The following is a 57,364-nucleotide window of genomic DNA, read 5'->3' as shown; positions in this document are numbered from 1 at the left end:
GGGGACGTCGGGGGTGAGTTCGAGGCTGTCTGCGTGGTCGGCGGCGACCGGTTCCATCCAGACCGTCTGCCAGATGCCGGAGGAGGCGGTGTACCAGATGCCGCTGGGGTCCAGCCGCTGCTTGCCGATGGGCGGGCTCTCGCCGTCCTCGGCGTCGGTCGGGTCGTAGACCCCTACGATCAACTCCTGTGTGCGGCCCGGCCGCAGTGCGTCGGTGATGTCCACGGAGAACCGGTCGTAGCCGCCCTTGTGCGCGGTGACCTTCTTGCCGTTGACATACACCTCGGCCTGCCAGTCCACCGCGCCGAAGTTGAGGTCGAGCCGCCGCGAGCTGCCGATCTTCCAGTCCGCGGGGACGGTGAACGTCCTGCGGTACCACATCCGGTCCTCGTGCCGTTCGATCCCGGAGAGCTGCGACTCCACCGGGTAGGGGACCAGGATCTTCTCCGCCAGCTGCTTGCCCACGGGCGGGGCGTCACCCTTGTCCGCCGCCGCGAACTGCCACTCGCCGTTGAGATTGCGCCACTTGTCGCGGGTGAGCTGCGGACGCGGGTATTCCGGCAGGGCGTTGTCCTTGCTGACGTCGTCGGCCCACTCGGTGCGCAGCTGGTAGGTCGACTCGTTGGTGCCGCCGGCCCAGTAGGCGGCGATGTCCTTGCCCTGCGCGGTGACCAGGCCGCCCTCGCCGTCGTAGTGCAGATCGGCCTGTCCGCCCTGGCCGACGACCGGCTCGTCAAGGGCGATCAGCAGTCTGGACGGGTCGCCGGAGTCGAGCCTGGCCTTGCCCAGAGGCCAACGCGCGCCGCCGATCACCGCGTCGAGGTGGTCGGTGAAGGCTGCCGGGGGAGCGGCGAGGTCCTGGGGGAAGTCCAGACGGAGGGTGCGGCCGTCGGGCCGGACGGAGGCGGCGGTCGGGCCGTCGTAGTCGAAGCCGTCGGGGAGGGTGAAGGCGCTCTGCGGGACCGGGGTCTTCGTGCCTCCGGGCGGAATCCAGTTCAGGTGGAGGTTGGATCCGCCGATGTGCTCGAAGTACTCGATCTTGATGTCGTAGGCGTGGCCGGCTGCCAGGTCCACGGCGGGCGAGGTCTGCTCCTTGTCCCAGTCGTCGACCCAGTGGTCGATGGCCGGTTTGCCGTCGATCCAGAGCCGGAAGCCGTTGTCGCCGGTCATCGCGAAGGTGTACGCGCCGCTGGTGGCGGGCGTGAGCTTGCCCGTCCAGCGGACCGTCGCGTCATCGGCCCGGCCGGTGGCCTGTTCCAGCCGGGAGTCCAGGTTCGCGAAGTCGATCAGGGGGTCGACGGCGGTCGCCTTGAGTTCGTCGAAGTCGAAGGCGCCCGGGGCGGATTGGGTGAAGTAGTCGCCCTTCAGGCCGTGGACGGCGGCGGGGGCGTCGTCGCGATCCGCGGCGGGCGCGGCGGACGCGTCGGCGCCGCCGGGAGTGAGGGAGAGCAGCGCGGCGGCGAGAGTGGCCGCCAGCGCGGCGCCGAGGGGTCGGTGGCTGTATTTTCCGCGGCTTGCACGTCTTCCACGTGCGCGACCGGGGCGGGTGGGCAGGAACGGAGAACGCACAGGACCTCCGAGGTCGGTTCCTTCCGGCTCTGCCCCTTGCTTCCGCCATCTTGTATAACGTTGGAAACAAGGGCAGTTGGCATGACAGCACGCCGTCTGCACTCTGTCCAGGGCCATGACAACGGCCGGTTCCGGGGCGCCGGATCGGCACGGGAGGAAGTCCGATGAGGGTCAGCCTCAAGGATGTGGCGCAGCGCGCCGGCGTCTCGATCAAGACCGTGTCGAACGTCGTGAACAACTACCAGCACGTCACCCCCGCGATGCGGGCGCGCGTCCAGCAGGCCATCGACGAGCTCGGCTACCGCCCCAACCTCACCGCCCGCCACCTGCGCAAAGGGCGTACCGGCATCATCGCCCTGGCACTGCCGGAACTGGGCAATCCCTACTTCGCCGAACTGGCCGGAGCGGTGGTCGACGCGGCGGCCCGGCACGACTACACCGTGCTGCTCGACCACACCGGCGGGCTGCGCGAGCGCGAGATCCTGGTCAGCCAGGGCTTCAGCGCCCGGGTCATCGACGGGCTGATCCTCAGCCCCATCGAGCTGGAGACCGAGGACCTGCGTGCCCGCAGCGACGACGCCCCGCTGGTCCTGCTCGGCGAGCGGCGCTACGACCTGCCGCACGACCACATCGCCATCGACAACATCGCCGGGGCGCGGGCCGCCGTGCGTCATCTGCTCGACCTCGGGCGGCGCCGGATCGCCTTCCTCGGCGCCCGCAGGGACCGCACGCACCAGCCCGCCCATCTGCGACAACTGGGCTGGCAGGCGGAGTTGGCGGCGTCCGGCGTCGCCGAGGAGGCGAGCCTGATCGGGCCCACGCAGGGCTGGGAGCGGTCGGACGGCGCCGGCGCGATGGCGGCGCTGCTGGACGCCGGACAGCGGCCGGACGCGGTGTTCGCCTACAACGACCTGATCGCGATCGGGGCGATGCGGGTGCTGTTCGAGCGCGGGCTGCGGGTGCCGGAGGACGTGGCGGTGGTGGGGTTCGACGACATCACCGAGGGGCGGTTCGGCGCCGTCACGCTGACCACCATCGCGCCGGACAAGCAGGCCATCGCCCGGCTGGCGGTGGAGTCGATCATCGCGAGTCTGGCGGGCGAGGAGAACCGCCCGCGCCAACTCCAGCCGGAATTCGCCCTGGTGGCGCGGGAGAGCACGCTCGGCCGGCGGTGAACCGCGCCGTACGAGTCCTTGCGCGAAGGGTTTACAGCGCCCTTCCAACGTTATAAATATCGCTGCGGACAACGGACTTGATCGCCCGAGATGGGGTTCTGCCATGCATCCGTACGCTCGTCGACACCGTTCCGCCCTGGTCGCGGGGCTCGCCCTGAGCCTGGCCCTGACCGTCACCTCCTGCGCCAAGTCCGAGGACGACGGCGCGAAGCCGGCCGGTGCGGCCGGCTCCGGCGGGGAGCAGGCGGTCGAGGGACCGTCCGCGGGCAGCAAGGCCGGCTGCACCCTCGACGCCTACGGCGCCGGGAAACTCGACCTGAAGAAGGCCACGGTCGGCTTCTCCCAGTCGGAGAAGGAAGCCAATCCGTTCCGGATCGCCGAGACCGCCTCCATCAAGGCCGAGGCCGAGAAGCGCGGCATCCGGCTGCTCGCCGCCAACGCCCAGTCGCAGTTCTCCAAGCAGATCAGCGACGTCCAGGACCTGATCGCCAAGGGCGTGGACCTGCTGGTCATCGCGCCGCTGAACTCCGACGGCTGGGACCCGGTGCTCAGCGCGGCGGCCGCCCGGCACATCCCCGTCGTCACCATCGACCGCAAGATCAACGCCAAGCCCTGCAAGGACTACGTCAGCTTCATCGGCTCCGACTTCGTCGCCCAGGGCGAGCGGGCCGCCGACCGGATGATCGAGGCGACCGGCGGCAAGGGGGAGGTCGCCATCCTGCTGGGCGCTGCCGGCAACAACGTCACCACCGAGCGGACCAAGGGCTTCAAGGACCGGATCCGGGCCAAGGCCCCGAAGCTGAAGGTGGTCTTCCAGCAGACCGGCGACTTCGCCCGTGAGAAGGGCCAGCAGGTCACCGAGCAGCTCATCCAGTCCAGGCCCGGCATCGACGGCATCTACGCCGAGAACGACGAGATGGGCCTGGGGGCGGTCAACGCCCTCAAGGGCGCGGGCAAGAAGCCCGGCGCGGTGAAGATCGTCACCGTCGACGGCACCCGGAGCGCCGTTCAGGGCATCATCGACGGCTGGATCGACGGCGTCATCGAGTCCAACCCCCGCTTCGGCCCGCTCGCCTTCGCGACGCTTGACGCCTTCACCCGGGGCAAGAAGGTCTCCCAGGACATCGTCATCCGCGACAGCGCCTACACCGACGCCAATGCCGAGGCCGACCTCGGCAAGGCCTTCTGACGATGCGTCTGCCACGGCCGGCGCGTCCGGACCGCACAGCGTCCACCGGTGCACCGGACGGGCCGCCGCCGCACGCGCCGGGCGGCGGCACGGCGGCCGGCACACCGGGCGCCGCGCAGGCCGGTCGAAGCGCCTCGCCCGCGCAAGCCGGGAGCGCGGCCGAGGTGCTCGCCGTACAGGGCCTGACAAAGAGCTTTCCCGGTGTACTCGCCCTGGACGGCGTCGACTTCGCGGTACGGGCCGGGGAGGTGCACGCCCTGGTGGGGGAGAACGGCGCCGGGAAATCCACCCTCATCAAGGTCCTTACCGGCGTGCACCGGCCCGACGCCGGCGAGCTGCGCCACCACGGACGGTCGGTCCGCTTCCAGACGCCGCTGCACGCCCAGCACGCGGGCATCTCCACCATCTACCAAGAGGTCAACCTCATCCCCCTGATGAGCGTGGCCCGCAATCTCTTCCTTGGCCGGGAACCGCGCACCCGCCTCGGTCTGATCGACTTCGGCCGGATGCACCGCGAGGCCGGGACGGCCCTGGCCGACCTCGGCGTATGCGTCGACGTGCGCCGTCCCCTGCGCGAACTGGGCGTCGGAGCCCAGCAGATGGTGGCGCTGGCCCGCGCACGGTCGGTGGACGCCCGCGTGGTCATCATGGACGAGCCGACCTCCTCCCTCGAACCGCGTGAGGTGGCGACCCTCTTCGGCGTCATCCGCACGCTGCGCGAGCGGGGCGTCGCGGTCGTCTACGTCAGCCACCGCCTCGACGAGCTCTACGCCGTCTGCGACGCCGTCACCGTGCTCCGCGACGGCCGGAGCGTGCACACCGGACAGCTCGCCGGCCTGGACCGGCTGCGACTTGTCTCCCTGATGCTGGGCCGCGAGATGGGGGAGGTGCGCCGCGAAGGCGTCACCCGGTTCAGCGGAGCGCACGAGACCGCCGGAGCCGAACCCGTACTGGCGGTGCAGGAGTTGACGGCCCCGCGCCGGTTGCACGGCATCTCGCTCTCGGTCCGCCCAGGCGAGGTCGTGGGGCTGGGAGGGCTGCTCGGATCCGGGCGCAGCGAGACCGCCAAGGCCATCGCCGGCGCACTGCCGGCCGGTGGGCGGGTCACCGTCGCCGGGCTCCCGGTACGCACCGGCTCCACCGCCGCCGCGCTGCGCGCCGGGATCAGCCTGCTGCCGGAGGACCGCAAGGCCGAGGGCATCCTGCCCGGCCTCTCGGTGCGCGAGAACATCGCGCTGGCCGCACTGCCGCGGCTCTCCCGCTTCGGCCTGGTCTCCCGCCCCCGGATCGACCGCGTCGTGGACACCTTCGTCCGGCGTCTGAACATCAAGGCGTCCGGCCCCCACCAGAAGGTCGGTGAACTCTCCGGCGGCAACCAGCAGAAGGTGCTGCTCGCCCGCTGGCTCGCCATGCACCCGAAGGTGCTGCTGCTCGACGAGCCGACCCGCGGCATCGACATCGGTGCGAAGGCGGAGGTGCAGCGGCTGATCGACGAGCTCGCCGAGGACGGTCTCGGCGTGCTGCTGATCTCCTCCGACGTGGAGGAGCTGATCGAGGGCTCGGACCGGGTTGTGGTCCTCAAGGACGGATCGGTGGTGGGGGAACTGACCGGTGACGACGTCACCGAGGACGACCTGATGCGCGCCATCGCCGAAGCCGCGGAGGACCGGCGTGCGGGGGACGCGCCGATTCCGCGGCACGGGCCCGCACCATCCGAGGGGGCCCCGCCCCGGGCACCGGCCGGTCACCGACCGCCGTCCGCCGAGGAGGCCGCCGACCATGGCTGATCTGGTGCTGCGGCGCCTGCCCACCGACCGTGCCGCCCTGCTGCGCGGCCTGCAGGACTACGGCGTCTACGCGGGCGTCGCGGTCCTGGTGCTGGTCAACATCGTCATCACCCCGAACTTCCTGACCGGCGAGAACTTCCGCACCCAGGCCGTCCAGGTCGCCCCCGTCATCATCGTCGCGCTGGGTATGGCCTTGGCCATCGGCAGTGAGGGAATCGACCTGTCCGTCGGCTCCGTGATGGCCCTGGCCACCTCGCTGGTCTCGCTCTATCTCGGCTACGGGCCGTGGATCGCCCCGCTCGTCGCGGTGCTCGGCGGGGCCGCCGTCGGCGTCGCCAACGGGGCGCTGGTCGCCTGGGTCGGTGTGCAGCCGATCGTCGCCACCCTCGCCCTCATGGTCGGTGCCCGTGGGCTGGCTCTTGTGCTGTTGCCGCAGCTCAAGGACGTCCGTGACCCGGGCATGGCCGCCCTGGGCTCCGGCACCCTGGCAGGCATCCCCTACCTGGTGCTGATCGCCGCGGGCCTCGCCCTGCTGGTCGGCTTCGTCGTACGGCACACGCTCTTCGGCCGGCGCCTGCTGGCCATCGGCGACAGCCGCCCGGCCGCGGCGCTGGCCGGACTGCCCGTCCGCCGGGTTCTGCTGCTGGTCTACGTCGGCTCGGGCGTACTCGCGGCGCTCGCCGGGGTGCTCGCCACGGCACGGCTGACGGCGAGCGACCCGACCTCGCTCGGCACCCTCATGGAACTGTCCGCCATCACCGCGGTGGTGGTGGGCGGCACCCCGCTCAGCGGCGGCCGGGTGCGGATCGGCGGGACGGTCGCCGGCGCCGTCCTGATCCAACTGCTGACCGCCACCCTGATCAAACACGATCTGCCACCGTCCTGGACCCAGATCGCGCAGGCGGTCGTCATCGTGCTCGCGGTCCACGCGGCACGGGAGCGGGGGAAGCGATGACGTCACTGCGTACACCCGCGCCGCCGGCGGCGACGGCGCCGCCCGCAGCACGGCGCGGACGGACCCGCGGCGAGCGGCTGAGCGCCCTCGCCCGGCAACACGGCGCCCTGGCGGCGCTGGTCGTCATCGGCCTGGTGGCAACGTTCTCCTTCGACTCCTTCGCCACCCCCGACAATCTGCGGAACATGGCGGTCTCCTCGGCCTTTCTCGCGGTGATCGCGCTCGGTATGACCTTCGTGATCGTCACCGGCGGGATCGATCTGTCCGTCGGCTCGCTGTTCGCCCTCGGCGGTGTCCTGGCGGCCTGGGGATCGCGTCACGGCACCCTCGTCGCGCTGCTGCTGCCGCTCGTCGTGTGCGCACTGTTCGGGCTGGTCAACGGTCTGCTGATCGCCCGCTCCCGGCTCGCGCCGTTCATCGTGACGCTGGCCGCCATGCTCGCCGCCCGCGGCCTGCTCCTCGCCGTCACCGACGAAGGGGCCACGACCTACCTCGTCGCCGAGGATTCGGTCCTCGCCCGGCTCGGGCAGGGCACCTTGCTCGGCCTCGGCGTCCCGGCGTGGATCGCCCTCGCCCTGTTCGTCGCGGGCGCCGTGCTGCTCCGCCGCACCCGCTTCGGCCAGCAGGTCTACGCGGTCGGCGGCAACGAGGACGCGGCCGCGCTGATGGGGACCCCGGTGGCCCGCACCAAAATCCTCGTCTACACGATGTCCGGGGTGCTCGCCGGTCTCGCAGGCGCCCTGAACGCCGCCTGGCTGGCCTCCGGCGTCACCATCCTGGGCACCGGCATGGAGCTCGAGGCGATCTCCGCCGTGGTGATCGGCGGGACCCTGCTCACCGGTGGCTTCGGCTTCGTCAGCGGCTCCCTGGTCGGCGTTCTGCTGCTGAAGGTCATTCAGAACGTCATCAACCAGATCGGCTCGCTGGACTCGGCCTACCAACAGGTCGTCAGCGGCGGCTTCCTGGTGCTGGTGGTGGTCGCCCAGACGTGGCTGGGGCGGCGGTCGCGACGCCAGGGCGTGTCCTGGCGTCACCGAGGTGAGACGGCCCGCGGGCGGCGGGCCGCCCGCGGCGCGGGGCGGCACTCCGCCGGCCTCGCCCGCCGACCTGCTCGGTAGGCTCACGACGTGCCCCCGGACGACTCTCCCGCCCCGCCCCCCTGCATCCCCGCCGAGTTCGTCCGGTACGCCGTCGCCCTGGAGGAGGCCGAACTCGCCTGGGGGTACGTACACGGCCGGCTGACCGCCGAGGACGCCGTCCGGCTCGCCTTCCTGCGCACCTGCGACCTCCGCCCGTCCGCCGCGGGCTTCGCCCGGATCCAGCGGCAAGGGCCGGACGCCTCGGCGCTCGGCGCCGTCTGCCGGGAACTCCTCAACGAAGACGCGGGGCAGGCGGACGCCGCAGGGCGGATCTGGGAGTACCTCGCCGCGGCATGGCGCGCGGCGCGCCCCGAAACCGGCGGCCCCGGGCCCGATGTGGACCAACTTGACCTGGGGAGACGGGAATTCCTGCTCCAACGCGCCGCTGCCGGCCGGGGCATGAACTGGCGGAACAGCTCCGCGCTGCTGAGCACGGACCGCCCCGAGGAGGTCGACGCCGCATTCGAGCGGGGCGAGGAGCTCGTGGGCGTGGCCGTCATCGGGCTCGCTCTCGCCCACCCCGACGCCGCGGCGATCCTGCCCCGTGTCGCACAGGCGCTCGAACGTGCCCGTGATGCGGCGGACAGTGGGCTCCGCCACCAGGGCATCGTCGCCCTCGCCCACACCGCCCGGCTGCACGGCACGGTCGACCGCCGCTGCCTGGACCTGCTGCGCGGCTGCCATCGCGGTAACGAGGCCGACACGGACATCTGGGGCTACGTGGCGCACCGCCGACTACCGATGTGGTTGTGGCGCCACGGCGTGGGCGAGCGGCTGCGGTGGCTGCTGCGCGACAGGTGGCGCGGGTAGGGCGAGGCCCGGCGGGCGGGCGCCATGGCGACTCTGACGGATCATCAGCGACAGACGCGGGGGGCCGTCGGAGGGATACTCCCCGACGGCCCCCGCGCCTGAACCGTAGTCCGCTCAGCGGCTGCCGCTCACAGCTTCTCCTTGCCGCCCGGGGCGGCAGATCCCGTCTGCTCCACCTTGGCCATTTCCGAGCGCTTGTAGGAGTAGCCGAAGTAGACGACCAGGCCGACCAGCAGCCAGACGGCGAAGCGCACCCAGGTCTGCCACTCCAGGAAGGTGATCAGCCAGATCGAGAAGGCCACCCCGAGCGCCGGCACCACCGGCATTCCCGGCGTACGGAACGTCCGCGGCAGGTCGGGGCGCTTGTAGCGGAGCACGATCACCGCGGAGCACACGACCACGAAGGCCAGCAGGATGCCGATGTTGGTCAGCTCCGCTGCCTCACCGATCGGCACGAAGCCCGCGATGGCCGCGGACGCGACGCCCACGATCCAGGTCACCCGGGTCGGCACATGGTGCTTGGGGCTGGTCTTCGCGAACCACTTCGGCAGCAGCCCGTCCCGGCTCATGGAGAACCACACGCGGGTCACACCGAGCATGAAGGTGAACATCACCGTCAGGATGCCGATGATCGCGCCGACCGCGATCACATCCGCGAGGCCGCTCAGGCCCACCGACTTGAACGCCGTCGAGAAGCCGCTCTCCGGGTCGATGTCCTTGTAGTCCTGCATACCCGTCAGCACCAGGCAGGCCAGCACGTACAGCACCATCGAGATCGCCAGCGAATACATGATCGCCTTCGGCATGTGGCGCTGCGAGTCCTTCGACTCCTCGGCCGCGGTGCTCATCGCGTCATAGCCGAAGACCGCGAAGAAGACGGTCGCCGCGCCCGTGAACGCGCCGCCCACCCCGAAGGGGAAGAACGGCTCGTAGTTGCCCGTCTCGATGTGGAAGAAGCCGACCCCGATCACCAGCAGGACCACCAGGACCTTCAGGCCCACCACGATCGTCTCGAACCGGGCGGCGTTCTTGATGCCCAGGGTCAGCAGATAGGCGATCAGCAGGCACAGCACCGCCGCGAACAGGTCCACGCGGTGCCCCTCGCCGGTTCCCGGCGCGCCCAGCATCCAGGCGGGCAGCTCCGCGCCCGTCTCTCCCAGCAGGAAGCTGAAGTAGCCCGAGATGCCGATGGCGACCACCGCCACGATGGCGGTGTACTCCAGGAGCAGGTCCCAGCCGATGAACCAGCCCGCCAACTCGCCCAGCACCGCGTAGCCGTAGGTGTAGGCCGAGCCCGCCTTCGGGATCAGCCCGGCGAATTCGGCGTACGAGAAGGCGGCAGCCGCGCTGGCCACGCCCGCGACGAGGAAGGAGATCAGGACCGCGGGCCCGGCCTTCCCGTTCGCGACGGTGCCGGCGAGGGTGAAGATCCCCGCGCCGATGATGCCGCCGACGCCGATGGCCGTCAGCTGCCACAGGCCCAGCGCCCGGGTGAGTTGCTGGCCGGAACCGCCTTCCGTCTCCGTGATGTGGTCGATCGGTTTGCGGCGCAATACGCCCTGTCCCGCGCGCAGCCCCATGCGTGATCCTCCGTACGCTCCGTCGTGGTCCGACGGCGGATCATCATGGTCCCTCAGCGGCCTCTACGGAAGGCGACTCCCGCGTTCTTCCGATTCTTCCCGGTAGAGACACACGGGAGAGGTGTCAGTCGGCCTCTTCCAGCCGGAATCCGACCTTCAGGCCGACTTGGTAGTGGTCGATCTCGCCGTCGACGAGATGTCCGCGGACCTGGGTGATCTCGAACCAGTCCAGATTGCGCAGGGTCCCGGAGGCGCGCTTGATGCCATTGCGGATCGCGGCGTCCACACTCGCCTGGGACGTGCCCACGATCTCGGTCACGCGATACGTGCGGTCGGTCACGGTGGTCTCCCTCGTCGGGGCGGCGCTCCGCCCGTCCATCTCCCACCGTGCCTCAGCCCGGCCCACCTCACCAGCGGAGCGGCCGGGAGCCGCGCGGGCGCGCCGCTACGGCACGACGGTGACCGGCCAGCGCCCGGCCTTGACCAGGCGGACCGCGACCGATCCCATGATGCGGTGCCCGGCCGACTCCGAGGCGCCCACCACCACCGCGTCCGCCTTCAGCTCGTCGGCCATCTGCACCATGCCGTTGAACGGGTCGCCGCGCAGCGTGTGGAACTCCCAGCGGACGTTGTATATCCCCTGCAGCCGGTCCGTCGCCTTGCGGATCTCGGCCATCAGCTCCTCGGCCACCTCGTTCGTGGCGTCGACCACGGGGGCGCCCATGACCGCGCCGGCCGGCATCACCGGCTGGACGTAGACCAGGACCAGCTTCGACAACTGGCGCCGGGCCAGCCCGGCCGCGTAGGCGGCGGCGCGCCACGACGAGTCGGAGCCGTCGACGCCGACGACGATGACCTTCGGGCCGTCCGTTCCGCGCTCGAAAGGCGCGGGAGTGTTCTCCTCCACACCCGGGAGGTTATCCGCACACGCGTGCTGCCGGGACCGGGGGCCGCGCCCCGCGCGCGCCGTCCTCCCGGCGGGTCAGGCAGGGGCCGGCGGCCAGCTGTCGGCGGACAGGACGCCCAGCACGTACGCCTTGGCGACGAGTGCGGTACGTCCCTGTACCCGCCAGCGCCGGGACAGCCGGGTCAGGTGGTAGTTGACGCCGTCCACGGTCAGGCCCAGCGCGGTGCCGATCGAAGCGGTGGTGGCGCCGCCCGCGGCAAGCGCGAGGATGCGGGCCTCCACCGGGCTCGCCGAACCGCGCGGCCGGGGCGGCGGGCTCGTGTCGCGGACCCGCAGCAGCGCCAGCAGCGCCGGCGGCCGGACGGACGGGTCGCCGACCGGATCGACCGTCAGTTCCCCTTCCCGCGGCGCGCCCTCGGCGCCGGCCTGCCAGTGCACCTCCACCGGATAGCGCGACCGGTGCCCCAGCCGCAGCGCCTCGGCCAGCCGGTCGAGCTGCGCCTTCGCCCGGGGTCTGAACAGGTCCAGCAGATTGCGGCCGCGCAGCTGCCCGGGGGCCGCACCCCACTCCGCGGCCATCGCCGGATTGGCGATCAGTACCTCGCCGTCGGCGTGACACACCGCGATCGGGGTGGGGATACGGTCCAGCAGGATCAGGAAATAGTTGCGCCAGGGTCCGGCGGCGTACGGGCCGGCCGGGTCGAGCGACCCGCCCGGCGCGCGCGGTCCGCCGGCTCCCTCGCCCTTCGGGCCGTCGGCTGTCCCGTTGTCCATTGCCTCTTCTCCGGTCCGCCCGCAAGAGCGGGCAGCAAAAAACCACTGCACAATCATGCAGTTGCCCGGTCATGTCCAGCACACCGGGCCGGTCACGCTGGAGACATGACCGACACCATCGCGCTGCACACCGACGAACGCGCCGCCGCCGACGACGGCATCCCGGTCGCCGACCTCTCGGCGGCGGGCCTCACCAGCACGCCCATCCAGCAGGCCATGGACCTCGCCCGGATCCACGGCCCGGCCTTCAAGCGCAAGCTCGGCGACCGCGAGACGCTGTTCATCTCCTCGCTGGACCTGGTCACCGAGGTCGCCGACGAGACCCGTTTCGCCAAGGGCGTGTCGGTCGTCCTGGAGGACGTCAGAGAATTCGCCGGGGACGGTCTGTTCACCGCCTACAACGACGAGCCCAACTGGGCCAGGGCGCACGAGGTCCTGATGCCGGCCTTCGCGCTCGGTTCGATGCGCACCTACCACCCGGCGATGCTCAAGGTCGCCCGCCGGGTGATGGACAGCTGGGACGGGCGGGTGGCCGACGGCACCCCCGTCGACGTCGCCGAGGACATGACCCGGATGACGCTGGACACCATCGGGCTCGCCGGCTTCGGCTTCGACTTCGCCTCGTTCTCCCGCGACACCCCGCACCCGTTCGTCGAGTCGATGGTGCGCTGCCTGCAGTGGAGCATGACCAAGTTCGCCCGCAAGCCCGGCACCGACCACACCGAGGAGGACGCGGCGTTCCGCGCCGACGCGGACTACCTCGCGTCCGTCGTCGACGAGGTCATCGCCGCCCGTACCGCGAGCGGGGAGAGCGGCGACGACGATCTGCTGGGCCTGATGCTCGGCGCCACCGGGGAGGGCGAGGACGGGCCCCGCCTCGACCTCGCCAACATCCGCAACCAGGTCATCACGTTCCTGATCGCCGGCCACGAGACCACCTCGGGCGCCCTCTCCTTCGCCCTGCACCACCTGCTGAAGGACCCGGTCGCGCTGCGCCTTGCCCAGCGCGAGGTCGACGAGCTGTGGGGCGACGAGACCGACCCCGACCCGTCCTTCGAGGACATCGGCCGGCTGCCGTTCACCCGGCAGATCCTCAACGAGGCGCTCCGGCTGTGGCCGACCGCCGCCGCCTTCAGCCGCCAGGCCCGCGAGGACACCCTGATCGGCGGCCGCTACCCGGTGCGGGCGGGCGAGCTGGTCACCGTCCTCACCCCGATGCTGCACCGCGACCCGGTCTGGGGCGACAACCCCGAGCTGTTCGACCCCGCCCGCTTCGGCCCCGAGGCCGAGGCGGCGCGCTCGCCGCACGCCTACAAGCCGTTCGGAACCGGTGAACGCGCCTGCATCGGAAGGCAGTTCGCGCTGCACGAGGCGACCATGCTGCTCGCCCTCCTGGTGCACCGCTACCGCCTGATCGACCACACCGACTACCGGCTGCGCATCAAGGAGACGCTGACCCTCAAGCCCGACGGGTTCACGCTGACCCTGGCGGCACGCACGCCCCAGGACCGGGCGGCGGTCCGCGGCGCGCTGGCGGTGCTGCCCGGCGCGACCGTCGGTGCCGCGGACGACGCGGCCGCCGCCCGTGCGGAGGGACTGCCCACCCGGGTCCCCCAGGGCACCGGCCTGCTGCTCCTGCACGGCACCAACTACGGCACCTGCCGTGAGTTCGCCGAGCGGCTCGCCGACGAGGCCACCGCACTCGGCTTCGGCGCCGACGTGGCGCCGCTGGACGCGTACGCCGGGGCGCTGCCCGCCGACCGGCCCGTCGTCATCGTCGCCGCCTCCTACAACGGCCAGCCCACCGACGACGCCGCCGACTTCGTCCGATGGCTCGACACCGCCCCCGAAGGCGCCGTCGAGGGCGTGCCCTACGCCGTTCTGGGCGTCGGCGACCGCAACTGGGCCGCGACCTACCAGCACGTGCCGATGCGCCTGGACGACCGGCTGGCCGCGCTCGGCGGGGAGCGGCTGCTGCCGCGCGCCGAGGCCGACGCCTCCGGCGACCTCGGCGGCGCCGTCAAGGAGTTCACCGCGGAGCTGCGCACCTCGCTGCTCGCGCGATACGGCGATCCGGCGAGCGTCGGAGCGGGCGCACCGGCCGCCGAGGACGCCGGCTACACCGTCACCGAGATCACCGGCGGGCCGCTGGACGCGCTCGCCGCCCGGCACGACGTCGTGGCGATGACCGTCACGGAGGCCCACGACCTCACCGCCGAGGGGTGGCCGCGGCCCAAGCGGTTCCTGCGCATCGCGCTACCCGAAGGCGTCAGCTACCGCACGGCCGACCACCTCGCCGTACTGCCGGTCAACGCACCGGCCGTGGTCGAGCGGGCGGCCCGCGCCCTCGGCGTCGACCCGGACACCGTCCTCGCCCTGCACGCGGGACGGCCCGGTCGCGACACGCTCCCCGTCGACCGTCCACTGACGGTACGGCAACTGCTGTCCAATCACCTTGAATTGGGCGCGCGTCCGGCACCGGGGCAGGCCGCACTGCTCGCCGCGCACAACCCCTGCCCGCCCGAGCGTGCGGCGATCGAGGCCCTCGCCGAGGACGATCCGCGCACCCTGATCGAACTGATCGAAGAACACCCCGCGTTGCGCGGCGCACTGCCGTGGCCCGCGATCCTGGCGCTGCTACCGCCGCTGCGCACCCGGCACTACTCCCTGTCGTCCTCGCCCGCCGCCGACCCCCGGCACGCTGACCTGATGGTCTCGTTGCTGCCCGGTGGCACCGGCTCGACCTATCTGCACACCCTGCGGCCCGGTGACACCGTCCTGGCCCGCGTACAGCCCTGCCGTGAGGCGTTCCGCCTCGATCCGGCCGACCCCACCCCCGTCATCATGATCGCCGCCGGCACCGGGCTCGCCCCCTTCCGCGGCGCCGTCGCCGACCGTGTCGCCGCGAGCAGGACCGCCCCGGCGCGGCTCTACTTCGGCTGCGACGACCCCGACGCTGACTTCCTGCACGCCGCGGAATTCGCCGCCGCGCAGGAGGCCGGAGCGGTGTCCGTACGACCGGTGTTCAGCGCCCGGCCCGAGAACGGCCACCGCTTCGTCCAGCACCGGATAGCCGCCGAGGCCGACGAGGTGTGGCAGCTGCTGGAGGCGGGCGCGCGGGTGTACGTCTGCGGTGACGGCAGCAGGATGGCACCGGGGGTCCGGGCCGCCTTCCGCGATCTGCACGGTGCCCGAACCGGCGCCTCGGCGACGGAGTCCGAGGCGTGGCTGCGGGAACTGACCGCCTCGGGGCGCTACATCGAGGACGTCTACGCGGCCGGCTGAGGAACTCCTCGTCCCCCGGCGGGCACACGGACTGGATCTCGTGGCCCGCCGGGGCCAGGGTGGGGGGTGCGGCCCCTCGGGGTCGCGCCGTTCGACGGCCGCGGGGTGCGGCCGACGGCCCGACCGGGGGGACACGCGGTATGACCAAGGCTCTGATCATCGGAGGCGGCATCGCGGGGGCGGTGACCGCGATGGCGCTGCACAAGGCGGGCATCGAAGCGGAGATCTTCGAGTCGTACCCGACCGGCGCGGACGACGCCGGCGCCTTCCTCGTCGTCTTCGCCAACGGTCTCGAAGCGCTCCGGGTGATCGACGCCCAGGGCCCCGTCCTGGAGAACTCCTTCCCCGCCCGGCAGGTGCAGCTCTTCGGCGACCGTGGTGACCTGCTGGGGGAGCGGCCGATCGCCGGCACCGGCAACGGCCCGGGCCCGCGCACCCTGCGGCGGGCCACGCTCTATCGCGTGCTGCACACCGACGCAGCCCGCCGAGGTGTCACCGTCCGGCACGGGAAGCGCCTCGTCGCCACCGAGCCGGTGCGCCGCGCGGACGGCACGGGGGTGGCGGCGGTCTTCGCCGACGGCAGCCGCGCCGAAGGGGATCTCCTCATCGGTGCTGACGGCCTGCACTCCGTCACTCGCTCACTGATCGACCCGGCCGCGCCGCGCCCGCGCTACACCGGGCAGAACACCGTCTGCGGCTACACCGGGGACGCCGGGACGGCCGACCATCCGCCCGCCCCGGAGACCTACACCATGATCTTCGGCAAGCAGGCGTTCTTCGGCTGCACTCGCGCCCCCGACGGCGAGGTCTGGTGGTTCGCCAACGCCCCCGGGCCAGAGTTCGACCGGTCGGACCCCGGCAGCCCCGCCGAGTGGCGCCGGCGGGTCGCCGGGCTCTTCGAGGGGGACGACACCCCGGCCGCCGCCCTCGTCGGGGCGAGCGGCGACCGCGTCATCGCCTCCAACTCCTATGACCTCGCCACCATCCCGACCTGGCACACCGACACCATGGTCGTCATCGGCGACGCGGCCCACGCGGCCGCACCCAACGCCGCCCAGGGCGCGTCCATGGCCATCGAGGACGGGGTCGTGCTCGCCCGATGTCTGCGCGACCTGCCGGATCCGCGCAGCGCCTTCACCGCGTACGAGGAACTGCGCCGGGAGCGGGTGGAGAAGGTCGTCGCGGCCAGCGCCGGCATGGCCCGCCGCACCGCCATGGGCCCGGCCGGACGGCAGCGGCCCGAGCCGGGCACCCCACGCGACGGCGGCGACGGCGGCGAGAACTGGCTGACGGACTACCGCATCACGTGGTGAGGCGAGCCGGCAGGGCGCCTACTCCGTGTCGCCCTGCCGCCCCACGGCACCCGGCAGATGGATGACCAGCAGCACGATCCCGGCGAGGGTGAGATTGCGGGTGGCGGCATCCAGGCCGTTCCAGTCCTTCGACTGCCACATCGCGAACCACTCGCCGCCCACCGCGAGAAAGCCCGCGCCGAACAGCAGCAACACCATCAGCAGACCGACGGTGGCGATCCGTCGTGCCCGCTCCGTGCGGCCCCGCCGCAGACCGAGAGTCCACAGCGCGGTGGCCGCCAGCAGGACCGCCGCGGCCACCGTCTCCCAGGCGATGATCGCCAGATAGGCGGCGTCCTGCGCGGCCTTCGAGGTGACGGCGCGCCACATCATCTCCGGGTCCCGGAACGTGGTGTCCATCGCCAGGACATGGCGGACGAACTCCCGGTTGGTGTCGAAGTCGGTGATATTGCCGAAGGCTATGAGCGTGATGTGCAGCGCGATCGTCGCGGTGAGCACGGCTGCCGCGAGCGGCAGCGCTGTGGTCTGTCTTCTGTCGGTCATTACACCCTCCATCAATCATTACCCGGACCTCATACATTTCCCCGTTCGCCATCTGCCCCCTGGTCACCTGCGCACCCAACTCCCGTACGCTGCTGCCCATTCGACCGGATGACCGACCGGGCGACGAATGGCCGAACGGCCGATGATCTCAGGGGAAAGCGGGGCGCATGAACAGGACCCGGTGCGTGGGAGCGGTAGCCGTCGCGACGGCGGCGGTACTCGTGGCGGCCGGACCGGCAGGTGCCGGGACGGCCGCCACGACATACGACACCAGCACGTCGGTGGGTGTCCACAACGCCTACGAGAAGGACAAGTACCCGTACTTCGCGGACGCGCTGGACTCCGGGGCCGCGCTCCTGGAACTGGACCTCTGGTCCAACGGCTTCGGCTCCTCCTTCCGCGTCTCGCACAGCAACCCGCTCGGCAACGACAACAACTGCGAGAACGCCGCGAACGCCGCCGAGCTGCGCACCAAGAGCCGCAACCAGAGCTTCGGCGGCTGCCTGGCCGACATGCGGGCCTGGCACGACGCCAACCCCGGACACCGCCCGATACTCGTCAAGATCGAGATGAAGGACGGCTTCAACGCCAAGGGCGGCCGCGGACCGGCCGAGTTCGACGCACTGGTGCGGGAGAAGCTCGGTGACGCGGTCTACGGGCCCGGCGAGCTGACCGCGGGACACGCGAACCCCGCCGAGGCGGTACGCGCCGGCGGTTGGCCCGCGCGCGCAGACCTGGCCGGGAAGTTCCTCTTCGAGCTGATCCCCGGCACCGTCGAGGAGGACAATCCGTTCGACAAGCTGTGGACCGACGTCGAGTACGCCACCCACCTCAAGGACCTGGCGGGCCAGGGCGCTCTGGCGCGGTCAACCGCCTTCCCCGCGGTGCACGGCGCCACGGCGGGCGACCCTCGTACGCGCTACGCCGACCCGGCGCTGCGGCCCTACTTCGTGGTCTTCGACGGTGACGCCGCGACGTACCTCAACGGCAGCATCGACACCGCCTGGTACGACACCCGCCACTATCTCCTCGTCATGACCGACGCCCACAAGGTCGCGCCGGAGATCGATGCCACCCGGCCGACCGAGGCCGAGGCGCAGGGGCGGGTCGGCCAACTCGCCTCGTCACACGCCAGCTTCGCGACCTCCGACTGGTACCCGCTGCCGTCCGTCCTCAAGACCGTGGTCCCGCGCGGGGACTGAGGTCGCCCGCCGGTAGAGCGCGGCGGTGTCCCGTCCGAAGCGGCTGCTGTAGGAGGTGGCGTCGTCGCCGCCCTCGTCCAGCCCGCCGATCACTCCGATCAGTGCCCCCGTCCCGGTGGCCGGATCGAGGTCGGTGAGCATCGGCCCGCCGCTCGTGCCGTTGGGGAATCCCGGGCAGGGGAAGCGGAGTTGGGACGGCCCCTGGGCCTCCACGGTGTGCCGGCAGCTGACCGGTGTGTCCCAATTGTCGGGATAGCCGGTCAGCAGCCCCGGCCGGCCGGCCGGGGCGCCGAACCGGATGTGCTCGGCCCCGGTGACGTCCTCGATCCGGCCGCCCACGGCCCCTGCCCGCCGCACCCGCAGGAACGCCACGTCGTGGTCGGGGTCCCGGTCGCTGATCCAGCGCGGGTGGACGAGGACCCGGGTGGGCACCCACAGGCCGTACGGCACGAACCGGCCGTCCAGCCCTGGCGCGAACACCAGCCGGGTACGGAACCCGCCGTCGTGCACGCAGTGCGCGGCGGTGGCGACGAGGTCCCCGGCCGGCGAGTGCACCACGCTCGCGGTGCAGTGGTGGGTGGGGTCACCGTCGTCGCCGGGCGAGAAGAGCGCGCCGATCTGCGGCGAGGGCGTGGTCGACGACGCGGCGACCGGCCGGGATGCGGCTCCCGCTCCGGGGGCGCCGGTGCGACGCGCCGCCGGCGGGCCGGGCCGCTCGGTGTACGGGCCGGCGAGTACCGCGGCGGCGGCCGTGTCCCCGCCCGCCCGGTCCGCGACGTACGCCCCCGTGGCGGCGTCCCCGGCGGCCAGGAACGGATCGGCCGGTCCGGGACGCAATGCGAGCGCGGTGCCGCCCGCGGCCGCTGTCAGCAGCATCAGCGCCGACACCACCCGCAGCGGACGCAAGAGGCGCAGGCGCGCGCGGGCGCGGGCACGGCGGCTCGGCCGGCCGGACGGTGCCGAAGTCGCCGCTCCCGCCGCACCGACTCCCGCCGTGTCCGCCGTGGTCGGGCCGCCTTCGCTCGTCTCCACCAGTGCCGCCTCGTCGCATCAGCCGCAGCACCCGGCCGGCGACCGGGCGACAGCAGAACCAGACATTTCGCCCAGTTTGCGGCATGCTCGCCCGTCGTCGCCCGATGCCACGGCGGAGCGCCGTCCGAGGTCACCGAAACCCCGCCGGACCGGAACCCGATCGGCGGGACGGCGCGGCAGTACGCCGGCGGGGCCGTTTCGCCCCCCCCGGCGCCGACGGTTCCGTGTCCGCTCCCGGGCTATACCGCCAGGTTGTGCCGGATCAGCGTGTCGGCCAGGCCGGCCTCGTTGGGGAAGTCCATCGCCACGATGCCAAGGCCCGTCCAGCCGCTCGCCTCCGCCCCCGTCAGCAGGCTCTTGACCTGCGGGTTGAGCCGGTCGGCGTTGGAACGCGGCGGCAGCAGGGCAGCGGTGCTGACGTAGTTGACGAACAGTTTGCCGGGCTCGGCGACGGCCTTGCGGAACTGCGCCTCGACCTTCGGGTACTTCGCGAACGGCTCCGCCATGTAGTCGTCCTGGATGTCGAACAGCTGCGGGTCGGCGTAGCGGACGCCCGGCAGGCCGTCCGCGTCGGCCAGCAGGACGACCTTGCCCCGCGCCTGCCCCAGGGGCGGCAGGCCGCCGTCGAGCCGGAACAGCGAGCGGTAGCCCTTGTCGTCGAGGTAGATGTCGAAGATCCGGCGGAATTCCTCGGCCGCGACCTCGGAGTACTCCTGCTTGACGCGCATCAGCACCGTCTCCGACGGGTGCGCCTGGAGGAACGCCCGGCAGGCGTTCAGCACATCGCCGAACATCAGCTGCTGGTAGAAGGTGCCGTGGTGAATCGCGAAGACGCCGTCGATGGCGCGGCAGCGGACGTCCAGGAAGCGGATGCCGGAGGCGAGTTGGGCATCGATCGTGGTGTTCTGACAGGCGACCCAGGGGCCGCCGACGCGCGCGCCGGAGTCATGCGTGCCCGGGATCGTCAACCGCTGGAGGGGTGTGCCGTCGCCCAGCGCCGACATCCAGTCCTGCGCCGACAGTACGGACGCCCTGCGCTGCGCCGCGGTGGCCGTGAACTGCCCGCTGCCGGCGCCTGCCAGCACGCCCGCCGCGGAGAGCGCCGCCGCGCCCCTGAGGAAACCCCGCCGGTCCAGCCCCATCCCGCCACCCCTGCCCGTCGACCCGGCGTGCCGACCGGTTGCTCCGGTGCGCACGCATGTTCGGGGCATCGAACCATATGGGGGGTGGATGCGGCACCCGGCCGGCGAGCCCCGAGGGCTCGCCGGCCGAGGATGGCGGAAACCGGACCTGTGCCGGTCGCCGAGTCAGCCGCGGACGGACAGCGACAGCGCGAAACGCTCCGCGCTGTCGGTCCACCACTGTGTCAACTCAAGCCCCGCAGCGGCGAGTTCGGCGCGTGCGCCGTCCTCGCGGAACTTGGCGGAGATCTCGGTCCGCAGCTCCTCGCCCGCGGCGAAGGGCACGGCCAGGTCCACGCCGGGGATCTTCGCCGTCAGCTCCTTGCGGGCCCGCAGCCGCATCTCGATCCACTCACGGTCGGCGTTCCACACGGCGACATGGTCGAAGTCGTCCGGGTCGAAGTCGCCGCCCAGCTCGCGGTTGATGACATGGAGCACGTTCTTGTTGAACTCGGCCGTCACGCCGCGCTCGTCGTCGTAGGCCGCGACGAGCGTGGCCTCGTCCTTGACCAGGTCCGTGCCGAGCAGCAGGGCGTCGCCCGGGGAGAGCACGTCGTGGACGGACCGCAGGAACGCGGACCGCTCCTCGGGCAGCAGGTTGCCGACGGTGCCGCCGAGGAAGGCGAGCAGGCGCGGGCCGGGGGAGTCGGGCAGGGTGAGGCCCCGCTGGAAGTCGGCCACCAGCGCGTGCACGGTCAGGCCGGGGAGTTCGGCCAGGAGCGCCTCGCCGGCCGCGGCCAGCGCGGACTCGCTGACGTCCATGGGCACATAGGTGTGCAGACCGGAGAGCGCGCCGAGCAGGTGCCGTGTCTTGTCGGATGACCCCGAGCCCAGCTCGACGAGGGTGCGGGCCCCGGTCGCGGCGGCGATGTGATCGGCGCGGGTGAGCAGGATCTCGCGCTCGGCGCGGGTGGGGTAGTACTCGGGAAGTCTGGTGATCTCCTCGAACAGCTCACTGCCCCGGGCGTCGTAGAACCACTTGGGCGGCAGCTGTTTCGGCGTACTGGTCAGACCCCGGGCGACATCGGCACGCAGAGCGGCCGCGGTGGCGTCGGCGGGGAGGGTGCGGGTGATGCTGAGGGGGCTCACGCTTCGGGCTCCTTGAGCGGGGAGAGATGGACGTCGGTCCGGGTGGCGCGGAGCAGAGTGCCTTCGGGGACCTCGGTCCAGTGGGGGGAACGGTCGTAGGGTTCGGAGGCGACGACCGTGCCGCCTCCCGGAACGGAGTGATGGAAGAGGGTGTCGCCCCAGGTGGTGGCGGCTATGGAGAGGCCGTCGGTGAGCAGCAGGTTGAGGCGGGAGCCCGGTGCGGCTCCGGCAACCGCCGTCACGGTGGCGGCCAGCGCCTCCCCGGGGTCGTCGCCCTGCGCCAGCCGGTGCTGGACCAGGGCCCACAGGAACGCGGCGTCGCATCGGGCCTGCAACCGCAGCAGCTCCTCGGGCGGCAGCTCGGCGGCCAGGTCGGCCATGGAGCCGGGCCAGCCGGTCACCGCGCCGTTGTGGCTGAAGAGGTACCTGCCGGCGGCGAACGGCGCGGCCGCGGCCTCGGCATCCGCGCCCGACTCGGTGGCGTCGCGCACGGCTGCCAGCAGCGCGCCGGTGCGGATCACCCGCCCCAGGTCGGGCAGCAGCTCATCGGCCCAGATCGGACCGGCCCGGCGGTAGCGCGCGGGCACCGGGTCGCCCGACGCGTACCAGCCCACGCCGAAACCGTCCGCGTTGACCGTGCCGTGCACCTGGCGGCGGGGTGCCCACGACTGCCGGTACAGGCCGTCGGGCGGACTCAGCACCACGTCGGCGAAAGGTATCTCGGGCCCCACGTAAGCGATATGACGGCACATCAGGCATCGCCCCCCGGCGCGGTCGGGCAGCGCCCCGCGGCAGCTCGCCGGCGGGGGCGCCCGGTGGCCTGCCGCGGCGGGGCCGCCGGCCTCACGCGCCCGCCGCCGGGTCGGCGTCCCGGGCAGTGCGGAAGCCGGAGAAGATCTGCCGCCGCACCGGCAGGTCCCAGTTGCGGAACGTGCCCCGGCAGGCCACCGCGTCGACCGCGAAGGACCCGCCGCGCAGCACCTTGTACGGCCCGCCGAAGAACACCTCCGAATACTCGCGGTAGGGGAACGCGACGAAGCCCGGATACGGCAGGAAGTCGCTCGACGTCCACTCCCACACATCACCGATCAACTGCCGTACGCCCAGCGGCGACTGGCCGTCCGGGTAGCTGCCGACCGGGGCCGGGCGCAGGTGCCGCTGGCCGAGATTGGCGTGCGCCGGTGTCGGCTCCTCGTCACCCCACGGGTAGCGCAGCGCCCGCCCGCCGGCCGGGTCGTGCCGAGCGGCCTTCTCCCACTCGGCCTCCGTCGGCAGTCGGCGTCCCGCCCAGCGCGCGTAGGCGTCCGCCTCGTACCAGCTGACGTGCAGCACGGGCTCGTCCGGCGGTACCGGCTCGGTCACCCCGAACCGCCTGCGCAGCCACCGGCCGCCTTCCTGCCGCCAGAACAGCGGTGCGCGCAGCCCGTGCTCGCGGACCTGGGCCCAGCCCTCCTCGGCCCACCACCGCGGCTCGTCATAGCCGCCGTCCTCGATGAACCGCAGGTAGGCGCCGTTGCTGACCGGTGTGGTGTCGATGAGGAAGGACGGCACCAGGCGCCGGTGCGCGGGCCGTTCGTTGTCCAGTGCCCACGGCTCGGTGGAGGTGCCCATCGTGAAGGGGCCCCCGGGGACGAGGACCTCGGCGGGCAGGATCCCGTCGGAGGTGACCGGAGGCTCGGGCGCGGTCAGCACCGCGGGGCCGCGGCGCAGCTGATGGGTGATGAGCATGGTCTCGTCGTGCTGCTGCTCATGCTGCGCGATCATGCCGAAGGCGAACCCGGAGTCGAGCAGCGGACCGCCGCGCAGCGGCGTGCGCTCCAGGATGTCCAGCACCCGGCCGCGCACCTCGGCGACGTAGCCGTGCGCCTCGGCGGGTGCCAGCAGCGGCAGCGAGGGGCGTTCGGCGCGCGGGTGCTCGAACGCGTCGTAGACGGAGTCGATGTCGGGGCGCAGCGGATCGCGGCCGCCGACGGCGCGCAGCAGCCACTGCTCCTCCTGGTTGCCGATGTGCGCAAGGTCCCACACCAGGGGGGACATCAGCGGTGAGTGCTGGGCGAGCAGGTCCGGCTCCTCGACGCAGGTGGTCAGCAGACGGGTGCGGTCGCGGGCGGCGAGCAGCGCCGTGGCCGCGCGCTCCCTGAGCGACTCGGGGTCGATGGTCACTGGCTGTCCTTCCCAAGAGTGAGCTCGCCCTCGGCCGCGAAGCCTGTGGGATCGGTGATGTCCGTGGCGCGGGCCGGGCCGTCGGCCGGCGGGTCCGCGGGGTCCGGTGCGGCGGGCGCGTACGCCGGGTCCGCGGCGTACACGGCGTCGAGGTGGTCGTCGGCCGGGCAGCGGCCCCGCGCGACGTAGCGCTCGGTGAAGTCCGCGACGGCCTCGATCACTCCGGGCGAGGCGCCGAGCCGTGGCAGGGCTTCCTGCGCTGCCGCGAAGCAGGCGACCGCCGCGGCGTGCAGCTCAGGGTCGGTCAGTGCCCCGCGGGCGGCGTGCCGCCACAGCGGGTTGCGCGGCGCGGGCCGGGCACCGGCCGTCTCCGCGAGGGGTTTGACGATTCGATAGGCGCGCTCCGCGGCCTCCGGGTCGTCGAAGAGAGCGGCGGTGACCGCGAGCGGCACGATCCAGCCGGCGTCGCCCGGCTGCGCGTCGATCATCCGCAGTTCGAGGTGCCCGCGCGGCCGCACGGGCGGGAACAGCGTGGAGACGTGGTAGTCGAGATCTTCCTGGGTGGGAGGTCTGGGCACGCCCGAACGGACCCATTCGCGGAAGGTGAGTCCCTGCGGCGCGTCCCAGGGTCCGTCCTCGGAGCGGATGCACATCACCGGCGCGTCCAGGACGTAGCGCGCCCAGCCCGTGCGGGGGTCGGGGTCCTGCGGCGGGGCGAGCGTACGCTCCGGGTCGAGCTGGGACCAGACGACCTGGCGGGTGGTGCGGTAGCCCGTGGGGCAGCCCTCGCTGGTCGGCGAGTTCGCGAACGCCGCGGCGAGCACCGCGCCCAGCAGATGGGCCAGCAGCCAGCGCCGCCCGAAGCCGAGCGGTCCGGGCTCCTCGTGGCCCGCGTCCACACACACCTGCACGGACGCGGTGGAGCACATCATCGACCGGCCGGCCGCGCCCCAGCGGTCGAAGTACGCCTCCATGGCGTTGTAGCGCGGTTCGGTCAGCACGCGCTGCGGGGCGTGCCAGGGGTTGTGGCCGTGGCCGGCCATGCCCAGGCCCATGTCGAGCATGGCGGGCCTGACCAGCGCGAGATCGGCCGAGACGGCCTCGATGCAGGCGCTGAGGGAGGTGGCGGGGAGCGAGCTGAGCTCCAGCTGGCCGCCGGGTTCGAAGGTCAGGAGCGAATCGAGGGGCAGCGCGCGCAGAGCAGCCTGAGCGGCGCGCAGCCGGGACGGTTCGACCGGACATCGGGGGTTGCGTGCGTCGTGAACCAGCCATTCGATCTCGACGCCGATGCGGCGTGGCGGGCCGGTCTTGAAGCATATTCCGCGCAGATGCGCTTCAAGATCCGCCTCGGTCACCGCGGGCCGTACGGGCATCGTTCCCTCTCCCCTCCGGGATGGCGGCAGGTTTGCCGCCCTCCACCTAAGCGGCTGCGGGCGGCGGGCTCAAGGGCGCATTCGGGACGCGGGCGGCACGGACGGGCCGCCTGCGGACGAGCGGGCGAACCGAGGGAGGGGACCCGGGCCCGGGTCCGGGGCGCCCGCTCGGCGACGGGGACGGCCCTGCGGCCCCTCCCCACATCCGCAGACCTGACCGGCGGCCGGGGAAGAGGCCCGGGGAAGCCCGGACAGGACCGGGGGAGGGGCTACACCCGTTCGAGTGACGGACGTGGGTGCTGGGACGCGATGAGTGCAGTGAGGCGAGGGAAGCCTGCTGCGAAAAAAGTGGCGCAAAGTGGCGCAACGCGGAGCCGCCCGGGCGCTCCGCCGGTGGTGAGCGCCATGGTCACTGCCGGTACCCGGCCAGGAAGCGGCCGATCCGGCTGATCGCCGCGTCGAGATCGTCGGCGTGGGGGAGGGTGAGGATGCGGAAGTGGTCGGGGCGCGGCCAGTTGAAGCCGGTGCCCTGGACGACCTGGATCTTCTCCCGCAGCAACAGGTCGAGGACGAACTTCTCGTCGTCGTGGATCTTGTGCACGGCCGGGTCCAGCCGGGGGAACGCGTACAGCGCCCCCTTGGGCTTGACGCAGGAGACGCCCGGGATCTCGTTCAGCCGTTCCCAGGCGCGGTCGCGCTGTTCGCGCAGCCTGCCGCCGGGCAGCACGAGATCCTTGATGCTCTGGCGTCCGCCCAGCGCCGCCTGGATCGCGTACTGCGCGGGCGCGTTCGGGCACAGCCGCATGGACGCCAGGATGCCCAGACCCTCCAGATAGTCGGCGGCGTGCTGCCGGGGGCCGGAGACGACGAGCCAGCCGGAGCGGAAACCGGCGACGCGGTAGGACTTCGACAGGCCGCTGAAGGTCAGGCACACCAGGTCCGGCGCGAGCACCGCGGCGTGGTGGTGGACCTCGTCGTCGTACAGGATGCGGTCGTAGATCTCGTCGGCGAAGACCATCAGCCCGTGGCGCCGGGCGAGATCGAGCATGCCCTCCAGCAGTTCCCTCGGGTAGACGGCACCGGTGGGGTTGTTGGGGTTGATGATCACCAGCGCCCGGGTCCGGTCGGTGATCTTCGAGGCGAGGTCGTCGAGGTCCGGCAGCCAGTCCGCGGACTCGTCGCAGAGGTAGTGCACCGCCTTGCCGCCGGCCAGGGTGGTGACGGCGGACCAGAGCGGGAAGTCGGGAGCGGGGATGAGCACTTCGTCGCCGTCGTCGAGGAGCGCCTGGACGGCCATGGAGACCAGCTCGGAGACGCCGTTGCCGAGGTAGACGTCATCGACACCGACATCCGCCAGTCCGTTCTGCTGGTAGTGCTGGGCCACCGCGCGGCGGGCGGAGAGGATGCCGCGCGCATCGGTGTAGCCGTGCGCCTGCGAGAGGTTGCGGATCACGTCCTGGAGGATCTCTTCGGGAGCCTCGAAGCCGAAGAGCGCCGGATTTCCGGTGTTCAGCCGCAGCACGCTGTGGCCCGCCTCCTCCAGCGCGTCCGCGTGCCGGATGACCGGCCCCCGGATCTCGTAGCAGACGTCGGCCAACTTGTTCGACTGCTTGAACTGCATGCGGCGGCCTCCCGGTCTTTCGCTCACCGCGCGGCGCGGCAGCATTCGTCCTACCGTACTTGGTTTTACCAAGTAGCGACTTGGAAAGTCCAACTACTTGTCTATGCTGGGGGCATGCCGCGCCGAAGTTATGACCAGTACTGCGCCGTCGCCCGAGCCCTGGACGCCGTGGGCGACCGCTGGACGCTCCTGATCGTCCGGGAGCTGCTGGGCGGATCCCGGCGCTACACCGACCTGCACGCCGACCTGCCGGGCGTCAGCACCGACATGCTCGCCTCCCGGCTGAAGGACATGGAGCGCGACGGCCTCGTCCTCCGCCGCAGGCTCGCCCCGCCAGGCGCCGCCTTCGTCTACGAACTCACCCCCCGCGGGCACGCCCTGCTGCCGGCGCTCGGTGCGCTCGCCGACTGGGGCGCTCCCGCGCTCGGCGAGCGGCGCCCCACGGACGCGGTGCGGGCCCACTGGTTCGCCGTACCGCTCCTCGCCCGGCTCGCCCACCACTTCACCGAAGCTCCTGACGCCGTCGACGCCGTCGGGGTCGTCGGCATCGCCCTGGACGAAGGCGAGTTCCACGTCACCCTCGGCGCGGACGGCCCCGCCTATGCCGACGGGCCGGCCGAGCGCCCCGATGTCCGTCTGCGGATGGACACCGCCACCTGCGCCGACGTCGCGTACGATCGGCTCTCGCTCGCCGAGGGCATCGCGTCCGGCCGGATCGCCGTCACCCTGCCCGCGGGGCCGGCGGACGGGCAGGTCACGGCCTGAACCGCGGGGCCGCCTTGGCGCCGTGCGGGCGGCCATCCCCGAACGGCCGCGCCCCGGCGCACGCTCCGGCAGCTGCGCACGCAGCGAGAGACATGAGGACGACACCGGTATGACGACGCGGCCCCTGGCGGTCTTCGACCTCGACGGCACCCTCTCCGACGCCCGCCACCGCCAGCATCTGCTGGAGCGCGCCCCCCGAGACTGGAAGGGCTTCTTCGCGGCGGCACCCGAGGACCCACCGCTGCCCGAGGGCGTGGACCTGGCGCTGCGCAGCGCCGAGGACTGCGAGGTCGTCTACCTCACCGGCCGCCCCGAGCAGTGCCGGCGGGACACCCTCGACTGGCTGGCCCGGCACGGCCTCCCGGAGGGCCGGCTGTGGATGCGCCCGGGCAACGACCGCCGCCCGGCCCGGCAGACCAAGCTCGAGATTCTCCGCCGGATCGCCCGCGACCGCGAGGTCAGGTGGCTCGTCGACGACGACGAGCTGGTCTGTGACGCCTGCGAGCAGGCCGGCTTTCCCGTGATACGCGCCCGTTGGGCCGTGCCCTCGGAGGCCGTGCGGGATGCCCAGGAGCGCACGGGGCGTACCTAGCCACCGGGCGAACGTGGCGACGGGGCGTACGGGGCGCGGGGCGTCCCGACCGACTGCGGGGGAGTCGTACGGCCGTTCGTGGCACAGGCGGCTCCGCAGCCGGTCTTCCGGGCCGGCGCCCCGGGCGCGGCGGGATCCGCGGCGCCGTCCTACGCGTCGTCAGGCCCCTTCACCCGTCCGGCAGCACGCCGGGCGCCGTCCCTCCGTTCGGCCGATCAGACGGGGCGGGTCCGGCAACGGCGGGTGAAGCTCGGGAAATGGACCACGCATCAGTTTCCCGAATAAGAACCGGACTCACTCTTCTGCTGGCCGCGGTGACGCTGGCCGCCGCGACCCCGGCGGCCGTCGGGGCCACGACCCCGCTGCCGTCCCGCGCCCCCGCGAACGGCTCGGCCGACCCGGACGGAACCCGGCGCACCGGCTCGGCCTGGCTCCCCTATTGGGGCGACACCGAGGAGGCGTTCCAGGACGCGCTGCAGCATGCCGACCAGCTGCACACCGTCAGCCCCTTCTGGTACGAGGCGTCCGCCGCCACCGTCAAGAGCCATCCCGGCGCCGGGTCGATCCGCATCATCGACGGACTGCACGAGGCCGGCATCAAGGTGGTGCCCACGGTCACCGAGACCCTCGCGGCCGATGAGATGGCCGATCTGATGCACGACCCCGAGCGCCGCACCGCGCATGTCGACGCCCTGATGGAACTCGTGCAGAGCCGCGCGTACGACGGGCTCGACCTGGACTACGAACGGATGGCCGTCACCGGTGACAGCGCAGCCCGCGATCGGGTCAGGACCGGCTACAACGCGCTGGCGAAGGACCTGTGCGCGCGGCTGCACGCGCGGGGCAAGCAGTGCGTGATCACCGTCATGGCCCGCGCCCGCGGCAACGGCAAGGCGTTCGACTACGAGGAGCTCGGCAAGGTAGCCGACCGCATCCGCATCATGGGCTACGACCTGCACTGGGCGGGTGGCGAGGCCGGGCCGCTGTCCGCGACGGACTGGTACGAGGACTTCCTCCGCTACGCCACCGACACCATCCCCAGGAACCGGATCGAGGTGTCCTTCCCCGGCTACGGCTGGGACTGGACCACCGGCGTCAAGGCGCGCGCGCACCATCTGACCTGGAAGGAAGCCGACGCGCTGCGCAGGCAGGAAGGTGTCGGCTACCACTTCGACGACGCGTCGGGCACCCCGTACTTCACCTACCAGAAGGGGGGCCGCACGCACGAGGTCTGGTACCAGGACGCCCGCGGCGTCCGCGCGCACATGCCGCTGCTGGAGAAGTACGGCGTGCAAGGTACCGGTCTGTGGGCGCTCGGGTTCGAGGACCCGGACACCTGGGCCGCGCTCCGCGGGGAGTAGCCGAAGCGTCTCCGCTGGCGGCGAGCCGGCCGCGGGCGGCGCACCGCCTCTGAAGCAGACGTTCCGCAGCGACAACTCGCCGACTCATGCGGCGAGTTGTCGTTCTTCGGGGTGCCGCCCCGCGTCCGCACGCGGCGTGAGGGAGGCCCGGCGCCCGGTCGCCGTGGGCCGGGTCCGGGCGCCGGCGGGCGGTGGTGGCGGCCACGGACTGCCGGAGACTGTTCCCTCAGGGATACCGACCGCTTAGTATGCCGGTGGCGAGAGGGCCGGCGAGCCCCCACGCCACCCGCGTATTCAACGTCTGTGGAGGCACCAGGTGAAGGCATGGCGCGTACACGCGAACGGCGAGCCGCGTGAGGTGATGCGGCTGGAAGAGGTGCCGGACCCGCAGGCAGGCCCGGGGCAGCTGCTGCTGCGGGTACGGGCCGCCAACATCAACTTTCCGGACGCGCTGCTGTGCCGCGGCCAGTACCAGGTGCGGCCGCCGCTGCCGTTCACCCCGGGAGTGGAGATCTGCGGCGAGGTCCTGGCCGTCGGCGAGGGCGCGGCAGGCGAGGTCGGACAGCGTGTCCTGGCCCAGCCGCCGCTGCCCGACGGGGGATTCGCTGAGCTCGCCGTCGTCGACGCGGCCACCGTGCGCCCCGCCCCCGAGGCACTCGACGACGCGGAGGCCGCCGCCCTGCACATCGGCTACCAGACGGGCTGGTTCGGGCTGCACCGCCGGGCCCGGATCCAGGCCGGCGAGACGCTGCTGGTCCACGCCGCGGCGGGTGGCGTCGGCAGCGCCGCCGTCCAGCTGGGCAAGGCCGCGGGCGCGCAGGTCATCGGCGTGGTCGGCGGCGAGGAGAAGGCCCGCGTCGCCCGCGAACTGGGCTGCGACCTCGTCCTCGACCGGCGCACCGACGACATCATCGCCGCCGTCAAGGAAGCCACCGCGGGCCGCGGCGCCGACGTGGTCTACGACCCGGTCGGCGGCGACGCCTACGCCAAGTCCGTCAAGTGCATCGCCTTCGAGGGCCGCATCATCGTCGTCGGCTTCGCCGGCGGTGCGATCCCCACGCCCGCCCTCAACCACGCGCTGGTGAAGAACTACGCGATCCTGGGGCTGCACTGGGGCCTGTACAACACCAAGGACCCGGCCGCGATCGACGCCTGCCACGAGGAGCTCACCAAGCTCGCCGCGCAGGGCGTCATCAAGCCGCTCATCGGCGGGCGCGTCCCGCTGGAGGACGCCGCGGAGGCCGTACAGCGGGTCGCGGACGGCACGTCCACCGGCCGGCTCGTCGTCCTTCCCGGAGCGGGGGAGGCACGATGACCGACGCCGAGGACCTGCGCCGGCGCACCGCGGAACTGCTCGCAGCGCACCCGCCCGCCACCACCGACCGCCTGGACTTCCTGCGTGCCCGGTTCGACGCGGGGCTCGCCTGGGTCCACTTCCCCGAAGGGCTCGGCGGCCTGGACGCGCCGCGCGCACTGCAGGCCGTCGTGGACGCCGAGCTGGACGCCGCCGGCGCCCCGGGCAACGACCCCGGACGCATCGGTATCGGCCTGGGCATGGCCGCGCCGACCATCCTGCGCTTCGGTACCGACGAGCAGAAGCAGCGCTTCCTGCGCCCGCTGTGGACCGGTGAGGAGGTGTGGTGCCAGCTGTTCAGCGAGCCGGGCGCCGGATCCGACCTCGCCGCGCTCGGCACCCGCGCGGTGCGCGACGGCGACCGCTGGGTCGTCGACGGCCAGAAGGTCTGGACCTCCAGTGCGCACCTCGCCCGCTGGGCGATCCTGATCGCCCGCACCGACCCCGACCTGCCCAAGCACCGCGGCATCAGCTACTTCGTGTGCGACATGAGCGACCCGGGCGTCGAGGTCAGGCCGCTGCGGCAGATCACCGGCGAGGCCGAGTTCAACGAGGTCTTCCTGACCGGAGTCACCATCCCCGATGCCCACCGCCTGGGCGAGGTGGGCGAGGGCTGGCGGGTCGCCCAGACCACGCTGATGAACGAGCGGGTCGCCATCGGCGGCGCCCGCATGCCCCGTGAGGGCGGCATGATCGGCGTCGCCGCCGACGACTGGCGCACGCGTCCCGAACTGCGCACCCACGATCTGCACCAGCGGCTGCTGAGGCTGTGGGTGGAGGCCGAGGTCGCCCGGCTCACCGGCGAACGGCTGCGCCAGCAGCTCACCAAGGGCCAGCCGGGTCCGGAGGGATCGGGCATGAAGCTCGCCTTCGCCCGGCTCGCCCAGGAGATCAGCGGCTGGGAGGTGGAGTTCCTCGCCGAGGACGGCCTGACCTACGACGACTGGACGCTGCGCCGCCCCGAGGGCGTCGACTTCACCGGCCGGCAGGCCGGCTACCGCTACCTGCGCGCCAAGGGGAACTCCATCGAGGGAGGCACCTCGGAAGTGCTGCTCAACATCGTCGCCGAACGCGTGCTGGGGCTGCCGCCCGAGCCACGCACCGACAAGGACGTCGCGTGGAAGGACCTCCCCCGATGACCGCCTCGACCCCCGGGCCGACCGCTCCGACGCCCGACCCCGACCTCCTCTACTCCGAGGACGAGGACGCACTGCGCGCCGCCGTACGGGCGCTGCTCACCGCCCGCAGCGACGCCCCCACCGTCATCGCCGGCCTGGAAACGGACGCCCCGTACGACTCCGCCCTGTGGCGCGCGCTCGCCACGGACATCGGCGCCGCGGGCCTGCTGGTGCCGGAGAAGCTGGGCGGGCAGGGCGCGAGCGCCCGCGAGGCCGCCGTCGTGCTGGAGGAGCTGGGGCGCTTCGTCACCCCTGTGCCCTACCTGACCAGCGGCGTTCTCGCGGTGACCGCGCTGCTGGGCTGCGACACCGCCCAGGAGGACGTGGCGACCCTGCTCGGCGCGCTCGCCGAGGGCCGCACCGTGGGCGTCCTCGCACTGCCGTTGCCCACCGCCCCCGGCGCGGTGCCCGAGGCGACGGTGCGGGCCGAAGCGGACGGTGCGCTGACCGGACGCGTGACCTCGGTCGCGGACGCCGCGGCAGCCGATGTCCTGCTCGTCCTGGCACAGGGGCCCGACGGGCCCGCCCTCCACGCGGTCGAGGCAGGGGCGGAGGGCGTACGCACCGAGCCGGTCACCTCCCTCGACCTCACCCGCCGCCTCGGCCACCTCGCCTTCGAGGGCGCTCGTGGGCGCCTCCTGGCCACCGGCGACCGCGCCCGCGCCGCCGTGGAGCATGCCGTGCTGACCGGCGCGGGGCTGCTCGCGTCGGAGCAGCTCGGCGTCGCCGAATGGTGCCTGAACGAAACCGTGCGGTACACGGCGGAGCGCACCCAGTTCGGCCGCCCCGTGGGCTCGTTCCAGGCGCTCAAGCACCGGATGGCCGCCCTCTGGCTGGAGGTCGCCTCGGCCCGCGCCGCCGCCCGCAACGCCGCGGACGCGCTGGCCGGTGACGGTCCGGACGCCGCGGTGGCGGTGGCCGTCGCCCAGGCGTACTGCGCTCCGGTCGCGGTACGGGCGGCCGAGGAGTGCGTGCAGCTGCACGGCGGTATCGGCATGACGTGGGAACACCCGGCGCATCTGTTCCTCAAGCGGGCGAAGAGCGACGAGGTCGCTCTGGGGACACCGGGGCGGCATCGCGACGGCCTGGCGGAACTGGTCGGGCTGAGCGCCCCGTAGGACGGCGGCGTCCGGCCGCACGAGGGGGGCGGCCGGACACCGCCGGTCAGCCGGTGATGGCGAAGGTGTTGCTGAAGCCGCTCGCCGGACCGTAGGCGGCCGTCACCTCCAGCCGGTAGGTGGGGCCGGCCGGCACCCGGGGCAGCGTCACGATGGCCTCGTCGACCGGTTTGCGGCCCGCTCGGGGGGCCACCATCACCAGCCGCTGCGGGCGCGTCTTGCTCGGCGTGTGCAGCCACACGTTCACGTTCTCGCCGGTGGTGTTCTTCCAGCTGACGGTGAAGCTGCCGTTGACCCGGAAGGTCAGTCCACGCGGCGGAGCCGTCACCTCGATCCGCCCCGCCTGGGGGTCGGCCGCGGGAACCGGGGAGGGAACGGCGGTGTGCTGCGGCAGCGCGCCCAGGCCCGTGGTGACGGCGCGGGCCGCGGAACCCTTCGTCGGTCCGGGCGCACCCGGCTGTCCGGGCAGGGGGGCGAACGAGGTGACGGCCGACGGGCCGCCCGGCGCGGCACCGTCGTCCGGTGGGGTCCGTACGAGCACCAACAGATAGCCGATCGCACCGGCGGAAACGGCGATGGCCACGGAGGTGGCCATCGAGATGGCCCTGCGCATCGTGTCCTCGATTCCTCGGGGGAGGGGACGTGGCGGAACATCCCCGGCCGCTCGACCATCAAAAACGGCACGCGAAGTGATCACCTGGATGGCCATCACCCGAGTGCCGCCCCACGGGCCGCGCGGCACTTTCCGCACCGTCCGGACAGCTGTCCCACGGTTGTCCCGGCCGGTGTCCCGAGGCGCCCGACCGGGCTTACGCCACGGGTCGTAGCCGATCCCGTCGCCACTTATGTCCCGAAACGCCTGTTCGCGGTAGCGTCGTAAGTATGAAAACCGCAACTCGTCGTGTGCTGTTCGGGCCGGTGCTGCTGCTGGTGGCCGCGATGCTGGCGGTGGTCGCCGCGCTGGCATCCGGCGCGCAGGCCGCCGGCGGCCTCGACGAGGCCGCGGGGAGCCTGAAGCAGGGCCCCGTCTACGTCGATCCCCGTGCGTCGGACAAGCTCTCCGCCGGGGAAGCCGATGTGCTGGAGAAGAAGATCAAGGATTCCGGCAAGCCGATCTTCGTCGCCGTGCTGCCGCAGGCCGCGGAATACCGGCCCGGCACCCTGCTGCAGGACCTGCGGACGAAGGTCGGCATCAGCGGTGTCTACGCCGTGGAACTCGGTGACCGCTTCGACGCCGGGGCCGACGCCCGGGTGATGTCCCAAAACTCCGTCCAGAACCTCGTCGGGTCGGTCAACCGCTCCGACTACCCCACGGTCGAGCAGCGCCTCAACAGCTTCGTCGACGGGGCCGTCGACCAGGCGAACGGCCACGCTCCCACCGCCTGGGGCGGCACGGACGACGCCGGCATCGGCAGCGGCGCGGCCATCGGTCTCGGCGTGCTCGTCGTGGTCGGCGGCGGCGGCGCGTACGCCATCGCCCGCCGCAACCGCAGGAGGAAGGCCGAGGAGGAGCGTGCCGCGCTGGAGGAGCTGCGGGTCGTCGTCGACGAGGACATCACCGCCTTCGGCGAGGAGCTGGACCGGCTCGACTTCAGCCCGGGGGAGCCCGGTGCCGACGACGCGATGCGCACCGACTACGGCAACGCGCTGGACTCCTACGAGAGCGCCAAGTCGGCGATGGGGGAGGCCGAGCACCCCGGAGACGTGCGCGCGGTCACCGAGGCCCTGGAGGACGGCAGGTTCTCGCTGGCCGCTCTCGCCGCCCGGCGTGCGGGCGAGCCGCGTCCGGAGCGCAGACTGCCGTGCTTCTTCGACCCGCGCCACGGCCCGTCCGTCAGCGATGCGCAGTGGGCGCCGGCCGGCGGGGCGGAGCGCACCGTACCGGTCTGCGCGGCGGACCAGGCCCGGCTCGACGAGGGCCGGGAGCCGATGTCCCGCACGGTCAGGACCGCCGGCGGCGACCGGCCGTACTGGGAGGCGGGCCCCGTCTACGGCCCCTGGGCCGGCGGGTACTTCGGCGGCGGCGTGCTCCCCGGTCTCCTGGTGGGCACCTTGCTCGGCAACATGATGATGTCCTCGCACGCCTTCGCGGCCGACGGCTTCACCGGCGCGGAGGGCGGCGACGGCTCCGGCTCCGACTTCGACTCCGGTGACTTCGGCGGTGGCGGCGGCTTCGGTGACGGTGGCGGCTTCGGCGACGGCGGTGGCTTCGGCGGCGGTGGCGACTTCGGCGGCGGCTTCTGAGGCCCGCCGCAGCCACCGGAACAGCACGCCCTCCTGATCCTGTACCGACCGGCGACCGGGGCTAGCGCCACGGTGCCCCGCGGGTGAGGAGCTCTCTGGCGCGAGTGAGGGCGGAGTCCTGCCCTGCGGAGAGTTCGGCATCGGTGAAGACCGGGGTGCGGACGGTGGGCGGAATGCCGGGGCCGTCGAAGGTGCGGCCGTCGGCGGTCAGGAACTTTTCGTTGGGCAGACCGAAGGTCCAGCCGTTGGGGAGGGTACGGCCCAGGACGTCGGAGAACACGCCCTGCGTGCTCTCGCCGATGCGCAGCGGGGCGGGGGAGCGTCCCATCAGGGCCTGGGTGAAGGTCTCGCCCGCGCTGATCGTGAGGCGGCCGGTGAGGACGGCGACCGGTCCGGTGTGGACGGGGCCCGGGTGCGGGCTGATCAGGCTCGGCTGCGGTGTGGTGAACCGGGCCGGGTCGTGGGGGGCGTTGCGTGCCACCTTGCGGTAGGCGAGGTAAGGGCGGTCGGTGAGCCGGGAGGCAATGCGCAGTCCGAGTGGGTCCGCGCCGCCGCCGTTGAGCCGGACGTCGATGATCAGGCCGCGCAGGGACGTCGGGCCCTGCGTACGGGCCTTGGTGAAGACGGCGTTCAGGGCGCGGTCGAGTGCGGCGACGTCGCCGGCGTAGTCGCCCTTCTTCGTGTACTGCGCGAAGGAGGAGACGCGAAGGTAGCCGATGCGGCCCGGCAGGTCCGCGTAGTCGAGCCGACCGTCGGCCCACTGCTGCCGGGGGACTCCGGGACCCAGGTTCGCGGCGATCGCCTTGTCGATGCGGGCCATGGATTCGCGGGTGGGCAGGACCGTGCCGGGACGCATGCCCGCGAACCACTTGTCCTCGCCGGCGACCACGCGGGTGTGGGCGTCGTGCAGCGGCTCGATCATCGTGCGGAACACCGCGAAGAGTTCGTCATCGGTGGTCCTCGACGTGATCCGCGGCCGGAAGCGGTCGCGGACCGCCGCCCAGTCGATCCCCTTGGCACGGAAGAAGGGGTAGTTCTCGGCGTAGGTCCGCCAGAAGACGTCGAAGACCGTCCGTGGATCGCGGGGCGTGCGCCGGGTGCAGCGGTCAGGGAGGGCATCGATGCGACGCAGCGTGCGCCGGCCGACGTTGTCCTCGATGACCAGCTGGGCGCGGCCTGCGCCGGCCGGTGCCACGGTGATCAGGGCCGAGCCCCGGACCGTGAAGCGGAGGCTGCCGTGCGCTCCGGGAGGGCCGGTGCGGGTGCCCGTCACGGAGCCGGGCAGACAGCTGATGCCGGTGGTCTCGTAACTCCGCAGGCTGCGGCCCCTGAGGGTGACGAGGGTGCCGTAGCCGTCCATCCGCCAGACACCTTGCAGGGAGTCGGCCGGGGTCCGGGCCGGTGGCCCGGAGCGCTCGGCGCGGGCCGGACCGGCGCAGCCCGGGACCGCGGTCAGGGCGGTGGCGGCCGTGAGGGCGGTGAGCAGTAACGCCACCGCGCCGCGGGGGCGGTGGGAGTCCCGGGGCCGGGCGCCGGAGTGATTCATGGGAGATACCTCTTGGTGTGGGCTGGGCCGCGGAAGGTGTGCACGTGGCGCGGCGGGGCCGGCCGGTGGGGCTGCGCCGTCGCGGCGCAGCGCTCGCTGGTTCTCACGGCAGAGGACCGGCGCAGGCGCGGGCCGCAGACCGCCTCATCGGCTCGCGTGCGCACGGTGTCGCCGCCGCCCCGCACACGAGCCGGGGACCGCACGCCGCCGTACGCACCGATCAGCCGGGGTGAGCACACCCTTCGCTTCGGACGATGATCAGCGTGACGGCCGGGGCCAGGCACGCACCATGGGGCATCCACCCGTTGTGCGGTGCGGTTTTCCGCACGGCCGTGGGGCGGTTTCCCGCTGCGGCGCCGTGCCGGACCAGGCCCGCTGCTCCCGCGTGGGTGCCCTCCCTCAGCCGCCCGGCGTCGTCCCGTCCTCCACCGCCGTGCCGACCACCCGTTTGGCGCCCAGGAACCGGGCGTAGCGCGGACGTGCCGCGAAATCGGCGTAGCTCCACACGGCCGGACGGCCGACCTCCCGGCACAGGTGCAGGACCGCGTCGCCGCCCACATGGACACCGACGTGCGCGCCGTACCCCGCCGGGCGGTCTTCGGCCGGGCCGGCGTCGAAGAGCACCAGGTCCAGAGGCCGCAGCCGCTCCACACGGCGGGTGGCCCGGTCATCCGCCCACAGCTCGGACGACCGCAGCGCCGGGACCACCAGGCCGAAGTGACCGAGCACCGCGTACGCGTAGAGCTGGCAGTTGGCGCCCTCGGCCAGGCCGGCCGGACCGGCTCCCGCACCGGCCGCGGTGGCCGAGGGGCAATCGGGTGCCCCGGCTACCGGATGGCGGGCGGCCGAGTAGGCGACACCGCGGAGCGCCTCCGGCAGCCGGCGGAGGACGTCCGGGCCCGGGGAGCCGGGGACTTGGCGCGGGGCGTCGGTGGTCACCTGGTCATCATGCAAGGAATCTCCCTCATGCCGCGCGCGACGAGGTCGAGCAGGCTCAACACGCCGGATCCGACGTGAACTCGACCCGCGAGGAGACCCCCGATGCAACGCCGTTTTCGCAAGGCAGGTCTGTGGGGCGTGACCGTGGCCGCCCTCATGGCTGCCGTCGGCCCGTTCCCCCAGGCGCATGCCGCGCCGCAGCCCGACCCGACGCCCCAGCCCTCGTCCCGCGGCATGCTCGACGCGATGCGCCGGGACCTGGGGCTGACACCGGAGCAGGCGCGCCGGCGCCTCGCGCAGGAGGCCGAGGCGCAGCGCACGGCCGACGCGGTACGCCGGGTCCTCAGTGCACCGGCCGCCGGGATGTGGTTCGACAAGGCGACCGGCAAGCTCGTGGTCGCCGTCACGGCGGCAGCCGACGCGGACCGGGTACGGACCGCCGGAGCGCTGCCCCGGAGGGTCAAGCACAGCAGGGCCGAACTCGCCACGCTGGTGGCGCAGATCGACCGGAGGGCCGGCGACGGTGTGCCGGGCGTCACCGGCTGGGGTGTGGACGGGCGCGCCAACGGAGTGGTCGTGCGCATCGACCGAAGGGCCCGCACCGCGAAGACCGACGCCTTCGAAAAAGAGGTGCGCTCCCTCGGCGCACGCGCGGGTATCCCGGTCCGGATCGAACGCAGCGACCAGTCGCCGCGCCAGCAGGGCGGGAAGATCGTCGGCGGGGAGAAGTGGATGCCCGGCAAGGAGGGGGTCTGCTCGATCGGCTTCTCGGTGACCGACGCGGACGGCGGCCGCGGCTTTCTGACCGCAGGTCACTGCACCGACGACCCCGACCAGCCCGCGTACGGCAAGGACGACACCCGCCTCGGCACGTCCAACGAGGGCGGGCGGTACAGCGTCAACGGGCCGGACGGCGACTTCGGCCTGGTCACGGTGGACCGGCCGGGCTGGAGCCTGAGTCCGAACGTGGCCGGGCAGGGCGGCACACCGGTCGCCGTCACCGGCTCGCAGGAGGGTGTGGAGGGCACATCGGTCTGCCGCTCCGGGCAGGCCAGCGGCTGGCGGTGCGGTGAGATCACCCGGGTCGACCAGACCGTGGACTACGGCTCGGTGACCATCGACGGGCTCTCGTACACCAACGCCTGCTCCGCGCCGGGGGATTCAGGCGGCTCGTACGTCACCCAGCCCGGCGCCCCCAAGGCCGTCGGACTGCACTCCGGCGGCGGCAGCGCCACCTGCGACAGCGACAGCTCCGACACCCTCACCATCTTCCAGCCGGTCGAGGAGGCGCTCTCCGAGTGGGACCTGACCCTGCGGACCGGGACCTCCTGAGCGAGCCCGTCCCTGACGGCCGCGCCCTCGCCGGGCGAGCGGCCACGGGGCGATCGGCGCAGCGGCCGCCTTGCCGGTGATCGCCTGCGCCTACGATGGGCGGCCGGAGACCCATTCGGTCCGGTGTGCCCGCCTGCGGCACGCCCACGGGGAGCGGGAGAGATCGTGGCGGACGTGCCCAGGACCGCGGCGGACGCGGCGCAGCCTTTCGCGGTGCCCGTCACCGTCCGCGGCTACGAGACCGACACCCAGGGCCACCTCAACCAGAGCGTGTATCTGCAGTACGCAGAACACGCCCGCTGGTCGCTGCTCCAGGCGAGCGGTATCCGGCAGAGCACCCTGGTCGACCGGCGGGTCGGACCGGTCACGGTCGAGACGACCATCCGCTACCGCAGGGAGCTGCGGGCCGGTGACGAGGTGGAGGTGAGCTGCGCGTTCGTCTGGGGCGAGGGCAGGACCTTCCGGATCGAGCAGACCGTACGGAAGACGGACGGGACCGTCGCCGCCGAGGTGAGCGCCGTCTGCGGATTGCTCGACCTGACCACACGCAAGCTGCTCACGGACCCCCGGCAGACCTTCCGCGAACTGGCCTCCGACCCGACGCTGCTCGGCCTGACCGCCGACTGACGCACAGCGCACACCGCGGGCCGCGCGGCGCACACCCGGGGTTCGGCCGGAGCGCGCCGGCTGCGGACCGGTGCGGGCACACCGTCGCGGGGGACAGCCCCACCCCCGGCCCTCGTGCTGACACCATCGATCCGGCGCCCGGCGACTGTGATCGTGAAGGCATGGAGAGTACGCAGCAGTTACCGCGCACGCCCGTCCGGGAGTTCGTCGCGAAGACCGTGGGCAGGCCCGGCCTGACGGCAGTCGGGCGGGGAATCGTCCTGCTTCCGATGTCCGCAGGCCGGTTCCTCCGTGAGCTGTTCAGGGGGCGGTTCGCCGACGCGCTGTCGTCCCTGCTGGGCGTCGGCCTCGGAGTCGTCGCCTGGTTCATCGCCCTGATCAGCGCCCAGGCGGCCGTGAACGGCGCGCTGTACCCGCTGGTGGACGCGCACGACTACCAGCACTCCTGGGGCGGACCGACGCTGGTGGGTGCCTGGGCGGCACACGCCGCGCTCGCGGTGCCGATCGTCGTGGCTGCCGTGTGGCTGCTGCGCGCACTGGTCGCTCTGGGCGCCCAGGACCGGCCGTCGTCCGCCGGATCCCCGCCACGCCGCCGGTACCTGGCGCTGTCCCTCCTGGTCGTCGCGGCCGGAGCGGTGCTGCTCGTGTCATGGCTGCACCAGCTGTGAGCCGTTGACCGGCCGGGAGCGGCCGGCCACGCACCCGTCACCCCTGGCCGCGGGCGGGCACCACCATCACCTCGGTGCCGCCCGCCCGCACCGCCCGCACATGGTCGGGCGCAAGCCCGTCGTCCACGATCAGCAGATCGAAGTCGGTCAGCGGCGCGAGCGCGTACAGCCCGTCCTTGGTGAACTTCGTGTGGTCGGCGACCAGCACCCGCCGCGCCGCGCTCTCCATCATCGCCCGCTTGACCTGCACCGTCTCCGGCGAGGTGTGGTAGCAGCGGCCGTTGGTGACGGCGGTGGTGGACAGGAACAGGACATCGGCGCGAAAGGCCCGGACCGCGTCCGCGGTGTGCAGCCCCATGAAGGCGTCGTATGCCGGGAAGTACGCACCGCCCAGGGTGATCAGGGAGATGCCCGGCTCCTTCGCCAGCGTGGTGATGGCCGGCAGTGAATTGGTGATCACGGTGAGCGGGGTGTGCTCGGCGACCTGGTGCGCCAACAGCAGACATGTCGTGCTGTCGTCGAGCAGCACCGTCTGACCGGGGACCAGCAGTGTCGCGGCGGCCCGCGCCAGCAGCTGCTTGGTCTGCGCCATCGTGGCCATCCGCTCCGCGACGCTGCCGTGGAAGTGCGCCGACGGCAGCCCCGTCGCCCCGCCGCGGACCTTGCGCAGCCAGCCCTGCGCCTGCAGGGCGTCCAGATCACGGTGCGCGGTCATCAGGCTGACGGCGAACTCCTCCGCGAGGTCCGCGGTGCGTACGAAGCCGCGGGCGATGACGGCCTCCCGCATCCGTCGCCGCCGCTCCTCCTGGGCCTCGACCCGGTCCATGGCACCGCTCCCTCCGGCGTCCGCGCCCCGAGTGTGCGTGGCACGGCGTGTGAATTCGCCGCGTTATGTTCGCACGGATTTAACGTACTCCGGCCCGTCGCCGCGGCGCCCGCGTGCGGCTCCCGGCTGACGCAACACGGCAGGTCGCCGCCGCGATGGGAAGAAATTCCCGGCCATTGACTCCCCTTTCGGCCGAGCTGTTCCCTCGCAGCATCCATCCCATCGGCCCGCCGCCGCACACACGGGAGATTCGATGAAGAACCCTCCTCCGCGTTCACTGATCACACGCCTCGGCATCCCACCGACCCTCGCCTGGGGATACCTCGGGCTGCTCCTCTTCATGATCGGAGACGGTGTCGAGTCGGGCTATCTCTCGCCCTACCTGAGCGACGAGGGCGTCTCGGACTCCCGGGTCGCGCTGCTCTTCACCGTCTACGGCGTCGCGGCCGCCGTCGCCGCCTGGCTCTCCGGAGTCCTGTCCGACCTGTGGGGCCCGCGCCGCGTCATGTGGGCCGGGCTGGGCATCTGGGCGCTCTTCCAGCTGCTCTTCCTCACCGCGGCCATCCCCATGAACAGCTATCCGCTGATGATGCTCGGGTACGGCCTGCGCGGCCTGGGATACCCGCTCTTCGCCTACGGGTTCCTGGTCTGGATCGCCGGAGTGGCGCCGCTGGCCCGCCTGGGTACGGCCATGGGCTGGTTCTGGTTCGCCTTCACCGGCGGCCTGCCCACTCTCGGCTCGCTGGTCGCCAGCGGCCTCATCCCGCACATCGGTGCCTACGCCACCCTGTGGGCCGCGCTCGCGCTGGTCGCCGCCGGCGGCCTGATCGCCCTGCTGCTCGTACGCGACGACCGGGGCGGAAAGCAGCCGCGGAGTGAGGACGCGGGGCCGCTCGCCACCCTCCTGGGCAGTGTCACCATCCTGTGGCGCAACCCGCGGGTCGGGGTGGGCTCGCTCGTGCGGGTCATCAACACGGCCTCGCAGTTCGGCTTCTTCGTGATCATGCCGCTGCACTTCACCAGGGCCGTCGGCTTCACCCTCACCGAGTGGCTGCACCTGCTCAGCGCGATGTTCGCGACCAACATCTTCGCCAACCTGCTGTTCGGCGTCGTCGGCGACCGGCTCGGCTGGCGTCGCACCATCGGCTGGTTCGGCGGCGCCGGCTGCACCCTCAGCACCCTGCTGCTCTTCTACGTCCCGAACGCGGCCGGCGCCAACTTCCCGCTCGCGCTCGTGGTGGCCGCCTTCTACGGGGCTACGCTGGCAGGATATGTACCGCTTTCGGCGTTGGTGCCGTCGCTGGAGCCGCGGCACAAGGGGCAGGCGCTCGCCGCGCTCAACCTGGGCGCGGGAGCGAGCACCTTCGTCGGCCCCGCCGTCGTCGCGGCCTTCGCGGGCCCACTCGGTCTCGAAGGAGTCGTCTGGATCTTCGCGGGGATGTACGCCGTGAGCACCGTGCTCTCCTTCGTCCTGAAGCTGCCCGACGACCCGGATCCGGCGGACGCGGACGGCACCGGCGCCCGGTCCGGCGACGCCCGGCCGGACGGCGATCCCGCCCCCGCCTCGGCCCCGGCGTGAAAGGACCTCACTGATGTCCGTACTGACCATTGACGTCGGGACCTCGATGATCAAGTCGGTCGTCTTCGACGACCGGGGCGCCGAGATCGCGGTCTCCCGCCAGGCCACCGAGGTGCTGCGACCGCACCCCGGCTGGGCCGAGCAGGACATGGAAGCGGTCTGGAACGCCGTCGTCTTCACCGTCCGCAGCGTGCTGGCCGACCTGGCGGAGCAGTCCGACCCGGTCTGGCTGGTGTCCTTCACCGCCCAGGGCGACGGCGCCTGGCTCGTCGACGACCGCGGCCGCCCCACCGGTCCCGCCATCCTGTGGAACGACGGACGGGCCGGCGAGCTGGTCGCCGGCTGGCAGCGCGACGGCATCCTGGAAGCGGCCTTCCGCCGCAACGGCTCCCTCACCTGCGCCGGCATGCCCAACGCCCTGTTCAGCTGGCTCGCCGCCCACGACCCGGACCGCCTGGCCCGCTCACGCACCTCCCTCACCGCCGCGGGCTGGCTCTTCCTGCGCCTGACCGGGGTCCGCGCGAGCGACGAGTCCGATGCGTCTGCGCCATTCCTCGACCACGCGACCGGCGACTACGACCCGCAGATCCTCGACCTGTTCGGCCTCACCGCGTACGAGCGGCTGCTGCCCACGGTGCTGGGGGAGTCGGAGCGGATCGCCGAGATCACCGGCGAGGCGGCGGGCCAACTGGGGCTGCCGGCCGGGCTGCCCGTCGTGATGTCCCCGTACGACATCGCCGCCACCGCCCGCGGTGTCGGCGTGGTCAACCCCGGCCAGGCGTGCAGCATCCTCGGCACCACGCTGTGCACCGAGATCGTCCGCACCGACGTCGACACCGGCGGGGAGCCGTCCGGCATCAACATCGCCTACCGGGGCCGAGAGCGGGTGCTGCGCGCCTTCCCCACGCTTAACGGTGCCGAAGTGCTCGGCTGGGCCGCACGCATGCTCGGCCTGTCCGGGCCACCCGAACTGGCGGAGCTGGCCTTCCGGTCGGAGCCGGGCGCCCGCGGACTGCTGTTCCTGCCCTACCTGTCCCCGGCGGGCGAGCGGGCTCCCTTTCTCGACCCGGACGCCCGCGGATCGTTCTGGGGCCTGTCCCTGGAACACTCGCGCGCCGACATGGCCCGCGCCGTCTTCGACGGACTCTCGCTGGTCCTGCGTGACTCGCTGGCCGCCGCCCGTACGGACATCAGCGAGCTGCGGCTGTGCGGGGGCGGCGCCAACAGCGACGCGTGGTGCGCGCTGATCGCCGACGCCACGGGAGTGCCCACCGCCCGCTCCGGCGACACCGAACTGGGCGCCAAGGGGGCCTTCCTGACCGGTCTCGTCCGCTCGGGCGCCGAGAGCAGCATGCACCGGGCGGCCGCCAAATACGTCCATATGCAGCGCAGTTGGCAGCCAGATCCGGAACGCACCGAGTTCTACACCGCGCTCTACGAAGACTTCCTCGACCGGCGGGCGCTGGTCAGGGAGTCCGGCTGGCGCGGCAGTGCGGTGTGGAGGGGCGGCGGGGGAGCGGAGCCCGCCGGCGAGCCCGCGTCGAGCGCCGACCCCGGCACGCCCGCCGCCGCACCCGCCGACGCCACCACGCACCGCCGCCCCACCGGCACCGCCCCCGGAGGCCCCCGTGTCTGACCCCCGCACCGCCGGCCCCACCCTCGACGGCGTCTGGCTCGGCCTCGACCTCGGCACCCAGAGCGCCCGCTGCGTCGCAGTCGACGGCACCGGCCGGCTCCTCGCCGCCGCCTCCCGGCCGCTGACCAGTCACCGCGAGGGCACGCGCCACGAACAGGACCCCGAGCAGTGGTGGACCGCCCTCGCCGCCGCCTGCCGTGAGGCCCTGGACGGCATCGACGCCCGTCGGGTCCGAGGGCTCGCCGTCGACGGCACCTCCGGGACGATCCTCCTCGCGGACTCGTCCGGCAACCCGCTGACGCCGGGCCAGATGTACGACGACGGGCGCGCCGCCGAGCAGGCCGCCGCCGTCAACGAAGCAGGCGAAGCGGTCTGGCGGGAGCTGGGCTACCGCACCATGCAGCCGTCCTGGGCACTGCCCAAACTCCGCCGGCTCCTGGACCACGCCCCCGAGCGCGACCCGGCGGCCGGCGCGGGCCTGCGACTGCTGCACCAGGTCGACCTGATCACCTGGCGGCTGGCCGGCCACCAGGTCCCCAGCGACGCCAGTCACGCCCTCAAGACCGGCTACCACCTCGTCGAGGAACGCTGGCCGCACCACGTCATGAAGCAACTCGACATCCCCGAAGGGCTGTTGCCGGACGTCGTACGCCCCGGCACGGTCCTCGGCTCCGTCTGCGCCGAGGCCGCCGAGGCCACCGGCATCCCGGCGGGCACCGCCATCGTCGCCGGCATGACCGACGGCTGCGCCGCCCAGATCGGTGCCGGAGCGCTCGCCCCCGGTGCCTGGAACGTGGTCCTCGGCACCACCCTCGTCTTCAAGGGCAGCAGCCCGCACCTGATCCGCGACCCGGCGGGAGTGGTCTACTGCCACCGCGGGCCGGACGGGAACTGGCTGCCGGGCGGCGCCTCCAGCAGCGGCGCGGGCGTTCTCTCCCGGCACTTCCCGGGCGAGGACCTCGACGCGCTCACCGAGCAGGCCGCCGCCCTGGACGCGGACGCGGTGGCCTACCCCCTGGTCTCCACGGGTGGCGAACGCTTCCCCTTCCGCGCTCCCGACGCGGAGCCCTTCGTGCTCAGTGACGTACCCGACCGCGCCGCCGAGTTCCACGCCCAGCTGCTCGGCGTCGCCTGCCTCGAACGCCTCTGCTTCGACTATCTCCACCACCTCGGTGCCCCGGTGGACGGGCCGCTCACCTACACCGGCGGCGGCGCCCGCAACGCCTACTGGTGCCGGCTGCGCGCCGACGTCCTCGGACGGCCGGTACGCCTGCCCGCACAGGCGGAGGGCGCCATCGGTATGGCCGTTCTCGCCGCCACCTCCTCCGGCATCGGCCTCCAGGACGCGGCCGCCGCCATGGTCCGCATCGGCGAGGAGATCCAGCCGTCACCGGCCCGCACCGCCCGCTACCTGCCCGCCTATCTCCGCTTCATCGACGAACTCACCCGCCGCGGCCACCTCGACCAGGCCGTGGCCGCACACGCCCGCAGGAGGGCCACGCAGTGACCGACTTCATCCTCGTACGCCACGGCGAGACCGTCTGGCATGCGGAGAACCGCTACGCCGGGCGCAGCGACGTGCCCCTGACCGCGCACGGCCGGGAGCAGGCGGCGACGCTCGCCGAATGGGCCACCACCGCCGATCTCACCGCGATCTGGAGCTCCCCGCTGTCCCGGGCACGGCTCACCGCCGAGCCCGCCGCCCTCGGCTGCGGCCTCACCGCGCGCATCGACGAGCGGCTGTGCGAGGTCGACTTCGGCGAGGGCGAGGGGCTGACCAGGGACGAGATGCGCCGGCGCTTCCCGGAGCAGCTCGCGGCCTTCCTCGCCGACCCGGTCGACAGCCATCTGCCCGGCGGAGAACACCCGCGCCTGGCCGCGGAGCGCGCGGCCACCGCCCTGCACGACATCGCCCGCGAGCAGCCCCACGGCAGGATCCTGCTCGTCGCCCACTCCACCCTGGTGCGCCTGTTGCTCTGCCATCTGCTCGGCATCCCGCTCGCCGACTACCGCCGGGTCTTCCCCCAGCTGCACAACGGCGCCCTCACCGAGATCCGGGTCGAGGAGGGGCGGACCGCGCTGCTGCGCTTCAACGTTCCCGCCATGGCGCAGAGTCCGGCACTTCGCTGACCTTCCCGCCCACCCGGCACCGCCACCTCAGGAGAAACACGCATGAGCACCCCCGTCCTCGCCGCCGGCAACCACTTCATCCACCCGAGCCTGTTCGCCGAGGCCGTACGCACCGCGGCAGGGGACGCGCCACTCGACGTCCGCGAGCTGCAATTCCCCTGGCCGCACACGCCGTTCGGCCCGGTCGGCGAGGTCATCGAGGCATCCGGCAGCGAGGACGAGATGATCGAGGCCCTCCAGGGCGTCGAGATCTGCGTCACCGAGCACGGCCCGCTCACCGAGCGCATCCTCGCCCACTGCCCCGACCTGAAGCTGTTCTGTACCAGCCGCGGCGGCCCGGTCAACGCCAACCTCGACGCCGCAACGCGGCATGGCGTCGCGGTCTGCAACGCACCGGGACGCAACGCCGCCGCCACCGCGGAGCACACCCTCACCCTGCTCCTCGCCGCCGCTCGCGGTGTCGGAGACACCCACACCGACCTGCGCCGCGGCACCTGGCGCGGCGACTACTACGACTACGACAACTGCGGCATCGAGATCGACGGCGCCACCGTCGGCCTCATCGGATTCGGCGCCATCGGCAGCCGTGTAGCCAAGGTCCTGAACGCCATGGGCGCCCACGTCCTCGTCCACGACCCCTACGTGCGGCCCGAGGCGCTGACCGGCATCGCCGAGCAGGTCACCCTCGACGACCTGCTCCGCCGCTCCCGCATCGTCTCCCTGCACGCCCGCGTCACCGAGGAGACCAAGGGCATGATCGGCCGCGCGCAGATCGCCGCGATGCCGCGCGGCTCCGTCCTGGTCAACTGCGCCCGGGGCGCCCTGCTCGACTACGACGCCGCCTGCGACGCGCTGGAATCCGGACAGCTCGCCGGAGCGGGCTTCGACGTCTTCCCCGAGGAGCCGCTGCCGGCCGGGTCCCGGCTGTTGACCGTCCCCGGGGTGGTCCTCACCCCGCACATCGCGGGCGGCAGCCAGGAAGTCGCGCACAAGGCCGCGCGGATCGTCGCCGAAGAGGTCGGCCGCTATCTGCGGGGCGAGCCGCTGACGCACTGCGCCAACCCCGAGGTACTCGACCGGTGGGCGGCGGCCGTCGACTGACGCCACGTCATTTTCCTTCCGCTGCCGGTCGGAACGCCCGGCACTGCGGCCACCCGCACCAAACGCCGCCCGCCCGCGACCCCGTCTTCGAGGGGCCGCGGGCGGTCGTCACCAATGCCGCTCTCAGCGGCGCCGCACCAGCGGGAACGGCAGCGTCTCGCGGATCGACAGGCCGGTGAGGAACATGACCAGCCGGTCCACGCCGATCCCCAGACCACCGGTCGGCGGCATCGCGTACTCCAGGGCCTGGAGGAAGTCCTCGTCCAGCTCCATCGCCTCCACGTCACCGCCCGCCGCCAGCAGCGACTGCGCGGTCAGCCGCCGGCGTTGCTCCACCGGGTCGGTCAACTCGGAGTAGGCGGTGCCCAGTTCGGTGCCGAAGGCGACCAGGTCCCAGCGCTCGGCGAGCCGCGGGTCGAGCCGGTGCTGACGGGTCAGCGGGGAGACCTCGGTGGGGAAGTCCTTGTAGAACGTCGGCAGCGTGGTCCGCTCCTCCACCAGCCGCTCGTACATCTCCAGCACCAGGTCACCGCGGCTCATCTCCGGCTTCACCGGCACCGACGACGCGTGGCACAGCCGCCGCAGCACCCGCGGATCGGTGTCCGCGTCGACCTCCTCGCCGAGCGCCTCGGAGATCGCGCCGTAGACGGTCTTCACCGGCCAGATCCCCGAGATGTCGTGCTCGACGAGCCGCCCCTTGTCGTCCGCCTTGCGGGCGGTGGCACTGCCGAACGCCGCGACTGCGGCGCTCTGGATCAGCTCACGGGTCAGATCGAGCATCACGTCGTAGTCGGCGAACGCCTGGTACGCCTCCAGCATCGTGAACTCGGGGTTGTGCTTGTAGGAGATGCCCTCGTTGCGGAACGTCCGCCCCATCTCGAAGACCTTCTCCATACCGCCCACGCACAGCCGCTTGAGATACAGCTCCGGCGCGATGCGCAGATACAGGTCCAGGTCGTAGGCGTTGATATGGGTGTGGAACGGCCGGGCGTTGGCGCCGCCGTGCACCTGCTGGAGCATCGGCGTCTCGACCTCCAGATACCCACGGTCGATCAGCCCCTGGCGCAGCGCCTGCACTGCCGTGCTGCGGGCCCGCACCGTCTCCCGGGCGTCCGGCGAGACCACCAGGTCCACGTAGCGCTGCCGGACCTTGGCCTCGGGGTCGGACAGGCCGCGCCGCTTGTCCGGCAGCGGGCGCAGGCACTTCGCCGTCAGCCGCCATCCCGTCACGAACACCGTCAGCTCACCGCGATCGCTCGCGCCGACCTCGCCCTCGGCCTCGACGTGGTCACCGAGGTCGATATCCGTCCCGAAGCGGTCCAGCAGCTCGCTGCCGCTGCCGTCGCGGGTCAGCGCGATCTGCAGATCGCCGGACCAGTCGCGCAGTACCGCGAAGAGCACACCACCGTGGTCACGGGTGAGCAGCACCCGTCCCGCGACGCTCACCGTCTTCCCGGTACGGTCACCGGCCGCGACGTCCGGGTGCTCCCCGCGCACCTCACCGAGCGTGTGCGTGCGCTGCACACCGACCGGATACGGGTCGGTGCCGTCCTCGCGCAGCCGCTCCAGCTTGCGGTGGCGCACCCGCACCTGCTCGGGCAGCGCGGCCAGCTCCTGCGCCCGCTGCTCCTCCTCGGTGGCGGGGGTGTGCACCAGGCCCAGTTCGTGCAGCGACGGCAGACCCGCGGTGCTCGCCGGGGCCAGCATCCGCTTCTTGTGCCCCTTGCCCCACAGCTTGCCCAGGCTCGGTACGGCCACGAAGCCCTCGGCGATACCGGAGGCCAGACCGATCCGGGCGAGCGCACCGGCGTCGGCATAGCACAGGAAACGCGGGTACCACTCGGGGTTGTACTTCGCGTTGGAGCGGTAGAGGGCCTCCAGCTGCCACCACTTGGAGAAGAACAGCAGCAGCTTTCGCCAGAACTTCAGCACCGGACCCGCACCGATGCGGGCGCCCTCCTCGAAGGCGGACCTGAAGACCGCGAAGTTCAGCGAGATCCGCCGCACCCCGAGCTGTCCCGCCTGTGCGCACAGCCGGGCGACCATGAACTCCATGACGCCGTTGGGCGCGCTGCGGTCGCGGCGCATCACATCCAGCGAGATGCCGTCGGTGCCCCACGGCACGAACGACAGCAGCGCGATCATGTTGCCGTCGCCGTCGAACGCCTCGGCCAGCAGGCAGTCGCCGTCCTCCGGGTCGCCCAGCCGGTCCAGCGCCATCGAGAAGCCGCGCTCGGTCTCGGTGTCGCGCCAGGCGTCCGCGCGGTGGATGACCTCCTGCATCTCCTCGTCGGAGAGCGCGGAGTGCCGGCGCACCCGGAACGTGGCGCCGCTGCGCTCCACGCGGTTCACGGCCTGACGGGTCACCCGCATCTCCCGGCCGTCCAGGTCGAAGCCCGCCACGTGCAAGATCGCCTCGTCGCCGAGCTGGAGCGCGCCCAGACCGCTGCGGGCGAACGCCTTGGCGCCGTCCTCGCTCGCTCCCATCACGGCGGGCTGCCAGCCGTAACGACCGGCGACCTCCAACCAGGCCTCGATGGCGGGCGTCCATGCCTCCCGGTCACCGACCGGGTCACCGCTGGCCAGGCAGACGCCGGCCTCGACGCGGTAGGTGACGGCGGCCTTGCCGCTGGGGGAGAACACCACGGCCTTGTCGCGACGGCTGGCGAAGTAGCCCAGGGAGTCCTGGCTGCCGTATCGCGCCAGCAGCGCCCGGATCCGGGACTCCTCGTCGCCGTGCAGTGCCGCCTCCATGCGCTGCGAACGAAACAGCGCGGCGGCGGCGTTCAGCAGCGCAAGCGCACCGAGCAGACCGAGCACGGTGACGATCCAGTGCGGCGGGTGCCCCTCGATCAGCCGGCCGCCGACCAGCCCGCCGCAGACGCGGTTGGCGGCCCACAGCAGGCGGTTCGCGCCGCCGGCTTCCAACGAGCCGGGGGCGAGGGCCACCAGGCCCCAGCCGATCAGTACCGCGGCCACCAGACCGGCGGCCAGCACCAGCGTGGCCCGAAGGAACGCCCCGCGCCGGGTGATCGCGTAGAACTCGCGGTGCGAGACGACCAGCAGCAGGAGCGCTCCGGCGCAGAGCACCAGCGAGAACGCGAACTCCCAGTACCCCGCGGCCAGGAACAGCGCGTCGGCGAGCGAGACCAGCAGCATGTAGGCCACGACGAACCACAGGGCGACCCGTTTGCGCGCGGTCATCGCCGCGGCGAGCAGGAAGAGGAACGCCGCGTAGGCGAAGTTCGGTGCCACCGGGATGGTAAGGGTGTCCAGCCAGTAGATCACCGGGTGGAGGCCGCGCCGCAGAGGCCCGATCAGTGCCGTCAGGGCGCAGAAGAGCCCCAACACACTGAAGACGATGGCGAAGCCATTGGGGACACGACGCCGGAAGCGCGGCCACCCCGTAAGTTGATCCTGGTCCTGCACGGTGCTCATTCCGTCACATTAGGCTTTGAAAGCGGTCAGCTGGTCGACGAGAGGGCGCTCTTGCTCTGCCGTCGGAACCGGTCGACCATCCGGTCTCCGATCCCGATGGCCGCGCCGGCTTTCCCTCGTACGGAGGATCCGGTGACCCCGTTCGGATCACCCACGTGGACTTTGCCATACAGCAGCCCCGCGCCCGCATCGGTCGTGCCGGTGCACGGGCGGCGGCCATCGGTGCGACGGGTGGCGTTCACCTCGCGGGGCGCCGTGGGCGGTGCCGTCGCGGAGTTCATGACCCGATCTGCCTCTCGAACCCGTCCGACGGCGGACGGCGGACCGTTCCGCTGTGCCGGTCGTCGGTGGTGACGCCGTTCATCCGCCCGTCGGACCTCGCCGCCTTGGCCGTGGTCACCGACTCCTTGGCCTCGCCGGTGTCGCCCCGGTCGTTCCTGGTGCGGGCGACGACGGAGTACTTGGTGGCCGCCGCGGTCCTGGCGTCCGAGGTCCAGACCGTCGCGTGCTCCCCGAACCGGCCGGTCAGCTGCCGGCCCTTCGGATCGGTCACCGTCACCTCCGTCAGCACCCCGCCGCCCGCGGTCACCCGGAGCCTGTCCCCGGCCTGCACCGTCCGGGCGCCGCTCGCCGCACCCAGTCCCACCTGCACCGTGTGCCCCGCGGACGCCGATGCCGCACTGCCCCCGCATGCCGTGAGCGCGCCGAGGCTCGCCAGCGGTATCAGCGCGAGCGTGGCGCGCAGCCGGGGGGTGTGCCGCGAAGGGCGGAGTGCGGGGAACAAGATCATGGGCGGCTCTCGGTCGGCAGTACGCGTGCGGCGGTGATGTCGCTCGCTAAGACGGCCGATCCCGATGCCTCGTTGCAGGCGGTTATGTGATCCACGCCACTTCGCTGCGGGAGTGTGCGGTTGCGGAGCGGCCGGGTCGGCATCGGTCGAGGGTGCGTCCGCGGTGTCGGCGGCACGACAGATGTCTGCGGAAATGCGGCGCCCTCCGCCCGGTGACCCGCAGTGATCACCTGATCGGACTACCCGGACTCCAACCGGACATACCCTGAAATACGCCAAACTGGCCGCCCATTGCCGCCCGTTCGGGCGGCGGTCGAGGAGGGTGTGCCATGGCTATTTCCATTTCGGTCGTCGTGCTGCTGGTGATCTTGACCGTCATCTTTCTGCGCAGCGGGAAGCTGAAGTTCTCGCATGCCCTGGTGTGCGGGCTGCTCGGCTTCTACCTGGCGAGCAGCAGCCTCGCGCCCGACATCCACAACGGGCTGTCCGGCGCCGCGGACGTGGTGAGCAGCGTGCGCCCGTGACGATCCCGGCATATCGGAACGGCGCGCCGGGCCGCCGCCGTCCGGCGCGCTCGGAGAGGCCGCCAACGGGGGCGGCACCCTGGCGGCTGCGGAGTTCGCCGCTGTGCCGGGGCGCGGCCGAGCCCGGGGCGCGGTCGCCCATCGGGCACGGCGGCGAACTCGGAGGTCCTGCGCCACAGTCCGGACCGTGCGCGCCGACATGTGTGCGACCTTCGCGCGGTTGACGTCATACGTCCGGCAGTTGAGGCCGTACGCCCGGCAGGCGCCCCTGCGGTCGTACCGCCTGCGAAGTCCGATGCGCTCGCAAGAGCCGGACCGCCGCGGATCGTGGCGGTCGGTCAGTCGTCGGAGAAGACGCCGATCGCGTTGGGCACCGGCCGCTCCATGCCTCCCGAGGGATGGTTGCGCACGGTGACCTCCGGGTCGTACGGCTCGCGGGTGACCAGCGTGGAGGACCCGCCGCCGTCCAGGTCCAGCGCGTCCCGCGCCCCCAACCGGGCCATGAGCTCGGCCAGTTCCCGTACCGTCAGGCCCGCCTGACCGACCGCCCCGTCGAGCGCCATGAGGTACAGCACCCGGCCGCCCTCACCCGTGCCCGCGGCGGTGCGGACCGCCGCGGTGACCGTGTCGAGACCGGCAACCGGCTGTCCGCCACGGACGATCGGGAAGCCGCCGACCGCGAACCGCAGGGGTACGGGGCTCCGGCCCACGAGCCGGTGAGTGACACCCACCGGCTCACCGACACGCAGCTCGCTCAGCTGCCGCGCCCCTTCCTCACGGCCCACCAGCACCAGACTCCCCGCCTCGACACCGCCGCCGCCCGGCCGCTCCTCGACAGTCGCGACACGGCCGTTGCGGACCGTGACCTCGGCGGTCCGTGTGCTGCACGGCGCCGCCCGGTCGGTGTCCGTGCCACAGGTCGCCCGCACCCGTGATGCCGGGCCCCACCGCTCCGTGTACGCCCCGATGCCGTTCACCGGCAGCGCGTACTGGTTGAGCCCGCGCAGCGGCAGCTGTCCCTCGGCGGTCCGCACCGCACCGCGCAGCACCAGCCGGTCGAGCCGCGCTCTGCCGTCCTGGCCCACCCCGATGACGTCCTCTGTGGTGGCACCTGGCGGCATCGCGGGACCGAACCGCTGGCCGTTCGGCACCGCGCCCTTCAGCCGCCGTCCGGAGGCGACGGCGGGGCCGACCGGGGCGCCGGTCGCTTCGACGCCCGGGTGCTGGGTCTCGGTGATGTGGAAGAAGTCGCCGTTGACCGCGCCCACCGCGTCTCGCGCCTCGGCCAGTTCGGACACCGGCGACCGCGCGCCGACCGCCCCCGGATACAGCAGGTCCGTCGAGACCCCGGGTTCGGTCAGGTCGACCGTCAGCAGATGCCCGTGCACCGTGCCGCGCGGCACCGTCATCCGGAATTCGTCGTACTCCACACCGGGCGCCACCGGCACGGCATCCGAGCGGTGGAAGGTGTCCGGCGCGGCGGTCGCCGGGGCTCCGCCCGCCACCCCGCCGACCACGACACCCCATGCCACCAGCACCGTCAGCACCGCGCGAACCCGGCCGAATCGAAGCTTCACGAGCCCCCCCCTGACGTCCTGCCAACTGTCCCATGTGTCCAAGTCATTCACTATGACCCGGAGATGTCATGAATCTGCACATCCGCCGTACAGTCGTCGTGTCGATCGCTTCCGCCCTCGCCGCGGGCCTGACCGGGCCCGCCCTCGCCCGTGATCACGACGCCGCCTCCGGCCCCGCGCCGCTGCGGCTCGCCCACGCGCACAACGACTACGCGCACCCCCGCCCCCTGCTGGACGCCCTCGATCACGGCTTCGGCAGCGTGGAGGCGGACATCTGGCTCGTCGGCGGTCACCTTCTGGTCGCCCACGAGGAGGCGGATCTCGACCCGGCGCGCACCTTGGAGTCGCTCTATCTCGACCCACTCCGCCGGCGGATTCACGCCAATGGAGGGTCGGTCTACCCGGGTCACCGCCTCTCGCTGCAGCTGCTGATCGACATCAAGACCGCCGGAGCCCCGACCTACCGCGCCCTGGCCCGGGTGTTGCACCGCTACCGCGACCTGCTGAGCGGATACACCGCCGGCCGGGTCCACGGTGGGCCGGTCACCGCGGTGGTCTCCGGTGACCGCGCCGCCCGCGCCCCGATGGAGGCCGAGCGGGTGCGCCACGCCTTCTACGACGGCCGGCCGGAGGACCTGGGGACCTCGGCCCCCGCCTCCTTCCTCCCGCTGGTCTCCGCGTCCTGGACCGACACCTTCCGCTGGCAGGGCGCCGGGCCGATGCCGCAGGACGAACGGGCCGGGCTCCGGCAACTGGCGGCCGCCGCGCACGCCGAGCGTCGTCGGCTGCGCTTCTGGGCGACGCCGGACACGGCAGGACCTGAGCGCGAGGCGGTGTGGCGGGCGCTGCTCGACGCCGGGGTCGACCACCTCAACTCGGATGACCTGCCGGGCCTTGCGAGCTTCCTGCGCGCCACGGGCTGATCCCCTTCCGCAGTCCCGGCGGGGTGCCGTCGGCAGCGGCGCTGCCGACGGCGGTGGCGCAGCCGTGGGCGGCAAACGCACGAAGCCGCCCGACGTCCGTTCAGGGGGCGGCGGTCACCAGCTGCATGTAGTGCGCCCAGTCCCAGAACTGGCCGGGGTCGGTGTGGTCGGAGCCTGGCACCTCGACGTGGCCGATGATGTGCGCGCGGTCCTTGGGGATGCCGAAGCGCTTGCAGATGGCGGCTGTCAGCAGCGCGGACTGCTCGTACAGGGTGTCGGTGAACCACGTCGGGTCGTCGATCCAGCCCTCGTGCTCGATGCCGATGCTCCGGGTGTTGTGGTCCCAGTTGCCGGCGTGCCAGGCGACGTCCTTCTCCCGTACGCACTGGGCGATGTAGCCGTCGTCGGACCGCACGACGTAGTGCGCGGCAGCCTTGTGGCCGGGGTCCTGGAAGAGCTTGATGGTGTCGGCGTAGGTCTCCTGCGTCACATGCACCACGACGAGATTGACCGGGTACTGCGTCGGGCGGTTGGCGGCGGTGTAGTTGGAGGTGCTGGCCGGAGTCCAGTGGGTGGGGGGATAGCCCGCGGTGCCGGACGGGGTGGCGCGGGCGGTGGCCGCCGTGAGCGGGGCGAGCGCGGTGGACGCGGCGAGCGCGGCGGCACCGGTGAGCAGGCGCCGGCGGGCCGGGTGATGGCGGTCGGGCTCCATGTGAACTCCTGACAAGGACCGAAGGTGGTCGCGTACATGTCACGCACATCGATGCGTTCATGATGCGCAACCGGACCGGCCCTGCCAAGGGAATGGCCGATCTGCCAATGGGCTCGACCAAAGAAGGAACGGCGCAGGTCAGGAACGAAGAACACCTGATCGGGCGTCACTCGTGTACCGCGGCCCCGCTCGGAGGTCGAGCCGGGGCCGCGGGCACGCGGGCGGGATCACGCGCCGGTCAGTGACCGATCTGCACGTCCTCCAGGACGCCGAGCGCGTCGGGCACCAGCACCGCCGCCGAGTAGTAGGCGCTGACCAGGTAGTTGATGACGGCCTGCTCGTTGATGCCCATGAAACGCACCGAGAGACCGGGCTGGTACTCGTCCGGGAGCCCGGTCTGGTGCAGACCGACCACACCCTGGTTCTCCTCGCCGACGCGCATCGCGAGAATCGAGCTGGTCTGGTCAGGATTGATCGGAATCTTGTTGCACGGCAGCAGCGGGATGCCTCGCCACGCGCGGACCGGCGTGCCCTCGATCTCCATGCCGCTCGGGTAGATGCCGCGGGCGTTCCACTCCCGCCCGATCGCCGCGATCGTCCGCGGGTGCGCCAGCAGGAACTGCGTCTTGCGGCGCCGGGCGATCAGCTCGTCGAGGTCGTCCGGGGTGGGCGGGCCGTTGCGGGTGTGGATGCGCTGCTTGAGGTCGGTGTTGTGCAGCAGTCCGAACTCGCGGTTGTTGATCATTTCGTGTTCCTGGCGCTCGCGCAGCGCCTCAACGGTCAGCCGCAGCTGCTGGTCCAGCTGGTTCATCGGGTCGTTGTAGAGGTCGGCGACCCGCGAATGAATCTTCAACACGGTCTGCGCAACGCTGAGTTCGTACTCGCGCGGCGCTCGCTCGTAGTCGACGAAGGTGCCCGGCAGGGACGTCTCACCGAAATGGCCCGCGGACAGGTCGATGGCCGCCTCGCCGTGCTTGTTCTGCGGCGGCACCTGCGCGGAGCGGTAGCTGTCGAGATGCTCGCGCAGCGCCTCCGAACGGCCGAGGACCTCTTCGACCTCGCTGCGCGGCAGCGCCAGGGCCGTGCCCCGGGTCACCGCCCGGATCGTCTGCTCCCACTCGGCGTCCGGGCCGAGCAGGGCCGCCTCGCCGAGGGCGGCACCGTCGGCCACCACACCCAGTACCGTCTCGTCGCCGTACTTGCCGGTGCCGATCCGGTTCAGCTTCCCGTGCGCGATCAGCAGCACGCGGTCCGCCGGCTGCCCCTGCTCGGCGAGGACGTCACCGGGGGCGAACTCCACCTGCTCGAACCGGTCGGCCAGCGCTTCCAGCGTCGCGGTGTCCTCGAAGCTGCGCAGCGGCGGGATCTCCCGCAGCTCCACAGGGATCACGCGGACCTCGGCACCGGTCGAGACGAACTCCACCCTGCCGTCGCCGAGTGTGTGGGTGAGGCGGCGGTTGACGCGGTACGTACCGCCGGAGACCTGCGTCCAGGGCAGGACGCGCAGCAGCCAGCGGGACGAGATCCCCTGCATCTGTGGCGGGGTCTTGGTCGTCGTCGCGAGCTTCCGCGCCGCCGCGGTGTCCAGACTGGAACGGTTCTGCTCGATGTCTGAGGCCTGCGGGCCGGACGTCGGGTCCACCGATGTGGTCATGAAGAAGTTCACCTGTTCTTGTCAGTGCTGGAGGTGCTGAGGTGCTGGGGTGCTGAAGTGCTC

At 72.4% G+C, this 57,364-nt stretch carries 48 protein-coding genes (1 of these 48 running past the window's edge); 26 read left to right on the top strand and 22 right to left on the bottom strand.

The annotated features are described in order from the left end of the window. Positions 1-1,686, bottom strand: the 5' portion of a protein-coding gene (locus tag ACGFZW_RS04470; protein ID WP_393891521.1) for a PA14 domain-containing protein. It extends 1,119 nt beyond the left edge of the window; only the first 1,686 of its 2,805 coding nucleotides appear in the window; the start codon lies at positions 1,684-1,686; its stop codon lies off the left edge, out of view. A gap of 47 nt (positions 1,687-1,733) precedes the next feature. Between ACGFZW_RS04470 and ACGFZW_RS04465 the strand changes: the two genes are divergently transcribed. The 6 genes from ACGFZW_RS04465 to ACGFZW_RS04440 all read left to right on the top strand — a co-directional run bounded on the left by ACGFZW_RS04465 (position 1,734) and on the right by ACGFZW_RS04440 (position 8,624). Continuing rightward, positions 1,734-2,744 (top strand): LacI family DNA-binding transcriptional regulator, encoded by a 1,011-nt coding sequence (locus ACGFZW_RS04465; protein ID WP_393891520.1) that lies wholly within the window; start codon positions 1,734-1,736, stop codon positions 2,742-2,744. A gap of 103 nt (positions 2,745-2,847) precedes the next feature. After that, positions 2,848-3,933 (top strand): ABC transporter substrate-binding protein, encoded by a 1,086-nt coding sequence (locus tag ACGFZW_RS04460; protein ID WP_393891519.1) that lies wholly within the window; start codon positions 2,848-2,850, stop codon positions 3,931-3,933. A gap of 164 nt (positions 3,934-4,097) precedes the next feature. Beyond that, positions 4,098-5,720, top strand: coding sequence for a sugar ABC transporter ATP-binding protein (locus ACGFZW_RS04455; protein WP_393891816.1), 1,623 nt, complete (start codon positions 4,098-4,100; stop codon positions 5,718-5,720). Further along, positions 5,713-6,675 (top strand): ABC transporter permease, encoded by a 963-nt coding sequence (locus ACGFZW_RS04450; protein WP_393891518.1) that lies wholly within the window; start codon positions 5,713-5,715, stop codon positions 6,673-6,675. Before ACGFZW_RS04455 ends, ACGFZW_RS04450 begins: the two co-directional genes overlap by 8 nt. Further along, positions 6,672-7,793: an ABC transporter permease gene (locus ACGFZW_RS04445; RefSeq protein WP_393891517.1), complete on the top strand. Its 1,122-nt coding sequence runs from the start codon at positions 6,672-6,674 to the stop codon at positions 7,791-7,793. Before ACGFZW_RS04450 ends, ACGFZW_RS04445 begins: the two co-directional genes overlap by 4 nt. 9 nt (positions 7,794-7,802) lie before the next feature. Further along, positions 7,803-8,624 carry a hypothetical protein gene (locus ACGFZW_RS04440; RefSeq protein ID WP_393891516.1) on the top strand — a complete coding sequence of 274 codons (822 nt, stop codon included), beginning with the start codon at positions 7,803-7,805 and terminating at the stop codon, positions 8,622-8,624. A 128-nt stretch (positions 8,625-8,752) separates the two neighbouring features. Here the strand turns inward: ACGFZW_RS04440 and ACGFZW_RS04435 are convergent, their stop codons facing one another. The 4 genes from ACGFZW_RS04435 to ACGFZW_RS04420 form a co-directional block, all read right to left on the bottom strand. Then, the gene (locus tag ACGFZW_RS04435; protein ID WP_393891515.1) at positions 8,753-10,204 is read right to left on the bottom strand and encodes an amino acid permease; all 1,452 of its coding nucleotides are present in this window, start codon (positions 10,202-10,204) and stop codon (positions 8,753-8,755) included. A 124-nt stretch (positions 10,205-10,328) separates the two neighbouring features. After that, positions 10,329-10,544 carry a dodecin gene (locus tag ACGFZW_RS04430; protein ID WP_393891514.1) on the bottom strand — a complete coding sequence of 72 codons (216 nt, stop codon included), beginning with the start codon at positions 10,542-10,544 and terminating at the stop codon, positions 10,329-10,331. 105 nt (positions 10,545-10,649) lie between these two features. Further along, positions 10,650-11,111, bottom strand: a complete 462-nt coding sequence (locus ACGFZW_RS04425; protein ID WP_393891513.1) for a universal stress protein — start codon at positions 11,109-11,111, stop codon at positions 10,650-10,652. Positions 11,112-11,186: 75 nt separating this feature from the next. Then, positions 11,187-11,885, bottom strand: coding sequence for a PAS domain-containing protein (locus ACGFZW_RS04420; RefSeq protein ID WP_393891512.1), 699 nt, complete (start codon positions 11,883-11,885; stop codon positions 11,187-11,189). 105 nt (positions 11,886-11,990) lie between these two features. Here ACGFZW_RS04420 and ACGFZW_RS04415 point away from each other — a divergent pair, with 105 nt between their 5' ends. After that, complete coding sequence (locus ACGFZW_RS04415; protein WP_393891511.1) at positions 11,991-15,170, top strand: bifunctional cytochrome P450/NADPH--P450 reductase; 3,180 nt, start codon at positions 11,991-11,993, stop codon at positions 15,168-15,170. Positions 15,171-15,310: 140 nt separating this feature from the next. Then, entirely contained in the window at positions 15,311-16,483 is a 1,173-nt protein-coding gene (locus ACGFZW_RS04410; RefSeq protein ID WP_393891510.1) for an FAD-dependent monooxygenase, read from the top strand. Positions 16,484-16,501: 18 nt separating this feature from the next. On the opposite strand, the gene ACGFZW_RS04405 is transcribed toward ACGFZW_RS04410, so the two are convergent. Beyond that, complete coding sequence (locus ACGFZW_RS04405; protein ID WP_393891509.1) at positions 16,502-17,026, bottom strand: DUF2165 domain-containing protein; 525 nt, start codon at positions 17,024-17,026, stop codon at positions 16,502-16,504. Positions 17,027-17,193: 167 nt separating this feature from the next. On the opposite strand from ACGFZW_RS04405, the gene ACGFZW_RS04400 reads away from it, so the two are divergent. Next, positions 17,194-18,228 (top strand): phosphatidylinositol-specific phospholipase C domain-containing protein, encoded by a 1,035-nt coding sequence (locus ACGFZW_RS04400; protein ID WP_393891508.1) that lies wholly within the window; start codon positions 17,194-17,196, stop codon positions 18,226-18,228. Here ACGFZW_RS04400 and ACGFZW_RS04395 read toward each other — a convergent pair. The 7 genes from ACGFZW_RS04395 to ACGFZW_RS04365 form a co-directional block, all read right to left on the bottom strand. Continuing rightward, the gene (locus tag ACGFZW_RS04395) at positions 18,151-19,260 is read right to left on the bottom strand and encodes a trypsin-like serine peptidase (protein ID WP_393891507.1); all 1,110 of its coding nucleotides are present in this window, start codon (positions 19,258-19,260) and stop codon (positions 18,151-18,153) included. The genes ACGFZW_RS04400 and ACGFZW_RS04395 overlap by 78 nt on opposite strands. Before the next feature lie 239 nt (positions 19,261-19,499). Beyond that, the gene (locus tag ACGFZW_RS04390; RefSeq protein ID WP_393891506.1) at positions 19,500-20,402 is read right to left on the bottom strand and encodes a phosphatidylinositol-specific phospholipase C domain-containing protein; all 903 of its coding nucleotides are present in this window, start codon (positions 20,400-20,402) and stop codon (positions 19,500-19,502) included. 165 nt (positions 20,403-20,567) lie between these two features. After that, the gene (gene egtD, locus ACGFZW_RS04385; protein WP_393891505.1) at positions 20,568-21,530 is read right to left on the bottom strand and encodes an L-histidine N(alpha)-methyltransferase; all 963 of its coding nucleotides are present in this window, start codon (positions 21,528-21,530) and stop codon (positions 20,568-20,570) included. Then, positions 21,527-22,282 carry an ergothioneine biosynthesis protein EgtC gene (egtC, locus tag ACGFZW_RS04380; protein ID WP_393891504.1) on the bottom strand — a complete coding sequence of 252 codons (756 nt, stop codon included), beginning with the start codon at positions 22,280-22,282 and terminating at the stop codon, positions 21,527-21,529. The genes egtD and egtC overlap by 4 nt, the downstream gene beginning before the upstream one ends. Before the next feature lie 91 nt (positions 22,283-22,373). Next, positions 22,374-23,693, bottom strand: coding sequence for an ergothioneine biosynthesis protein EgtB (gene egtB, locus ACGFZW_RS04375; RefSeq protein WP_393891503.1), 1,320 nt, complete (start codon positions 23,691-23,693; stop codon positions 22,374-22,376). Next, positions 23,690-25,066 carry an ergothioneine biosynthesis glutamate--cysteine ligase EgtA gene (egtA, locus tag ACGFZW_RS04370; protein WP_393891502.1) on the bottom strand — a complete coding sequence of 459 codons (1,377 nt, stop codon included), beginning with the start codon at positions 25,064-25,066 and terminating at the stop codon, positions 23,690-23,692. The genes egtB and egtA overlap by 4 nt, the downstream gene beginning before the upstream one ends. Before the next feature lie 409 nt (positions 25,067-25,475). Continuing rightward, complete coding sequence (locus ACGFZW_RS04365) at positions 25,476-26,687, bottom strand: pyridoxal phosphate-dependent aminotransferase (RefSeq protein ID WP_393891501.1); 1,212 nt, start codon at positions 26,685-26,687, stop codon at positions 25,476-25,478. Positions 26,688-26,801: 114 nt separating this feature from the next. Here ACGFZW_RS04365 and ACGFZW_RS04360 point away from each other — a divergent pair, with 114 nt between their 5' ends. The 6 genes from ACGFZW_RS04360 (at position 26,802) to ACGFZW_RS04335 (ending at position 33,055) form a co-directional block, all read left to right on the top strand. Continuing rightward, positions 26,802-27,452, top strand: a complete 651-nt coding sequence (locus tag ACGFZW_RS04360) for a winged helix-turn-helix transcriptional regulator (RefSeq protein WP_393891500.1) — start codon at positions 26,802-26,804, stop codon at positions 27,450-27,452. Positions 27,453-27,561: 109 nt separating this feature from the next. Continuing rightward, complete coding sequence (locus ACGFZW_RS04355) at positions 27,562-28,044, top strand: hypothetical protein (protein WP_393891499.1); 483 nt, start codon at positions 27,562-27,564, stop codon at positions 28,042-28,044. A gap of 257 nt (positions 28,045-28,301) precedes the next feature. Then, positions 28,302-29,405, top strand: coding sequence for a glycosyl hydrolase family 18 protein (locus ACGFZW_RS04350; protein WP_393891498.1), 1,104 nt, complete (start codon positions 28,302-28,304; stop codon positions 29,403-29,405). Positions 29,406-29,721: 316 nt separating this feature from the next. After that, entirely contained in the window at positions 29,722-30,720 is a 999-nt protein-coding gene (locus tag ACGFZW_RS04345; protein ID WP_393891497.1) for an NADPH:quinone oxidoreductase family protein, read from the top strand. Continuing rightward, positions 30,717-31,898, top strand: a complete 1,182-nt coding sequence (locus ACGFZW_RS04340) for an acyl-CoA dehydrogenase family protein (RefSeq protein WP_393891496.1) — start codon at positions 30,717-30,719, stop codon at positions 31,896-31,898. Before ACGFZW_RS04345 ends, ACGFZW_RS04340 begins: the two co-directional genes overlap by 4 nt. Beyond that, entirely contained in the window at positions 31,895-33,055 is a 1,161-nt protein-coding gene (locus tag ACGFZW_RS04335) for an acyl-CoA dehydrogenase family protein (protein WP_393891495.1), read from the top strand. The genes ACGFZW_RS04340 and ACGFZW_RS04335 overlap by 4 nt, the downstream gene beginning before the upstream one ends. A gap of 46 nt (positions 33,056-33,101) precedes the next feature. On the opposite strand, the gene ACGFZW_RS04330 is transcribed toward ACGFZW_RS04335, so the two are convergent. Continuing rightward, entirely contained in the window at positions 33,102-33,668 is a 567-nt protein-coding gene (locus ACGFZW_RS04330; RefSeq protein ID WP_393891494.1) for a hypothetical protein, read from the bottom strand. 269 nt (positions 33,669-33,937) lie between these two features. On the opposite strand from ACGFZW_RS04330, the gene ACGFZW_RS04325 reads away from it, so the two are divergent. Further along, positions 33,938-35,299 (top strand): hypothetical protein, encoded by a 1,362-nt coding sequence (locus tag ACGFZW_RS04325; RefSeq protein WP_393891493.1) that lies wholly within the window; start codon positions 33,938-33,940, stop codon positions 35,297-35,299. Between the two features lie 61 nt (positions 35,300-35,360). On the opposite strand, the gene ACGFZW_RS04320 is transcribed toward ACGFZW_RS04325, so the two are convergent. Together ACGFZW_RS04320 and ACGFZW_RS04315 are read right to left on the bottom strand one after the other, a co-directional pair. After that, complete coding sequence (locus ACGFZW_RS04320) at positions 35,361-36,845, bottom strand: S41 family peptidase (RefSeq protein ID WP_393891492.1); 1,485 nt, start codon at positions 36,843-36,845, stop codon at positions 35,361-35,363. A 399-nt stretch (positions 36,846-37,244) separates the two neighbouring features. After that, positions 37,245-37,784, bottom strand: coding sequence for a cell wall hydrolase (locus ACGFZW_RS04315; RefSeq protein ID WP_393891491.1), 540 nt, complete (start codon positions 37,782-37,784; stop codon positions 37,245-37,247). Between the two features lie 102 nt (positions 37,785-37,886). Here ACGFZW_RS04315 and ACGFZW_RS04310 point away from each other — a divergent pair, with 102 nt between their 5' ends. The 3 genes from ACGFZW_RS04310 (at position 37,887) to ACGFZW_RS04300 (ending at position 40,411) form a co-directional block, all read left to right on the top strand. Beyond that, a complete protein-coding gene (locus tag ACGFZW_RS04310) occupies positions 37,887-39,116 on the top strand; it encodes a S1 family peptidase (protein ID WP_393891490.1) in 1,230 nt (409 codons plus the stop codon). Between the two features lie 165 nt (positions 39,117-39,281). Then, on the top strand, positions 39,282-39,743 hold the full coding sequence (locus ACGFZW_RS04305) for an acyl-CoA thioesterase (protein ID WP_393891489.1): 462 nt from the start codon (positions 39,282-39,284) through the stop codon (positions 39,741-39,743). 161 nt (positions 39,744-39,904) lie between these two features. Next, the gene (locus tag ACGFZW_RS04300; RefSeq protein WP_393891488.1) at positions 39,905-40,411 is read left to right on the top strand and encodes a hypothetical protein; all 507 of its coding nucleotides are present in this window, start codon (positions 39,905-39,907) and stop codon (positions 40,409-40,411) included. A gap of 37 nt (positions 40,412-40,448) precedes the next feature. On the opposite strand, the gene ACGFZW_RS04295 is transcribed toward ACGFZW_RS04300, so the two are convergent. Further along, positions 40,449-41,237, bottom strand: a complete 789-nt coding sequence (locus ACGFZW_RS04295) for a DeoR/GlpR family DNA-binding transcription regulator (RefSeq protein ID WP_393891487.1) — start codon at positions 41,235-41,237, stop codon at positions 40,449-40,451. 253 nt (positions 41,238-41,490) lie between these two features. Here ACGFZW_RS04295 and ACGFZW_RS04290 point away from each other — a divergent pair, with 253 nt between their 5' ends. From ACGFZW_RS04290 to ACGFZW_RS04270, 5 genes are read left to right on the top strand one after another with little or no spacing between them, the layout of a single operon-like run. Beyond that, positions 41,491-42,816, top strand: a complete 1,326-nt coding sequence (locus ACGFZW_RS04290) for an MFS transporter (RefSeq protein WP_393891486.1) — start codon at positions 41,491-41,493, stop codon at positions 42,814-42,816. Positions 42,817-42,829: 13 nt separating this feature from the next. Next, entirely contained in the window at positions 42,830-44,452 is a 1,623-nt protein-coding gene (locus ACGFZW_RS04285; protein ID WP_393891485.1) for an FGGY-family carbohydrate kinase, read from the top strand. Continuing rightward, entirely contained in the window at positions 44,445-45,959 is a 1,515-nt protein-coding gene (locus tag ACGFZW_RS04280; RefSeq protein WP_393891484.1) for an FGGY-family carbohydrate kinase, read from the top strand. The genes ACGFZW_RS04285 and ACGFZW_RS04280 overlap by 8 nt, the downstream gene beginning before the upstream one ends. Then, complete coding sequence (locus ACGFZW_RS04275) at positions 45,956-46,582, top strand: histidine phosphatase family protein (protein WP_393891483.1); 627 nt, start codon at positions 45,956-45,958, stop codon at positions 46,580-46,582. The genes ACGFZW_RS04280 and ACGFZW_RS04275 overlap by 4 nt, the downstream gene beginning before the upstream one ends. A gap of 42 nt (positions 46,583-46,624) precedes the next feature. Further along, complete coding sequence (locus ACGFZW_RS04270) at positions 46,625-47,683, top strand: 2-hydroxyacid dehydrogenase (RefSeq protein ID WP_393891482.1); 1,059 nt, start codon at positions 46,625-46,627, stop codon at positions 47,681-47,683. Between the two features lie 123 nt (positions 47,684-47,806). On the opposite strand, the gene lysX is transcribed toward ACGFZW_RS04270, so the two are convergent. Together lysX and ACGFZW_RS04260 are read right to left on the bottom strand one after the other, a co-directional pair. Continuing rightward, positions 47,807-51,121 carry a bifunctional lysylphosphatidylglycerol synthetase/lysine--tRNA ligase LysX gene (gene lysX, locus ACGFZW_RS04265; protein WP_393891481.1) on the bottom strand — a complete coding sequence of 1,105 codons (3,315 nt, stop codon included), beginning with the start codon at positions 51,119-51,121 and terminating at the stop codon, positions 47,807-47,809. Between the two features lie 277 nt (positions 51,122-51,398). Beyond that, positions 51,399-51,911, bottom strand: a complete 513-nt coding sequence (locus tag ACGFZW_RS04260; protein WP_393891480.1) for an Ig-like domain-containing protein — start codon at positions 51,909-51,911, stop codon at positions 51,399-51,401. 329 nt (positions 51,912-52,240) lie between these two features. Between ACGFZW_RS04260 and ACGFZW_RS04255 the strand changes: the two genes are divergently transcribed. Further along, a complete protein-coding gene (locus ACGFZW_RS04255) occupies positions 52,241-52,435 on the top strand; it encodes a hypothetical protein (RefSeq protein ID WP_393891479.1) in 195 nt (64 codons plus the stop codon). Between the two features lie 338 nt (positions 52,436-52,773). On the opposite strand, the gene ACGFZW_RS04250 is transcribed toward ACGFZW_RS04255, so the two are convergent. Beyond that, positions 52,774-54,012: a phosphodiester glycosidase family protein gene (locus ACGFZW_RS04250; RefSeq protein WP_393891478.1), complete on the bottom strand. Its 1,239-nt coding sequence runs from the start codon at positions 54,010-54,012 to the stop codon at positions 52,774-52,776. A 68-nt stretch (positions 54,013-54,080) separates the two neighbouring features. Between ACGFZW_RS04250 and ACGFZW_RS04245 the strand changes: the two genes are divergently transcribed. After that, complete coding sequence (locus ACGFZW_RS04245) at positions 54,081-54,935, top strand: phosphatidylinositol-specific phospholipase C/glycerophosphodiester phosphodiesterase family protein (protein WP_393891477.1); 855 nt, start codon at positions 54,081-54,083, stop codon at positions 54,933-54,935. 100 nt (positions 54,936-55,035) lie between these two features. Here the strand turns inward: ACGFZW_RS04245 and ACGFZW_RS04240 are convergent, their stop codons facing one another. After that, on the bottom strand, positions 55,036-55,647 hold the full coding sequence (locus tag ACGFZW_RS04240; RefSeq protein ID WP_393891476.1) for an N-acetylmuramoyl-L-alanine amidase: 612 nt from the start codon (positions 55,645-55,647) through the stop codon (positions 55,036-55,038). Positions 55,648-55,885: 238 nt separating this feature from the next. Continuing rightward, complete coding sequence (locus ACGFZW_RS04235) at positions 55,886-57,301, bottom strand: family 2B encapsulin nanocompartment shell protein (RefSeq protein WP_393891475.1); 1,416 nt, start codon at positions 57,299-57,301, stop codon at positions 55,886-55,888. Positions 57,302-57,364: the final 63 nt, after the last annotated feature.

Source organism: Streptomyces sp. NPDC048248 (assembly GCF_043201875.1).
Taxonomy (GTDB): domain Bacteria; phylum Actinomycetota; class Actinomycetes; order Streptomycetales; family Streptomycetaceae; genus Streptomyces.
This window is presented reverse-complemented; position numbering and strand designations above follow the sequence as displayed.

Coding starts and splice junctions, on each gene's coding strand:
- ACGFZW_RS04465 (WP_393891520.1), top strand. CDS start 1,734: ATGAGGGTCAGCCTCAAGGATGTGGCGCAGCGCGCCGGCGTCTCGATC.
- ACGFZW_RS04460 (WP_393891519.1), top strand. CDS start 2,848: ATGCATCCGTACGCTCGTCGACACCGTTCCGCCCTGGTCGCGGGGCTC.
- ACGFZW_RS04450 (WP_393891518.1), top strand. CDS start 5,713: ATGGCTGATCTGGTGCTGCGGCGCCTGCCCACCGACCGTGCCGCCCTG.
- ACGFZW_RS04445 (WP_393891517.1), top strand. CDS start 6,672: ATGACGTCACTGCGTACACCCGCGCCGCCGGCGGCGACGGCGCCGCCC.
- ACGFZW_RS04435 (WP_393891515.1), bottom strand. CDS start 10,204: ATGGGGCTGCGCGCGGGACAGGGCGTATTGCGCCGCAAACCGATCGAC.
- ACGFZW_RS04420 (WP_393891512.1), bottom strand. CDS start 11,885: ATGGACAACGGGACAGCCGACGGCCCGAAGGGCGAGGGAGCCGGCGGA.
- ACGFZW_RS04415 (WP_393891511.1), top strand. CDS start 11,991: ATGACCGACACCATCGCGCTGCACACCGACGAACGCGCCGCCGCCGAC.
- ACGFZW_RS04410 (WP_393891510.1), top strand. CDS start 15,311: ATGACCAAGGCTCTGATCATCGGAGGCGGCATCGCGGGGGCGGTGACC.
- ACGFZW_RS04405 (WP_393891509.1), bottom strand. CDS start 17,026: ATGACCGACAGAAGACAGACCACAGCGCTGCCGCTCGCGGCAGCCGTG.
- ACGFZW_RS04400 (WP_393891508.1), top strand. CDS start 17,194: ATGAACAGGACCCGGTGCGTGGGAGCGGTAGCCGTCGCGACGGCGGCG.
- ACGFZW_RS04390 (WP_393891506.1), bottom strand. CDS start 20,402: ATGGGGCTGGACCGGCGGGGTTTCCTCAGGGGCGCGGCGGCGCTCTCC.
- egtC (WP_393891504.1), bottom strand. CDS start 22,282: ATGTGCCGTCATATCGCTTACGTGGGGCCCGAGATACCTTTCGCCGAC.
- egtA (WP_393891502.1), bottom strand. CDS start 25,066: ATGCCCGTACGGCCCGCGGTGACCGAGGCGGATCTTGAAGCGCATCTG.
- ACGFZW_RS04365 (WP_393891501.1), bottom strand. CDS start 26,687: ATGCAGTTCAAGCAGTCGAACAAGTTGGCCGACGTCTGCTACGAGATC.
- ACGFZW_RS04360 (WP_393891500.1), top strand. CDS start 26,802: ATGCCGCGCCGAAGTTATGACCAGTACTGCGCCGTCGCCCGAGCCCTG.
- ACGFZW_RS04355 (WP_393891499.1), top strand. CDS start 27,562: ATGACGACGCGGCCCCTGGCGGTCTTCGACCTCGACGGCACCCTCTCC.
- ACGFZW_RS04350 (WP_393891498.1), top strand. CDS start 28,302: ATGGACCACGCATCAGTTTCCCGAATAAGAACCGGACTCACTCTTCTG.
- ACGFZW_RS04340 (WP_393891496.1), top strand. CDS start 30,717: ATGACCGACGCCGAGGACCTGCGCCGGCGCACCGCGGAACTGCTCGCA.
- ACGFZW_RS04335 (WP_393891495.1), top strand. CDS start 31,895: ATGACCGCCTCGACCCCCGGGCCGACCGCTCCGACGCCCGACCCCGAC.
- ACGFZW_RS04330 (WP_393891494.1), bottom strand. CDS start 33,668: ATGCGCAGGGCCATCTCGATGGCCACCTCCGTGGCCATCGCCGTTTCC.
- ACGFZW_RS04325 (WP_393891493.1), top strand. CDS start 33,938: ATGAAAACCGCAACTCGTCGTGTGCTGTTCGGGCCGGTGCTGCTGCTG.
- ACGFZW_RS04320 (WP_393891492.1), bottom strand. CDS start 36,845: ATGAATCACTCCGGCGCCCGGCCCCGGGACTCCCACCGCCCCCGCGGC.
- ACGFZW_RS04310 (WP_393891490.1), top strand. CDS start 37,887: ATGCAACGCCGTTTTCGCAAGGCAGGTCTGTGGGGCGTGACCGTGGCC.
- ACGFZW_RS04300 (WP_393891488.1), top strand. CDS start 39,905: ATGGAGAGTACGCAGCAGTTACCGCGCACGCCCGTCCGGGAGTTCGTC.
- ACGFZW_RS04295 (WP_393891487.1), bottom strand. CDS start 41,237: ATGGACCGGGTCGAGGCCCAGGAGGAGCGGCGGCGACGGATGCGGGAG.
- ACGFZW_RS04290 (WP_393891486.1), top strand. CDS start 41,491: ATGAAGAACCCTCCTCCGCGTTCACTGATCACACGCCTCGGCATCCCA.
- ACGFZW_RS04285 (WP_393891485.1), top strand. CDS start 42,830: ATGTCCGTACTGACCATTGACGTCGGGACCTCGATGATCAAGTCGGTC.
- ACGFZW_RS04270 (WP_393891482.1), top strand. CDS start 46,625: ATGAGCACCCCCGTCCTCGCCGCCGGCAACCACTTCATCCACCCGAGC.
- lysX (WP_393891481.1), bottom strand. CDS start 51,121: ATGAGCACCGTGCAGGACCAGGATCAACTTACGGGGTGGCCGCGCTTC.
- ACGFZW_RS04260 (WP_393891480.1), bottom strand. CDS start 51,911: ATGATCTTGTTCCCCGCACTCCGCCCTTCGCGGCACACCCCCCGGCTG.
- ACGFZW_RS04255 (WP_393891479.1), top strand. CDS start 52,241: ATGGCTATTTCCATTTCGGTCGTCGTGCTGCTGGTGATCTTGACCGTC.
- ACGFZW_RS04245 (WP_393891477.1), top strand. CDS start 54,081: ATGAATCTGCACATCCGCCGTACAGTCGTCGTGTCGATCGCTTCCGCC.
- ACGFZW_RS04240 (WP_393891476.1), bottom strand. CDS start 55,647: ATGGAGCCCGACCGCCATCACCCGGCCCGCCGGCGCCTGCTCACCGGT.
- ACGFZW_RS04235 (WP_393891475.1), bottom strand. CDS start 57,301: ATGACCACATCGGTGGACCCGACGTCCGGCCCGCAGGCCTCAGACATC.